General features: G+C 66.5%; 51 protein-coding genes (2 of these 51 running past the window's edge). 35 read left to right on the forward strand and 16 right to left on the reverse strand.

From position 1 onward, the window contains the following. The 24 genes from CP958_RS24730 to CP958_RS24845 form a co-directional block, all read left to right on the forward strand. Positions 1 to 841 carry the 3' portion of a radical SAM protein gene (locus CP958_RS24730; protein ID WP_096705043.1) on the forward strand. 200 nt of this gene lie to the left of the window's left edge, so 841 of the gene's 1,041 nt are visible here — the last part of the coding sequence; the start codon falls outside the window, past its left edge; it ends in the stop codon at positions 839 to 841. A gap of 29 nt (positions 842 to 870) precedes the next feature. Next, on the forward strand, positions 871 to 3,105 hold the full coding sequence (locus tag CP958_RS24735; RefSeq protein ID WP_096704820.1) for a TonB-dependent receptor: 2,235 nt from the start codon (positions 871 to 873) through the stop codon (positions 3,103 to 3,105). Positions 3,106 to 3,119: 14 nt separating this feature from the next. Beyond that, complete coding sequence (locus CP958_RS24740) at positions 3,120 to 4,196, forward strand: class I SAM-dependent methyltransferase (protein WP_096704821.1); 1,077 nt, start codon at positions 3,120 to 3,122, stop codon at positions 4,194 to 4,196. Continuing rightward, on the forward strand, positions 4,180 to 5,025 hold the full coding sequence (locus tag CP958_RS24745) for a DUF364 domain-containing protein (RefSeq protein WP_197706456.1): 846 nt from the start codon (positions 4,180 to 4,182) through the stop codon (positions 5,023 to 5,025). The genes CP958_RS24740 and CP958_RS24745 overlap by 17 nt, the downstream gene beginning before the upstream one ends. An 11-nt stretch (positions 5,026 to 5,036) precedes the next feature. Beyond that, positions 5,037 to 5,816, forward strand: coding sequence for an energy transducer TonB (locus CP958_RS24750; protein WP_096704823.1), 780 nt, complete (start codon positions 5,037 to 5,039; stop codon positions 5,814 to 5,816). A 194-nt stretch (positions 5,817 to 6,010) separates the two neighbouring features. Continuing rightward, positions 6,011 to 8,149 carry a methyl-accepting chemotaxis protein gene (locus CP958_RS24755; protein ID WP_096704824.1) on the forward strand — a complete coding sequence of 713 codons (2,139 nt, stop codon included), beginning with the start codon at positions 6,011 to 6,013 and terminating at the stop codon, positions 8,147 to 8,149. Between the two features lie 48 nt (positions 8,150 to 8,197). After that, on the forward strand, positions 8,198 to 9,109 hold the full coding sequence (locus CP958_RS24760; RefSeq protein WP_096704825.1) for a LysR family transcriptional regulator: 912 nt from the start codon (positions 8,198 to 8,200) through the stop codon (positions 9,107 to 9,109). A gap of 476 nt (positions 9,110 to 9,585) precedes the next feature. After that, entirely contained in the window at positions 9,586 to 12,615 is a 3,030-nt protein-coding gene (locus tag CP958_RS24765; RefSeq protein WP_242443135.1) for a molybdopterin-dependent oxidoreductase, read from the forward strand. An 11-nt stretch (positions 12,616 to 12,626) separates the two neighbouring features. Next, entirely contained in the window at positions 12,627 to 13,481 is an 855-nt protein-coding gene (locus tag CP958_RS24770; protein ID WP_096704826.1) for a 4Fe-4S dicluster domain-containing protein, read from the forward strand. Between the two features lie 5 nt (positions 13,482 to 13,486). Further along, on the forward strand, positions 13,487 to 14,410 hold the full coding sequence (locus CP958_RS24775; protein ID WP_096704827.1) for an NAD(P)-dependent oxidoreductase: 924 nt from the start codon (positions 13,487 to 13,489) through the stop codon (positions 14,408 to 14,410). A gap of 109 nt (positions 14,411 to 14,519) precedes the next feature. Continuing rightward, positions 14,520 to 14,861, forward strand: a complete 342-nt coding sequence (locus tag CP958_RS24780) for a cupin domain-containing protein (RefSeq protein WP_170959105.1) — start codon at positions 14,520 to 14,522, stop codon at positions 14,859 to 14,861. A gap of 28 nt (positions 14,862 to 14,889) precedes the next feature. Further along, positions 14,890 to 15,240 carry an AraC family ligand binding domain-containing protein gene (locus CP958_RS24785; protein WP_096704829.1) on the forward strand — a complete coding sequence of 117 codons (351 nt, stop codon included), beginning with the start codon at positions 14,890 to 14,892 and terminating at the stop codon, positions 15,238 to 15,240. Positions 15,241 to 15,311: 71 nt separating this feature from the next. Then, positions 15,312 to 16,172, forward strand: coding sequence for a branched-chain amino acid ABC transporter permease (locus CP958_RS24790; protein ID WP_096704830.1), 861 nt, complete (start codon positions 15,312 to 15,314; stop codon positions 16,170 to 16,172). Between the two features lie 9 nt (positions 16,173 to 16,181). Next, positions 16,182 to 17,183: a branched-chain amino acid ABC transporter permease gene (locus CP958_RS24795; protein ID WP_096704831.1), complete on the forward strand. Its 1,002-nt coding sequence runs from the start codon at positions 16,182 to 16,184 to the stop codon at positions 17,181 to 17,183. Beyond that, positions 17,180 to 17,947 carry an ABC transporter ATP-binding protein gene (locus CP958_RS24800; RefSeq protein WP_096704832.1) on the forward strand — a complete coding sequence of 256 codons (768 nt, stop codon included), beginning with the start codon at positions 17,180 to 17,182 and terminating at the stop codon, positions 17,945 to 17,947. The genes CP958_RS24795 and CP958_RS24800 overlap by 4 nt, the downstream gene beginning before the upstream one ends. Next, positions 17,934 to 18,647, forward strand: a complete 714-nt coding sequence (locus tag CP958_RS24805) for an ABC transporter ATP-binding protein (protein ID WP_096704833.1) — start codon at positions 17,934 to 17,936, stop codon at positions 18,645 to 18,647. Before CP958_RS24800 ends, CP958_RS24805 begins: the two co-directional genes overlap by 14 nt. A gap of 16 nt (positions 18,648 to 18,663) precedes the next feature. Further along, entirely contained in the window at positions 18,664 to 19,467 is an 804-nt protein-coding gene (locus tag CP958_RS24810) for a universal stress protein (RefSeq protein ID WP_096704834.1), read from the forward strand. Between the two features lie 20 nt (positions 19,468 to 19,487). Beyond that, complete coding sequence (locus tag CP958_RS24815; RefSeq protein ID WP_096704835.1) at positions 19,488 to 20,741, forward strand: Xaa-Pro peptidase family protein; 1,254 nt, start codon at positions 19,488 to 19,490, stop codon at positions 20,739 to 20,741. An 11-nt stretch (positions 20,742 to 20,752) separates the two neighbouring features. Continuing rightward, positions 20,753 to 22,210, forward strand: coding sequence for an NADP-dependent succinate-semialdehyde dehydrogenase (gabD, locus tag CP958_RS24820; RefSeq protein WP_096704836.1), 1,458 nt, complete (start codon positions 20,753 to 20,755; stop codon positions 22,208 to 22,210). Between the two features lie 4 nt (positions 22,211 to 22,214). Next, positions 22,215 to 23,186: a GTP-binding protein gene (locus tag CP958_RS24825; RefSeq protein WP_096704837.1), complete on the forward strand. Its 972-nt coding sequence runs from the start codon at positions 22,215 to 22,217 to the stop codon at positions 23,184 to 23,186. A 21-nt stretch (positions 23,187 to 23,207) separates the two neighbouring features. Further along, the gene (locus CP958_RS24830) at positions 23,208 to 25,391 is read left to right on the forward strand and encodes an alpha-ketoacid dehydrogenase subunit alpha/beta (RefSeq protein ID WP_096704838.1); all 2,184 of its coding nucleotides are present in this window, start codon (positions 23,208 to 23,210) and stop codon (positions 25,389 to 25,391) included. Beyond that, positions 25,392 to 25,928: a VOC family protein gene (locus tag CP958_RS24835; protein ID WP_096704839.1), complete on the forward strand. Its 537-nt coding sequence runs from the start codon at positions 25,392 to 25,394 to the stop codon at positions 25,926 to 25,928. Positions 25,929 to 25,937: 9 nt separating this feature from the next. Continuing rightward, on the forward strand, positions 25,938 to 27,194 hold the full coding sequence (locus CP958_RS24840; RefSeq protein WP_096704840.1) for a pyruvate dehydrogenase complex dihydrolipoamide acetyltransferase: 1,257 nt from the start codon (positions 25,938 to 25,940) through the stop codon (positions 27,192 to 27,194). A 13-nt stretch (positions 27,195 to 27,207) separates the two neighbouring features. Beyond that, a complete protein-coding gene (locus CP958_RS24845) occupies positions 27,208 to 27,762 on the forward strand; it encodes a nitroreductase family protein (RefSeq protein ID WP_096702055.1) in 555 nt (184 codons plus the stop codon). Positions 27,763 to 27,885: 123 nt separating this feature from the next. On the opposite strand, the gene CP958_RS24850 is transcribed toward CP958_RS24845, so the two are convergent. Further along, positions 27,886 to 28,299: a thioesterase family protein gene (locus tag CP958_RS24850; RefSeq protein ID WP_096702054.1), complete on the reverse strand. Its 414-nt coding sequence runs from the start codon at positions 28,297 to 28,299 to the stop codon at positions 27,886 to 27,888. 24 nt (positions 28,300 to 28,323) lie between these two features. Next, positions 28,324 to 28,497: a hypothetical protein gene (locus CP958_RS26585; protein WP_170958945.1), complete on the reverse strand. Its 174-nt coding sequence runs from the start codon at positions 28,495 to 28,497 to the stop codon at positions 28,324 to 28,326. Positions 28,498 to 28,923: 426 nt separating this feature from the next. Between CP958_RS26585 and CP958_RS24855 the strand changes: the two genes are divergently transcribed. The 10 genes from CP958_RS24855 to meaB all read left to right on the forward strand — a co-directional run bounded on the left by CP958_RS24855 (position 28,924) and on the right by meaB (position 41,629). Then, complete coding sequence (locus CP958_RS24855) at positions 28,924 to 31,065, forward strand: molybdopterin-dependent oxidoreductase (RefSeq protein ID WP_096704841.1); 2,142 nt, start codon at positions 28,924 to 28,926, stop codon at positions 31,063 to 31,065. Between the two features lie 24 nt (positions 31,066 to 31,089). Beyond that, positions 31,090 to 32,310: an ABC transporter substrate-binding protein gene (locus CP958_RS24860; protein WP_242442850.1), complete on the forward strand. Its 1,221-nt coding sequence runs from the start codon at positions 31,090 to 31,092 to the stop codon at positions 32,308 to 32,310. Between the two features lie 76 nt (positions 32,311 to 32,386). Next, positions 32,387 to 33,613, forward strand: a complete 1,227-nt coding sequence (locus tag CP958_RS24865; RefSeq protein WP_096702052.1) for an MFS transporter — start codon at positions 32,387 to 32,389, stop codon at positions 33,611 to 33,613. Positions 33,614 to 33,906: 293 nt separating this feature from the next. After that, complete coding sequence (locus CP958_RS24870) at positions 33,907 to 34,989, forward strand: CaiB/BaiF CoA-transferase family protein (protein ID WP_197706457.1); 1,083 nt, start codon at positions 33,907 to 33,909, stop codon at positions 34,987 to 34,989. Positions 34,990 to 35,066: 77 nt separating this feature from the next. After that, positions 35,067 to 35,687 (forward strand): TetR/AcrR family transcriptional regulator, encoded by a 621-nt coding sequence (locus CP958_RS24875; RefSeq protein WP_096704842.1) that lies wholly within the window; start codon positions 35,067 to 35,069, stop codon positions 35,685 to 35,687. A gap of 207 nt (positions 35,688 to 35,894) precedes the next feature. Continuing rightward, positions 35,895 to 37,127: an AMP-binding protein gene (locus CP958_RS24880; RefSeq protein ID WP_197706458.1), complete on the forward strand. Its 1,233-nt coding sequence runs from the start codon at positions 35,895 to 35,897 to the stop codon at positions 37,125 to 37,127. Between the two features lie 59 nt (positions 37,128 to 37,186). Further along, complete coding sequence (locus CP958_RS24885) at positions 37,187 to 38,308, forward strand: ABC transporter substrate-binding protein (RefSeq protein ID WP_242443136.1); 1,122 nt, start codon at positions 37,187 to 37,189, stop codon at positions 38,306 to 38,308. A gap of 287 nt (positions 38,309 to 38,595) precedes the next feature. Continuing rightward, positions 38,596 to 40,215 carry a methylmalonyl-CoA mutase family protein gene (locus tag CP958_RS24890; protein ID WP_096704845.1) on the forward strand — a complete coding sequence of 540 codons (1,620 nt, stop codon included), beginning with the start codon at positions 38,596 to 38,598 and terminating at the stop codon, positions 40,213 to 40,215. 12 nt (positions 40,216 to 40,227) lie between these two features. Beyond that, positions 40,228 to 40,644 carry a cobalamin-dependent protein gene (locus tag CP958_RS24895; protein ID WP_197706460.1) on the forward strand — a complete coding sequence of 139 codons (417 nt, stop codon included), beginning with the start codon at positions 40,228 to 40,230 and terminating at the stop codon, positions 40,642 to 40,644. 19 nt (positions 40,645 to 40,663) lie between these two features. Next, a complete protein-coding gene (gene meaB, locus CP958_RS24900) occupies positions 40,664 to 41,629 on the forward strand; it encodes a methylmalonyl Co-A mutase-associated GTPase MeaB (RefSeq protein ID WP_096704846.1) in 966 nt (321 codons plus the stop codon). A 4-nt stretch (positions 41,630 to 41,633) separates the two neighbouring features. On the opposite strand, the gene CP958_RS24905 is transcribed toward meaB, so the two are convergent. After that, positions 41,634 to 42,482: a helix-turn-helix transcriptional regulator gene (locus tag CP958_RS24905; RefSeq protein WP_170959106.1), complete on the reverse strand. Its 849-nt coding sequence runs from the start codon at positions 42,480 to 42,482 to the stop codon at positions 41,634 to 41,636. Between the two features lie 199 nt (positions 42,483 to 42,681). Here CP958_RS24905 and CP958_RS24910 point away from each other — a divergent pair, with 199 nt between their 5' ends. Then, entirely contained in the window at positions 42,682 to 43,320 is a 639-nt protein-coding gene (locus CP958_RS24910) for a TetR/AcrR family transcriptional regulator (protein WP_170959107.1), read from the forward strand. Between the two features lie 81 nt (positions 43,321 to 43,401). Here the strand turns inward: CP958_RS24910 and CP958_RS24915 are convergent, their stop codons facing one another. The 13 genes from CP958_RS24915 to acnA all read right to left on the reverse strand — a co-directional run. After that, positions 43,402 to 44,550 (reverse strand): ABC transporter substrate-binding protein, encoded by a 1,149-nt coding sequence (locus CP958_RS24915; RefSeq protein ID WP_197706461.1) that lies wholly within the window; start codon positions 44,548 to 44,550, stop codon positions 43,402 to 43,404. Positions 44,551 to 44,580: 30 nt separating this feature from the next. Continuing rightward, entirely contained in the window at positions 44,581 to 45,900 is a 1,320-nt protein-coding gene (locus tag CP958_RS24920) for a phenylacetate--CoA ligase (RefSeq protein ID WP_096705047.1), read from the reverse strand. A 59-nt stretch (positions 45,901 to 45,959) separates the two neighbouring features. Then, the gene (padI, locus tag CP958_RS24925; protein ID WP_096704850.1) at positions 45,960 to 47,276 is read right to left on the reverse strand and encodes an NADH-dependent phenylglyoxylate dehydrogenase subunit beta; all 1,317 of its coding nucleotides are present in this window, start codon (positions 47,274 to 47,276) and stop codon (positions 45,960 to 45,962) included. A 2-nt stretch (positions 47,277 to 47,278) separates the two neighbouring features. Next, complete coding sequence (gene padH, locus CP958_RS24930; protein WP_096704851.1) at positions 47,279 to 48,532, reverse strand: NADH-dependent phenylglyoxylate dehydrogenase subunit epsilon; 1,254 nt, start codon at positions 48,530 to 48,532, stop codon at positions 47,279 to 47,281. Beyond that, positions 48,525 to 49,745, reverse strand: a complete 1,221-nt coding sequence (gene padG / locus CP958_RS24935) for an NADH-dependent phenylglyoxylate dehydrogenase subunit alpha (RefSeq protein ID WP_096704852.1) — start codon at positions 49,743 to 49,745, stop codon at positions 48,525 to 48,527. Before padG ends, padH begins: the two co-directional genes overlap by 8 nt. Next, a complete protein-coding gene (locus CP958_RS24940; RefSeq protein WP_242443137.1) occupies positions 49,745 to 50,023 on the reverse strand; it encodes a 4Fe-4S binding protein in 279 nt (92 codons plus the stop codon). The genes padG and CP958_RS24940 overlap by 1 nt, the downstream gene beginning before the upstream one ends. After that, positions 50,010 to 50,591, reverse strand: coding sequence for an NADH-dependent phenylglyoxylate dehydrogenase subunit gamma (padE, locus tag CP958_RS24945; protein WP_096704854.1), 582 nt, complete (start codon positions 50,589 to 50,591; stop codon positions 50,010 to 50,012). Before padE ends, CP958_RS24940 begins: the two co-directional genes overlap by 14 nt. Before the next feature lie 97 nt (positions 50,592 to 50,688). After that, positions 50,689 to 51,522 (reverse strand): dimethyl sulfoxide reductase anchor subunit, encoded by an 834-nt coding sequence (locus CP958_RS24950; RefSeq protein WP_096704855.1) that lies wholly within the window; start codon positions 51,520 to 51,522, stop codon positions 50,689 to 50,691. Further along, a complete protein-coding gene (locus CP958_RS24955) occupies positions 51,519 to 52,169 on the reverse strand; it encodes a 4Fe-4S dicluster domain-containing protein (RefSeq protein WP_096704856.1) in 651 nt (216 codons plus the stop codon). Before CP958_RS24955 ends, CP958_RS24950 begins: the two co-directional genes overlap by 4 nt. Continuing rightward, the gene (fdhD, locus tag CP958_RS24960) at positions 52,166 to 53,026 is read right to left on the reverse strand and encodes a formate dehydrogenase accessory sulfurtransferase FdhD (protein ID WP_096704857.1); all 861 of its coding nucleotides are present in this window, start codon (positions 53,024 to 53,026) and stop codon (positions 52,166 to 52,168) included. Before fdhD ends, CP958_RS24955 begins: the two co-directional genes overlap by 4 nt. Next, the gene (locus CP958_RS24965; protein ID WP_096704858.1) at positions 53,023 to 55,773 is read right to left on the reverse strand and encodes a molybdopterin-dependent oxidoreductase; all 2,751 of its coding nucleotides are present in this window, start codon (positions 55,771 to 55,773) and stop codon (positions 53,023 to 53,025) included. The genes fdhD and CP958_RS24965 overlap by 4 nt, the downstream gene beginning before the upstream one ends. 130 nt (positions 55,774 to 55,903) lie before the next feature. After that, positions 55,904 to 56,308, reverse strand: coding sequence for a LysR family transcriptional regulator (locus CP958_RS24970; RefSeq protein WP_096705048.1), 405 nt, complete (start codon positions 56,306 to 56,308; stop codon positions 55,904 to 55,906). A gap of 82 nt (positions 56,309 to 56,390) precedes the next feature. Then, positions 56,391 to 57,671, reverse strand: the 3' portion of a protein-coding gene (gene acnA / locus CP958_RS24975) for an aconitate hydratase AcnA (RefSeq protein WP_096704859.1). It continues 1,431 nt past the right edge of the window; the window shows 1,281 of its 2,712 coding nt (coding positions 1,432-2,712); its start codon lies beyond the right edge, outside the window; the stop codon is at positions 56,391 to 56,393.

Here is a 57,671-nt window from a genome sequence, read left to right on the forward strand (position 1 = left end):
ACCGCGGTGCACCTACTGCACCTTCTTCACCGTCAAGTCGTTCCCCATGGAGGAACTGGTGGCCTCGGTGAAGGCGGTGGAGGCGATGGGCATCCGCCATCTTCATCTGTCGGGCGGCAGCTGCCTCGGCGGCTACGACAACGAGATGGCCGAGATGATCAACGCCATCCGCGACGCCTCGGACATGAACGTCGAGGTCAACCTCGGCCCGTCCTTCAGCCGCCAGGGCGTCCAGCGCTTCAAGCAGATGGGGGTGCGCAGCGTCACCAGCTCCCTGGAAGTGTTCAATCCCGAGGTCTTCGCCCGGGTGAAGCCCGGTGACAGCCTGGAGGCCAGGAAGCGCCTGATCGAGGTCTGTCAGGACGAGGGCATGTCGGTGCGCAGCATGATCCTGGTGGGCCTGGGCGAGAGCGAGGCCGACCGTATCGATCACCTGTACTGGCTGAAGCAGTTTCCGCGCCTGCGCCATCTGCGCTTCTCGCGCTTCATGCCCTATCCCGGCACCGAGGCGGTGGGGCAGCCCCGCTGCTCGCCGTGGGAGGTGTCCCGTCTGGTGGCGGTGGCCCGGCTGCTGATGCCGTCGGTGGACCTGGGGCTGGCCGCCGGCAACAGCCACGAGGACATCCCGCTGTGGTACGCGGCCGGCGGCGGCAACCAGTTGCTGGGCGCCTCCATCTCGCTGCGCCAGGGCAAGACCAAGGCCAAGCCCCCGGCGGGCGAGGACGTGGTGCCGGTAACCGAACGCATCGAACTGGTCAGCCGCATGGGGCTGATCCGCCAGTTCGTCCAGGGGTTGGGCCGTGACATCGGCTCCGAGTTGCCGCCGGACGACTGGCATTGACAAAAAAGCTGATCGAGAGGGGAACTGTGATGAAGACGTCGGTATTTGCCTTGAGCCTGCTGGGCGGTGTGTCCGTCGCCGCCATAGCCGTCGCCCAGGAAGCCCACCAGCTTGACCCGGTCAGCGTGTCGGGGAGCGAGGTCGGGGGGGCCCTGGTGGTTTCCGACCCGCAGCCGACGCCCAAGAGCAGCGTCACCAAGGCGGGTATCGATCTGCTGGGCGGACCGGCCCAGACCAGCATTTACAAGCCGTTCGACCTGATGCCGTCGGTGATGGCCGAAAGTCCCGACCCCTTCGGCCTCAGCCCGACCCGCAACATCAACATCCGCGGCAAGAGCAATTTCCACCTCAGTTCCAACGTGGAAGGGCTGCCGCTTACCGGCATCGTCGGCGGCGCCGACCTGTTCGATCTGGAAAACGTCGAGCAGATGGACATCTATCGCGGCGGCGCGCCGGCGGGTCAGACGCTGGGCATTTCCAACGCCGGCGGCGGTATCGACCAGCGGCTGCTGCGCGCCCAGGACAAGTTCGGCGTCCAGGCCAAGCAGGCCTACGGTTCGTATGATTTCCGCAAGTCCTTCGCCCGTCTGGATACCGGCGCGCTGCCCGAGACCGATACGCGGGCCTTCATTTCGTTCTCCAGCACGGCCAACGACAAGTGGAAGGGCTCGGGCGACCAGGACCGCATCAACACCATGCTGGGGGTCAGCCAGGAGTTGGGCGAGCGGGTCAAGGTCGATCTGGCGGCGGTCTACAACAAATATTCCGCCAATACCTACCGCTCGCTGAGCTACGCCCAGACCAAGAACCTGAAGGGCAATTACCGCTACGACTACAACACCACCCTGACCGGCACCAACGCCACCGACGTCAACTACTTCGACTTCAACCGCTCCCAGTACGAGAACTACGCCACCCTGGCCACCGTCGACGTCACCCTGGCCGCCAACCACCACCTGCTGTTCAAGCCCTATTACTGGAACAGCAACGGCGTTACCTATGGCCAGACCAGCTCTGGCGGCGCCGGGGTGCAGGTTTGGCACCAGCAGAACGACAATCTGGGTGGCGTCTTCGAATACAACGGCAATTTCAGCACCGGCACCCAGTTGTCGGTGGGCCATTGGGTGCAGCAGATGGCCGCGCCGCCGCCGCCCACCGATCAGAAGAAGTATACCGTCACCGCCAATGGCGGCCTCAATTTCGCCAACTGGATGACCCTGGCCAAGATCGATCCGTTCATCGTCAACAGCCCCTATGTCCAGGCCACCCAGGCCATCGGCAAGACCACGATCAGCGGCGGCCTGCGCTACATGATCCTGGGGGCGCCCAGCATGCAGTACTACAACACCGCCGGGCTTCCCAACGTCTCCTACGACCAGATCTGGGGCTACAATCCCACCCCCTATGCCGACGCGGCGGTGAGGGCCAAGGATTACGCCGAACTGCTGCCCAATATCGGCCTCCGCCACGAGATTTCGCCGGAATGGAGCGCCAGCGCCTCCTACGCGCGGAAGTTCGGCCGTCCCGACTGGGGACCGCAGGCGAGCAACTACATCAACAACCGCGTCGCCTTCCAGGCCAAGGGTGTCAGCCTGCAGACCCTGGTGGACAAGGTGAAGCCCGAACTGTCCGACGCCTTCGACGTCAGCGCGCGCTACAGCGCCGGCGGCCTGACCGTGGTGCCCACCCTGTTCTTCGCCAAGAACCAGAACCGACAGGTCAAGGTGGTGGATCCCGCCATCTCCAACCTGTCCTACTACCAGGGCAACGCCGAGACCACCCAGTACGGTGCCGAGCTCGAGGTGTCCTACGAGGTCAGCAACACCCTGACGGTGTTCGCCTCGGCTACCCAGGCGTCCGAGACCTATGATGCCGATACCCCGACTCTTTCCGGCGGCGCCATCGCCGGCACCAAGGGCCGTCAGGTTCCCAACGCGCCGCAGACCATGGTCAAGGGCGGGCTGACCTACCGCTGGGCCGACCTGTCGGTCTCGCCGGTGGTCCGCTATATCGGCGACCGCTTCGGCGATTCCTCCGCTCTCGAGCGGGCCAAGGGCTACACCGTCGCCGACTTCTTCGCCGGCTACGACCTGGGCAAGGAGGTGGGGCTCAGCAGCCTCAGCGCCGGGCTGAGTGTCCTCAACGTTCTCAACCGCCGCTATGTGGCCGAGGTGGCGCCCAACGACACCGATCTCAGCAGCGGCGCCAGCTATTACGTCGGCGCGCCGCGCACCATCGTCGGCACCGTATCCGTGAAGTTCTGAGCAGGGAGGAGAGCATGACCAGCATGTTCGGGCGATTGGCCGATCTGACGCCGCCCAGGGGGATCGACGCCGTCAACGCCGTCACCGACGGGTACAAAGCCTATCAGGCCCTGTGCACCGCCATCGACGTCGGCCTTTTTCCCTGGCTGGCGGCCAAAGGTCCCTCCGACCGCAAGACCATCCTGGCGGCGCTGGGCATGAAGGGCATGTACATGAGTTCATTCCTGCAGACGCTGGTGGACGCCCGGCTGCTGGACCTGAACGGTGACCGCTACGCCCTCACCCAGGCGGCGCGGGATTGCCTGTTGCCCGGCGACCGCTGGTATCAGGGCGATACCGTGGTCGCCCTGAAGGGGGCCTACTCGCCGTGGGGCGATCTGACCGCCCTGCTGTGCGAGGAGCCGCCCGCCCCGGACCAGCCCGGCGCCGTCCGGGTGCAGCGCCTTCGGGCCGAGCAACTGCTGCGCGGCGAGGTGCAGGCCGTGGCCCGCACCCTGCTGGGCTATGTCGATGCCCAGACCGCCGACAGCCTGCTGGACCTGGGCGGCAATTCCGGGATGTTCGCCATAGCGCTCTGCCAGTTGAACCGTGATCTGTCGGCCACGGTGCTGGCCGGGCCGGGCGAGCTGGAACTGGCCCGCTCCCTGGTGGCCGAGCACGGCATGGAGGCGAGAATCGCCGTTCTGCCCGGCCATCCGCTGGAAAGCGATTTGGGGCTGGGCCACGACATCGTATTGGCCGCCCACGCCCTCTACGGCGTGCGGCAACAGGTGGCCGACGTATTCCGCCGTGCCGCCCTGGCGCTACGGCCCGGCGGTCTTCTGGTCTCGTGCCACTGGTTCTGCCGCGAGGGCTGCGAGCCGTCGTCGTCGGGCCTGCGCGACATGGACAAGTGCGTGACGGCGGGCGGGCATCCCCTCTGTCATGTGGAGCGGTTCGGCGGACTGATGCTCGAGGCGGGATTCGACGGGCTGACCCAACTGGATTTCCAGGGGCCGTACGGTCTGGGCAAGCTGCACATCGGGACCCTCTTGGGCGCGGCGCCCGGCGAGAAAGCCGGCGGGACGGCTGGCCGTGGCTGTGGCTGCTGATTTCGAGCCCGGCGCCATCCTGCGCGATACCGCCGGGGAAATCCGGCGGGTGCTGGGCGGGGATTGCGGTGGGCTGGTGGTGGAACAGGCCGTCCTCGGCCTGTTCTTCACCGGAGTGATGCTGTCCAACGGGCGGGGCGGCATCTGCGCCACCCCCATCAAATCCATCCCCGAGGCGGTATGCTGCCCCAGCTCGATTCAGGCCATGCCCATGCCGGGAAAGCTGCGCGGGCGGCCGGTGGCGGCCTTCCTGGACGATCTCGGCCCGGCCAATTCCCTGCGCCGGGCACTGTCCATCGCCGTGCTGTCGGCCCTGTCGGCGACGGTGATGGACGGCGGCGGCGGCGTGGTCGAGACGGTGCGCGGCGTGGACGGCCTGGATGAAGCCAGGATCGCCAAGGGCGACAACGTGGTGCTGGTCGGTGCCCTGGGACCGATGATCAAGGCTTTGAAGGCGCGCGGCGGGCCGTTCCGCATCCTGGAAAAGGACCCGGCGACGCTTCGGCCCGACGAGATGGCCTTCTACGCCCCGGCCGAGGACGCTCCCATCGAGGTGCCCCGGGCCGACGTGCTGGTCACCACCGGAACGACGCTGATCAACGATACGCTGGAGGGGCTGCTGGCCCTGGTCCGTCCCGGCGCCGAGGTGGTGGTGGTCGGCCCCACCGCCAGCCTGCTGCCCGAGGCGTTCTTCCTCCGGGGCGTGCGGGTGCTGGGCGGGGTGCGGGTGACCGACCCGAAGCGCCTGCTTCACATGCTGGCCGAGGGGGGCTCCGGCTATCACATTTTTGGCCGCGCCGCCGAGCGGGTCGTCATGAACAGCCACTAGGAGTCGCGGCCATGCTGGCGCCGGACACCTTTTCCATGGTCCTGGCCGGCTGGTGCCGGGATGACGAGCCTGGACCTCCGGGGCGGGCGGGGCGGACTTCCGTCGCCTGGACCTTGCCGGTATCGGTGGCGCTGCATGCCGGCATCCTGCTCGCCCTGGTCTGGACGGCCGATCACCTCCAGTCGCCGCCGCCGCCGCCCAAGCCGCTGCCGGTGGAGATCATTACCTTGGCCCCGCCCAGGCCCGAACCCAAGGTTTCGCCGCCGGCCGAGGCGGTCAAGGACCCCGGACCCCCGCCGCCCCAGCCGGCGCCGCAGGCGAGGCCGGTTCCGTCGCCCCGGCCGTCTCCGGCGCGCCATATGCCGGAGGCCCGGCCCGTGGCCGCTTCCGCCGTGTCTTCCCCGCTCGCCGCGCCGGTCGAAGTTGGAGCGTCGGCCGCCGAGGCATCGGTTCCTTCCACCCGCCCGGTCTCCACTCCGCCCGCCACCGCCTCGGCCGACGAGGTGGGGCTCTATCTCGCCGAGGTGCGGCGCAAGCTTCAGGCCCATCTGGATTATCCCTTCGCCGCCCGACGCATGAAACTGGGGGGCATCGTCCATATCCGGCTGCGCGTGGCGACCGATGGAGTGGTGGAGGAGCGTTCCATGACGGTGACCGCCAGCAGCGGCGCCGAAATCCTCGACGAAGCGGGCCTTGCCACCATCCGCCGGGCCTCGCCCTTTCCGCCGCCTCCCGGCGGCCGTGCCCTGGTCATCAACGTGCCGGTGGTCTTCGAATTGCGGCGGGGCTAGGCGGCCCAGGGCCGAATTGCCGGATGTTCGAAGTTAGCGATCAATATCGCAGCAAATGATAACAATTGCTCCGAGCAGATTCGCTATCCTGCCCCGGAATCCGCCCCGTCCCGTCTCTCGGGCGGGCAGGCGGAACACCCGGCGCCGAGGCCGTAGAGCCTGTCAATGAATGGCGCGGGACGGGAGGAAGCAACATGCGGATCGTTCGGAAACTGCCGCTGGTCATCGTATCCCTGACCCTGGTGTCGATCATGGCTACGGCCCTGGCCGGCATCTCCAAGTCCACGGCCCAGCTCGTCCAGGCGTCGGAGGACAAGATGGCCGGTCTGGTCGAGGCCCGGCGGGCGAGAATCGTCACCTTCCTGGAGACGCTGGCCCAGGATTCCGAAATCCTGGCCGGCAACGTCACGACCGTGGAGGCCCTGCGGGAGTTCGCTTCGGCCGTCCAGGAAATGGGCGTGAAGATACCCGACCCGGCGGCCTATCTGCGCAAGACCTACATGGACGATAACCCCAATCCGCCGAAGGAGCGCTGGAAGCTGAGCGGCTTCATGGACAGTTCCGACTGGGGCGGTGTCCACGCCACCTTCCATCCCACATTCACCAAGCTGGTGGAAAAGCGCGGTCTGGACGACATCATCCTGATCAACTCCACCGGTCGGGTCGTCTATACCGTCATGAAGAACGGCAACCTGATGGAGGACCTGCGGGCCGAGGCCAACCGCTCCACCCCCCAGGGCCGGCTGTTCGACAAGGTCTACAAGAATCCCCATGGTCAACGCGTCCTGTTCAGCGACCTGTTCGCTGATCCCGGCGGCTTGGGGGGCGTGGCCTGGATGGCCTCTCCGGTCTTCGGAACGGGGGAGGAGTTCCTCGGCGTGATCGCCCTGCAGGTTCCCTTGGACCTGATCAACGGCATTGTCAACGATCCGACCGCGCTGGGCGAGACCGGCGAGGCCTTCCTGGTGGGCGGCGACAACCTGCGCCGCAGCGATTCCCGCTTCACCGGGCGGGGAACCGCCCTGAAGGATCGGGTGGACAATTCCGCCATCCGCGACGGCCTGGCCGGCAGGTCCGGACAGGCCAAGGTGGTCGGGGAGAGCGGCGAGGAGATGCTGGCCACCTATGCTCCCATCGCCTTCGACGATACCAGATGGGCCCTGGTGTTGCAGGCCGAGGTCCGCGAGGTTCTGGCCCCGGTGGCGAAAAGCCGCAATTTCATGGCCGTCATGGGCGGCATCATCCTGGCCATCGCGGGGACCGTCGGATTCCTGGTCGCCTCCACCATCAGCCGCCCCATGGCCGAGATGGCGGCGGCCATGAACCAACTGGCCGCAGGCGATCTGTCGGCGGAGGTCCGCTCGGGGGAGCGGCGCGACGAGATCGGCGAAATCGCCCGCGCCTTCGGGGTCTTCAAGGCCAATGCCGTGGAGATGAGCCGGCTGCGCGCCGAGCAGGAGGAGACCGACCGCAGGCTCCGGGCCGAACGGTCCGCCGCCCTGCTCCAGTTGGCGGAGCGGTTCAGCTCCTCGGTGGCCTCGGTGGTGGACGGGGTGGCGCACGCCGCCGACGACCTCAAGGCCACGGCCAGGGATATGAGTGATCTGGCCCATGATGTCAGTGCCAGGGCGGAGGCGGCCAACGATGCCGCCGGGCACACCACGGTCAGCGTGGGAACGGTGGCGGCGGCCGCCGACGAATTGACCGCGTCGGTGGGCGAGATCAGCCGGCTGGCCGGCCATGCCTCCGAGGTGGCAGGATCGGCGGTGACCGAGGCCGGGCGGGCCAATTCCATGGTCCAGGGACTGGCGGAGGCGGCCAGTCGGATCGGCGAGGTGGTGGGGCTGATCAATTCCATCGCCGGCCAGACCAACCTGCTGGCCTTGAATGCGACCATCGAGGCGGCGCGGGCCGGCGAGGCGGGCAAGGGATTCGCGGTGGTGGCGGGCGAGGTCAAGACCCTGGCCAACCAGACCGCCCAGGCCACCGACGAGATACGCCAGCATATCTCATCCGTTCAGGACGCCACCGGCGGCGCCGTCGCGGCTATCCAGGGCATTTCCGCAATCATCGGGCGCATCAATGAAATCGCCGGGGTGATCGCCGAGGCCGTCGAGGGGCAGGGGGCCGCCACCCTGGAAATCGCCCGCAACATCCAGGACGCCGCCGTCAGCACCCGCGAGGTGTCCGAGAACGTGGCGGGCGTCAGCCGTTCCGCCGTCCACGCGCGGGGCTCGGCGGGAACGGTGCAGGGGGCGGTGGATTCCCTGTCGTCCCAGGGGCGGCAATTGCGAACCTGCGTGTCCGAGTTTCTATCCCTGGTACAGGCATAGTATGCTTGCGGCCTTTGACGGACTTCGCCCCCGGAGTAGAGAGACGAGATGAAACTCAGCCAGTTCCGCTGCTTCATGGCCGTGGCCGAGGCCGGGTCGGTGCGTCAGGCGGCGCGCAATCTGAATCTGTCGCAATCCTCGGTCACCAAGAGCATCCAGCAGTTGGAGGAGTCGCTCAAGGCGGAGCTGTTCCTGCGCGGGTCCCACGGCCTGTCGCCCACCGCCGTGGGCAAGATGCTGATCAACCGCGTCAAGATGATCGATGGCGAATTGCGGCAGATCCGCAATGACGTCGAGACCATTCACGGCGGCTCGTCCGGCGAGATCCGGGTCTGCGCCTCGCCCACCGTTTCCATGGGCCTTCTGCCCCGGGCGGTGGTCAGTTTCCGCAAGAACCGGCCCAATGTCGGCTTTCACATCCAGGAGGGCGTCTATCCCGACTTCCTGCCCGCCGTCAGGATGGGCGAGCTGGATTTCGCCATCGCGCTGGCGCCCGAGACGCCGACCGACGAGGAGTTGCACTGCGAGTTGCTGCTCCAGGATTATCTTACTCCCGCCGTCCGGATCGACCATCCCCTGACGGCCAAGGGCAAGCTGGTCCTCTCCGACCTGCTGGACCTCACCTGGGTGAATTATCGCCGCAGCCGCACCGGACGCGACATCTTCGAACGCAGTTTCCTGGCCAACGGCCTCACTCCGCCCAACACCATCGAATGCACGTCGTTCGCCGCCACCCTGGCCCTGGTGGAGAACAGCGATTACGTGACCCTGGTGCCGACCCAGATTTTCGCCAACCGGCCCCGGCGCATGCCGATCACCCCGCTGTTCATGGGAACCCCCATGCCGCCTTGGGATGTCACGGTGATTTCCCGCCGGCCCCATGAACTGTCGCCGCTGTGCCTGGCCTTCCTCGAGGAATTGCGCCGGACCGCCGACAAGGCCCGCATCAGCGCCAGCTAAAGTTAAGTCGAAGCTCTCCCTCCATTCGTCATGGCCGGGCTTGCCCCGTCCGTCCATGGACCCTCGGGTCAAGCCCACGGCTGTCCGGTTTAAGTTTCCGGATGCCGGGGGATAGGCTGTTTCACCACCAAGCCACCAAGGGCACCAAGAGGGCGGAGCACGCGACAAGGCCGTGTCTGTGTCGTCTTGGCCGGACTTGTTTCGGCCAAAACGAGATAAGGGAAAGTCCTCTCGGTACTCTTGGTGTCCTTGGTGCCCTTGGTGACTTGGTGGTTTATCCGTCTTTTCCGCGCCCCCGCACGGGGGGGAATACGGTCAAACCCAGGGGGAGGGTGTTCGCCAGAACAGATCAATTCATCCTCAATCTGCATCAGATGGAGAACGCCACCTCGATATCATCAAGCCATCCAATGTGAGTGACCTCGGCCGGCGGCTCCTGAGCTGGCGATGTCGAGGCCGGTGGACGGAGAGGTGCGATGAGCTTGGGTGGCATGAAATTCTCGGTGCTGTTGTTCGGTCTGGCGCAGGCGTTGCGTTTTCAGGCTGCCCGTTATCCGGAATTCGCCAAGCGGCTGAAGGAAAAGAATTTTACCGCCCAGATGAAGGTATCCGACAACAGCGCCGGCCGCTGGTTCACCTTCCAAAACGGCAAGGTGCTGTCGGGCAAGGGCATCCACGCCAAGCCCCAGGTTGTCCTGTCCTTCTCCTCGGCCAAGCTGGGCGCCTCGCTGCTGATGCCGCCCATCGACCAACTGGCCCAGATCGAGGCCATCAAGAACTTCCAGATGATGCTGGAGGGGCCGGACGAGCTGACCCTGTGGTTCACCCAGACGCTGATGATCATGCAGCAGCAGGGCCTGGAATTCGGGACGAAGATGCCCGACGGCACCACCCGCTTCGTCTCGCACACCAATGGCGGGCCGATGTTCGTGTTCGTCAAGGGCGGCAAGGTCATCCGTCTCACCCCCATCGAGTTCACCGACGAGGACGCGCCTTCCTGGACCATCAAGGCCAAGGGCAAGACCTTCACTCCGCCGCGCAAGACCACCCTGGCGCCGCACTCCACCTGCCACAAGTCGACGCTGTATTCACCCGATCGCCTGCTCTATCCCATGAAGCGGGTCGATTTCGATCCCAACGGCGAGCGCAATTGCGAGAACCGGGGCATCTCGGGCTACGAGCGCATCAGTTGGGACGAGGCTCTGGACATCGTCGCCTCCGAGATAAAGCGGGTGAAGCGCGAGCACGGCCAGGGCGCCATCATGGGCACCCACGGCTCGCACCATACCTGGGGCAACCTGGGCTACTACATCAGCTCCGCCTTCAAGTTCTTCAACACCATCGGCTACACCAAGGTCGCCCATAACCCCGACAGCTGGGAAGGCTGGTACTGGGGCGCCATGCATCACTTCGGCTACAGCATGCGGCTCGGCCAGACCGAGACCTATAACTGTGTCGAGGACCTGATGCAGGAGGCCGAGATGGTGGTCTTCTGGTCGGCCGACCCCGAGACCACCAGCGGCTCCTACGCCGCCTTCGAGGGGACTTCGCGGCGCCAGTGGCTGAAGGATCTGGGCATCGAGGTGGTCCACATCGATCCCTACTACAACAACACCGCCACCCTGATCGGCGGCAAGTGGCTGGCGCCCAAGCCGGGCACCGATCCGGCCATGGCCTTCGCCATCGCCCATGTCTGGCTGACCGAGGGGCTCTACGACAAGAAATTCGTCACCGAGCGCACCGTCGGCTTCGACAAGTGGGCCGATTATATCCTGGGCAAGGAAGACGGTACGCCCAAGAGCCCGGAATGGCAGGAGGCCGAGACCGGTATCTCGGCCCGCGAGGTCCGCGCCCTGGCGCGCCAGTGGGGCAAGAAGAAGACCTATCTGGGGGCCGGCGGCTGGGGCAACGGCCATGGCGGCGCCTGCCGCTCGGCCACCGGCATCCAGTGGGCCCGGACGCTCGCCTGCCTGATGGGCATGCAGGGCATGGGGCGGCCGGGCGTCAATTACGGCCACATGCAGTGGGGCACCCCCATCGACATCCGCTTCTTCTTCCCCGGCTATGCCGACGGCGGCCTGTCGGGCGACCTGGAGGCCACCGGCCTGGCCATCAGCCTGTACCAGCGCATGCCGCAACTGCCCACCTACAACACCGCCACCCAGAAGGTGCCGCGGCTGCAGATTCCGGAAGCCATCCTGGAAGGCAAGGCCGAGGGCTATCCCTGGGACGGCAAGACCCTGGAAGGCCAGTTCCGCAAGTTCACCTACCCGGCGGTCGGCCACTCGCCGGTCAAGATGATGTACAAGATCGGTGGCGCCTCGCTCGGCACCATGAACGACAGCAACCGCTACGTTAAGGCGTACCGCACCGACAAGCTGGAATTCGTGGTCAACCAGTCCATCTGGTTCGAGGGCGAGGCCAAGTTCGCCGACATCATCCTGCCCGCCTGCACCCAGTTCGAACGCTGGGACATCAGTGAGTTCGGCGGCACCGGCGGTTACGCCCTGCACGGCCAGACCCAGATGAACCACCGGGTCATCCTGTTGCAGCACAAGTGCATCGAGCCCCTGGGCGAGTCCAAGTCCGACTTCCAGATCTTCCTCGACCTCTCGACCCGTCTCGGCCTGTCCGCCTACTTCTCCGAGGGCCAGACCGAGCTGGACTGGGTCAAGCGCATGTTCGACTCGTCCGACCTGCCCAAGCACATCACCTGGAAGCAGTTCCTGAAGCGCGGCTATTTCGTGGTGCCGGCGCTCGACGAGAAGCACCGCGACCCGGTGGCGCTGCGCTGGTTCTACGAGGGCCGCAAGAAGGACGTGCCCGAGCCGCATCCCTTGCCCGCCGATTACAGTCAGGAATTCCTGAACGGCCTGCAGACCCAGAGCGGCAAGTTCGAGTTCGAGTGCAACAGTCTGAAGCGCTTCGACGCCAACGATCCCGAACGGCCGCCGGTGGTCAAGTATCTGCGGTCGTGGGAAGGCCCAGGCACCGAGCTTTACGAGCATTTTCCGCTCCAGCTCATCTCGCCCCATTCGCGCTTCAGCTATCACACCATGAGCGACGGCAAGCAGAGCGCGATCAACGACATCAAGGAACACCGCGTCCTGATCGACGGCTACTATTACTGGGTCCTGCGCATCAACGAGGCCGACGCCAAGGCGCGCGGCATCAAGCACCACGACCTGATCAAGGTGTTCAACGACCGTGGCGCCGTCCTGTGCGCCGCCCACGTCACCAACCGCCTGCCCCAAGGCGCCGTGCACGCCTACGAATCCTCGGCGGTCTACGACCCCATCGGCGAGCCCGGTTATTCCGTCGATCGCGGCGGCTGCATCAACCAGCTCACCCCCAAACGCTCCATCGCCAAGAAGGTGACCGGCACCGCCGCCAATTCCTGCCTGGTGCAGGTGGCGCTGTGGGACGGCAAGGCCGAGTTGACCAGCACCGCCGCCAAGGCCGAGGCGGCACCCAAGGCCGCTCCCGTTCTGGTCCCGGCGCAGTAGGAGGCACCGCCATGAAGAAGTGGAACCTGATCATCGACGTCGCCAAGTGCTTCAACTGCAACAACTGCGCCTTGGCCGTTCACGACGAATACTATGACAACGAGTTTCCCGGAATATCCGCGTCCATGCCGCGCCTGGGCCATCGCTGGATCGATCTGATCCAGCGCGAACGCGGCGTCTATCCCCTGATCGACGTGGTCACCCTGCCGGTGACCTGCAATCACTGCGACGACGCTCCCTGCCTCAAGGCGGCGCGCAACGGCGCCGTCGAGAAGCGCCCCGATGGCATCGTGGTCATCGTGCCGGAAAAGGCCAAGGGCCAGCGCCAGATCGTCGAGTCATGCCCGTACGGCGCCGTGTGGTGGAACGAGGAGAAGCAACTGCCACAGGCCTGGCCTTTCGACGCCCATTTGCTCGATACCGGCTGGACCAAGGTCCGCGCCTCGCAATCATGTCCCACCGAGGCGATCCGCACCGTCAAGGTGGACGATGCCGAGATGCGCCGCCTTGTCGCCGAGGAGGGGCTTGAGGTGCTGCAGCCCGAGGCCGGGACCAAGCCCAGGGTCTACTACAAGAACCTCGCCCGTTACACCAAGGCCCTGGTCGGCGGCTCGGTGGCGGCCCCCATCGCCGGAATCGAGGAATGCATCGCCGGTGCCGCCGTGGCCCTGGTGCGCGACGGCCGCAAGGTGGCCGAGACGGTGACCGACACCTTCGGCGACTTCCGTTTCGACGGGCTGGACGAGGGCAGCGGCGCCTATCGCCTGGAAATCCGCAAGCCGGGCTTTGCCCCCGGCACCCTGGACATCACCCTGGGGCAGTCGGCCTATCTCGGCGTCATCACCCTCGCCTCGGCGGCGGCGTAAGCGCCATGACCCCTGACCTCACCATCGGGTGGATCGGCGCCGGACGGATGGGCTCGGCCATGGCCGCCAGGCTGCTGGCGGCGGGCCTCGACGTCGCCGTCTACAACCGGACGCGTGCCAAGGCCGAACCCCTGGCCGCTCTCGGCGCCCGTCTGGCGGAAACGCCGTCCGATCTGGCCGACCGGGATATCGTCTTCACCAACCTGTCCAGTTCCGATGTCTTCGTCGACATGGTGTGCGGCCCCAACGGCCTGCTGTCGCGCAAGAGCAAGGCGCCGCGCCTGCTGGTGGATTTCTCCACCATTTCCACCGAGGCCTCGGCAACGGTGCGGGCGGCGCTGGCCCAACGCGGCACCGCCATGCTGGACGCGCCGGTCAGCGGCAACGCCAAGGTGGTGGAGGCCGGCAAGCTTTCCATCGTGGCGTCGGGACCCGCCGAGGCCTTCGAGATGGCACGCCCCTATCTCCACCTGATGGCCAAGGCGGCCACCTATGTGGGCGAGGGCGAGGCGGCCCGCATCGTCAAGATCTGCCACAACGTCTTCCTGGGCGTGGTGGCGCAGTCCCTGGCCGAAGTGACCATCCTGGCGGAGAAGGGGGGCGTGTCCCGCCACGCCTTCCTCGACTTCATCAACAACAGCGTGATGGGGTCGATGTTCACCCGCTACAAGGCGCCGGCCTACGTCAATCTCGACTTCAAGCCGACCTTTACGCCGGTGCTGCTGCGCAAGGACCTCGACCTGGGCCTGGCCGCCGGCCGCGCCATGGAGGTTCCCCTGCCGCTGGCCGCCCAGGTCCGCGAAATCCTGCAATCCATGATCGGCCAGGGTTACCGCGACTGCGACTTCGCCGCCCTGCTGGAGGTTGAGGCCAAGGCTGCCGGCCTGCGCCTCGAGCCCGAGAACGTCGACGTCGATCCCGGCATCTGATTCCAGAATAACCGAATATCCAGTGGAGGATTGAATGGCGTATATTTTTCAAGAAGATGAACTTCCGAAGCTTGTCTCGGTCGTTCCCGGGCGCGAGCGCGTGTTCTTCGTGAACAAGGAGCTCGCCGATGTCGATGATCTCCTGTGCGGGATCATGCGTTACAAGCACGGCGCCGCCTCGCCCTATCACTTCCATGAGAATTGCGAGCACTTCTACTTCATCATGACCGGTCATGGCGAAGTGGAGACCCCCGAGGGCGTCACCCCGGTCGGGCCGGGGACCATGGTCTTCATCCCCGCCGAGGAAAAGCATCGCCTGCGGGCCTCGAAGGACGCGCTGTTCTATTTCGAGTTCCAGGCTCCCAACCGCTTCAAGACCACCATTCTGGACGGAACCGAGGACGACCTGCGCTGGGAGCGCGTGGACGGACGGGTCTGGGTCCAGAGCTGAACCAATCGGGCAAGGGAGCACGCAAGCAATGACCACGACTTTCATCGAAACCAACACCATCGCCCCCGTCACCCTGAACGACGGCCAGGGGCGCTATGCCGAGATCCTCAATGACGCCCTGTGCGGCGCCAAGAGCGTGGTGGGCAGCCTGCGCTGGCTGGACGCCGGCCAGAGCCTCGCCGCCCGGTCGGACGCCACCACCCACCAGGTCGTCTACCTGATGGAAGGCCAGGGTGTGATCAGCCTGGATGGCAAGGATTACGAGGTCGGCACCGGTGCCGGCATCTATCTCGGTCCTTCCGAGGCCGCCAGCATCAGCCAGAAGGGAGGCTCTCCCCTGAAGCTCTTCCATCTGGTGGTTCCGTCGCCGGCGAGCTGACCCAAGGACACCCGGTGCCGGTCGGGAGGCCGGCACCGGGTGAAAATCAAAAGAACGAATGGGGGGAGACCATGACGGCGGTTGTCACGGTGCTGTTCTTCGGGGTGGCCTACGGGATGATTCTCTATCTCATCTCGGTGGGCCTGTCGGTCACCATGGGATTGATGGGGTTCGTCAATCTCGCGCACGGCGTCTTCGCCATGCTGGGCGGCTATGCCGCCGTGACCTTGATGAACCAAACGGGCATGTCGCTGTTCGCGGCGCTTCCCCTGGCCTGTCTGGCGGTCACCGTCATCGGTTTCGGCCTGGAGCGCACCCTGTATTCCCGTCTCTACGGGCGGTCGGAGCTGGATCAGGTCCTGTTTTCCATGGGGCTGATCCTGATTTCCATGGCCCTGGTCCGGCTGGTGTGGGGGCCGCAGGCCCAACCCGTCCAGTTGCCCGACTACCTGAAGGGCCAGTCGGTGATCGGCGGCATCGAACTGCCCACCTACCGCTTCGTGCTGGTGGCCTTCGGAGCCGCGGTGATCGTCGCCCTGTGGGTGGTCTTCGAGCGGACCCTGTTCGGGGCGCGCATCAGGGCGGCGGTGGACAACCGGGCCATGGCCCAGGCCATCGGCATCGACACCAGCCGGCTGTTCGCCGTCACCTTCGGCCTGGGCACCGGTCTGGCCGCCCTGGGCGGCGCGTTGGGCGCCGACGTGCTGGCCATCGCCCCCAACTACCCGCTCCACTACATCGTCTACTTCATGGTGGTGGTGGCGGTGGGGGGGCTGGGCAGCGTTCGCGGCCCCTTCATCGCCGCGCTGTCCATCGGACTGGCCGACACCGCCTGCAAGTACCTGCTTCCCGAAATGGGCTCCGTCTTCATCTTCGCCTTCGTCTTCGCCCTGTTGCTGTGGCGGCCGAACGGCATCACCGGCAAGCGCTGAGGAGGCATCATGTCCGACCGATCGAATGCCGCCGTTCTCCTCTGGCCCCAGACGGGTGCCTCGGGGATGAGGCGAGCCCTGTCGCTGCTGCCGTGGGTGGCCGCCTCGGCGATCCCGACCCTGGTCCCCGGCTATACGCCCCTGGCCAGTCAGATGGTGGTGATGATCCTGTTCGCCCTGTCGCTGGACCTGCTGGTCGGCTTTACCGGGATCGTCACCCTGGGCCATGCCGCCCTGTTCGGCACCGGCGCCTATACCGCCGGCATCCTGGCGCTGCGGCTGACCAACGATCCCCTGATCACCGCCCTGTGCGGCATGGCGGCGGCGGCCCTGGTCGGGCTGGTGACCGGAAGCTGCATGCTGCGCACCAAGGGGCTGGCCTTCCTGGTGCTGTCCCTGGCGGCGGCCTTCATGCTGCACGAACTGGCCAACATGGCGAGCTCGGTGACCGGCGGCGACGACGGCCTGCAGGGCGTGAGCTTCTCGCCCCTGCTCGGCGTGTTCGAGTTCGATTTCAGGGGGCACACGGCGTTCTATTACAGTCTGGCCTGCCTGTTCGCCGCCTTTCTGCTGGTGCGCCGGGTGGTCAATTCCCCCTTCGGCTGGTCGCTGCGCGGCATCCGCGAGAATGACGGCCGCATGCGGGCCGTCGGCTGCCCCATCTATGCCCGCCGTCTGGCCGCCTATGTGATGTCCTCGGCCCTGGCCGGGCTGGCCGGAGCGTTGCAGGCGCAGACCACCCAGTTCGTGGCGCTCAATTCCCTCAGCCTGGAGCTGTCCGGCGACGTGCTGATCATGCTGATCCTGGGCGGTTCGGGGCGGCTGTACGGCGCCTTCGTGGGCGTGCCGCTGTTCATGTTCGCCCAGGACCTGCTGGCCAAGGAAGACCCGGCCAACTGGTATCTGGGCCAGGGACTGATCCTGATGGTGATGACCCTGTTCGTGCCGGGCGGCGTGCTGGGCCTGGCCGAGCGCATCCGGCGCAATCTGGGACGGGGAGGCCGGCGATGAGCGGTTTGGCGCCTATTCTCGAGACGCGGAAGCTCACCCGCTTCTTCGGCTCGGTGCGGGTGACGGGCGACGTGGATTTCGCCCTCCATCCCGGCGAGCGCCGGGCGGTGATCGGCCCCAACGGGGCGGGCAAGACCACCTTCGTCAACCTACTGAGCGGCCGGCTGGCGCCCAGTTCGGGCCAAGTCCTGCTGGGCGGCGAGACCGTCACCGCCCTGGGCGAGGCCCAGCGGATCAAGCGGGGCATGGGGCGGACCTTCCAGATCACCTCGCTGTTTCCCAACCTGTCGGTGCGCAAGAACGTCTTTCTGGCGGTGGCCGAGCACGAGGGTGTCGCCTGGAGCCTGCTGCGGTCGGCGGCGTCCCACCGCGGCCAGTTCGAACGGGTGGACGAACTGGTGGAGCGGGTCGGTCTGGCCGACGTCGCCGAGGTCAAGGCCCAGGACCTGCCCTATGGGCGCCAAAGGCTGCTGGAGATCGCCGTGGCCCTGGCGCTGCGCCCCAAGGTGCTGCTGCTGGACGAGCCGGCGGCCGGCATTCCCACTTCGGAAAGCCACATCATCCTGACCATCCTCGACTCGCTGCCCAAGGACATCGCGGTGCTGCTGATCGACCACGACATGGATCTGGTCTTCCGCTTCGCCCACCGCATCACCGTCCTGGTCCAGGGCTCGATCATGGTCGAGGGCACGCCGGCCGAGATCGCCGCCGATGAACGAGTCCGCAAGATCTATCTGGGGGAGGGCGACCATGCTGCGGCTTGAGGGCGTGACGGCCGGCTACGGCCATACGGTCATTCTGGAAGGCATCGACCTCAGCCTGGCCCCCGGCGGCCTGCTGGCGGTGCTGGGGCGCAACGGCGTCGGCAAATCCACCCTGATGAAGACCATCGTCGGCCAGACCCGGCTGCGCCAGGGGGAAATCCGCTTCGGATCGGACACCATCTCCGGCCATTCCTCCTACCGGCGGTCGCGCATGGGGATCGGCTACGTCCCCCAGACCCGCGACATCTTCCCGTCGCTGACCGTGGAGGAGAACCTGCTGATCGCCGCCCGTCCGGGGAAATGGACGCTGGAGCGGGTGTTCGACCTGTTCCCCAATCTGGCGGCACGCCGCGGCAACAAGGGCACCGAGATTTCCGGCGGCGAGCAGCAGATGCTGGCCATCGGCCGCGCCCTGATGGGCAATCCCTCCCTGCTGCTGCTGGACGAGCCCATGGAAGGGCTGGCGCCGGTGATCGTCGAGCAACTGCTCGAGGCCTTCCATGCCCTGCGGCAGGACGGCGATCTGGCCCTGATCCTAGTGGAGCAATACGTCAACCTCGCCCTGAACTTTTCCCCCACCACCATCGTTCTCGATCGCGGCCGGGTGGTGTTCAGCGGCGAATCCGAGCGGCTGCGCACCGATCAAACCCTGATGACCGATCTGATCGGTGCCGGCGGCCAGTCCAAGGCCAGGCATTAGGCGAGGGGCAACCAGCATGTGGGACATCATCGTTCACGTGGACGAGCCGGGCCCGAGCGAGGCAAGGCTCGCCGTCGCCGGCACCATCGCCGGGCATTTCGATGCGCGGCTGACGGCCCTGTTCGCCAGGAGCAGCATCAATTACTTCGACGTCACCGCCTGCTTTCCCGGCGATTACGTGCTGTCGTCGTCCAACGACGCGCGTGCCCTGTTCGAGCGAAAATACGGTGATCACGGCCGCTGGATGGAACTTCTGCACGGCGAGCCGAACTTCCTGCTGCAGGAAATCGCCTTCTGCGCCCGCTATTCCAACCTGATCGTCCTGGGGCAGCCGGGCGAAGGCCTGCACATGCCCGACACCCTGGTGGAAAGGGTCATCCTGCATTCGGGGACGCCGGTGATGGTGGTTCCCAGCCATGGCCGCTTCGAGAGCGTCGGCGAGCACATCATCGTCGGCTGGAACGCGTCCCGCGAATGCGCCCGTGCCGTCCATGACGCCCTTCCCCTGCTGCGCCGGGCCGCCTCGGTCACCCTGGCGGTGATGAATTCCGCCATCCGCCCCGACGGCCGCCGGTCGTCGGACGACCTGCCGGCGGTGGGCGTCCTCGACCACTTGGCCGCCAACGGCGTGGAGGCGCGCCTCGAGCATCTGCGCGGCGAAGAGGTGGGGGTGATGGACCTGCTGCTGTCGCGGGCCGCCGATATCGGCGCCGATCTTCTGGTCATGGGGGCCAGCACCCATGGCCCCTTCTCATCCTTCGGCCCGGGGTTCCGTCATGTGCTGGGGCACATGACGCTGCCCGTGCTGTTTTCCCACTAACCGGCCCTGGAGGCTTCCTCATGAAATACAACAGACCGCATGCCACCGCGTCCTGGGGGACGATGGCCAAGGATTGGGAAAAGGGCGTCGACTATCCGCGCCTGATCTCGGACCGCTTCGACCGGGCCCAGGCGGCGGTCAAGGCCGCCGGCCTGGGGGCCGTGCTGTGCTTCAACGTCGACAACGTCCGCTACATCACCGGCACCCATATCGGCGAATGGGTCAGGGACAAGTTCGACCGCTATGCGCTGTGCCCCGCCGAAGGCCCCGCCTATCTGTGGGACCCGGCGCCGCCGGCCAAGCGCATCAGCTCGCCCTGGATCGCCGACCGGGTGGCAGCCCCCATCAGCAACATGCAGGGGGCATTGCCGCCCAAGGTGGGCGCCCAAGGTGATTTCGCCAAGCAGATCAAGGCGATGATGGCCCATTACGGCATCGCGGGTAAGCCGCTGGGCATCGACCTGTTGGAACTGCCCATGCTGCGCGCCCTGGAGGCCGAGGGCATCGAGGTGGTGGACGGCCAGCAGGCCATGCTGGACGCCCGCGAGATCAAGACCCCCGACGAGATCGAACTGCTGAAGGTCGCCGCCGGCATGGTGGACGCCACCTATTACGACATCTGCAAGGCCATCCGTCCCGGTGTGCGCGAGAACGAACTGGTGGCCATCGCCAACGACCGGCTCTACCGCCTGGGCTCCGAGCGGGTGGAGTGCATCAACTCGGTGGCGGGACCGCGCGGCACGCCGCATTCCCACACCTTCTCGGACCGCATCATCCAGCCGGGCGACATGGTCTATCTGGATATCATGCATTCCTTCAACGGCTATCGGACCTGTTACTACCGCACCTTCGTCTGCGGCGAGCCCAACCAGCATCAGGTCGAGGCCTACGAGACCGCCTCCAAGTGGATCAGCGCCTCCATCGACGCCATCCGTCCCGGCGCCACGGTGGAGGAGGTGGCCTCGGTGTGGCCGGCCGCCGAGGAATTCGGCTACCGCAACGAGGAGGAGGCCTTCCTGCTGCAATACGGCCACGGCATCGGCCTCAGCCTGTGGGAGCGCCCCATCATCAGCCGCCGCTTCAAGGGCCAGAACACCGTGCTGAAGGAAGGCATGGTGTTCGCGGTGGAGACCTGGAAGGGCGCCGCCGACGGTTCCGGCGCGGCGCGCATCGAGGAAGAGGTGGTGGTGACCAAGACCGGCTGCGAGGTCATCACCAACTTTCCGTCGCACCGCCTGATCTCCTGCGGCCTGCCCGGCTGCGACGTGTTCTGAGGGGGCATGAGATGAAACTCGGGGATAGCAGCCTTTTCCGCGGCCAATGCCACGTAGGCGGCCATTGGTGCGACGCCGACGGCGGCGAGGTCATCGAGGTCCGCAACCCGTCCACCGGCGAGCGCCTCGGCTCGGTCCCCAAGATGGGGGCGGCCGAGACCCACCGGGCGATCCAGGCGGCCAATGCCGCCTGGCCGGCCTGGCGGGCGCTGACCGCCAAGGAGCGGGCCCGCCTCCTCAGACGCTGGTACGATCTGATGGTGGAGAACCAGGAGGACCTGGCCGTCATTCTGACCTCGGAACAGGGCAAGCCCCTGGCCGAGGCCAAAGGGGAGATCCTTTACGGCGCCTCCTTCGTCGAATGGTTCGCCGAGGAGGCCAAGCGGGTCTATGGCGAGACCATTCCCGCCCACGCCGCCGACAAGCGCATCGTGGTGGTCAAGGAGCCTATCGGCGTGGTGGCGGCCATCACGCCCTGGAACTTCCCCAACGCCATGATCACCCGCAAGGCCGGCGCCGCCCTGGCGGCCGGTTGCCCGGTGGTGCTCAAACCCGCCAGCCAGACCCCGTATTCCGCCCTGGCCCTGGCCGTCCTGGCCGAGCGGGCGGGGATTCCCAAGGGTATCTTCAGCGTGGTGACCGGTTCGGCGTCCGCCATCGGCGGCGAGATGACCGCCAATCCGGTGGTGCGCAAGCTGACCTTCACCGGCTCCACCGAGATCGGTAAGCTGCTGATGGCCCAGTGTGCCGCGACGGTCAAGAAGACCTCCATGGAACTGGGCGGCAACGCGCCGTTCATCGTCTTCGACGACGCCGACCTGGATGCGGCGGTGAAGGGCGTCATGGCATCCAAGTACCGCAATACCGGCCAGACTTGCGTCTGCGTCAACCGCATCCTGGTGCAGGACCGCGTCTATGACGATTTCGCCTTCCGCCTCAAGAACGCGGTGGCCGCCCTCAAGGTGGCCGACGGTTTCGCCGATGGGGCCGAGCAGGGGCCGCTGATCGACGAGGCGGCGGTCGCCAAGGTGGAGGCTCATATCGAGGATGCGCTCTCCAAGGGTGCCCGTCTGGTGGCCGGCGGCAAGCGGCACGTGCGCGGCGGCACCTTCTTCGAGCCGACCATCCTGGCCGACGTCACCCCCGCCATGGCCGTAGCGCGCGAGGAAACCTTCGGCCCCGTGGCGCCGCTGTTCCGCTTCAAGACTGAGGCCGAGGCCATCCGCATGGCCAACGACACCGAGTTCGGGCTGGCCTCTTACTTCTACACCCGCGATATCGGCCGGGTGTGGCGGGTGGCCGAGGCGCTGGAATACGGCATGGTCGGCATCAACGAGGGGCTGATCTCCACCGAGGTGGCCCCCTTCGGCGGCGTCAAGGAATCCGGCCTGGGCCGCGAGGGCTCCAGGCACGGCATCGAGGACTATCTGGAGATCAAGTATCTCTGCATGGGCGGAATCGGAGGCTAAAGCCATGGACCGGCGCATCCCCGTCACCGTTCTGACCGGCTATCTCGGCAGTGGCAAGACCACCTTGCTCAACCGCCTGCTCAAGGGGCCGGCGGGGGCCGGCACCGCGGTCATCGTCAACGAGTTCGGCGATATCGGCCTGGACCATGACCTGATCGTCCACTCGGACGATGCCGTGGTGCTGCTGGCCAACGGCTGCCTGTGCTGCGCGGTGAAGGGCGATCTGGTCAAGACCCTGCGGGAACTGTGCTTCCGCCCCGGAGCGGGGATCGCCCGCGTCGCCATCGAATGCAGCGGGCTGGCCGATCCCAGTTCGGTGATCCAGGTGATCCTCGCCGATCCGGTGGTATCGGCCCGCTATGTGCTGGGCTCGGTGGTCTGCACCGTCGACGCGGTCAACGGCCCGGCCACCCTGGCGGCCCATCCCGAAAGCGCCCGGCAGGTCTCTCTGGCTGACCGGATCGTGCTGACCAAGCTGGACCTTGCCCCCGACGCGGAGGACGGCCTGCGCCACTGCTTGGCCGACGTCAATCCGGCGGTGGCGGTCATTCTGCCCGACCAGTGCGATCTTTCCGAACTGTCGGTCGAACTGCCGGGGCGGGTGTTCGAGACGGAAAGCGGGGCGCACAGCCACGGCATCCAATCATTCTCCATGGTGCGGGACGAGCCCATGGCGGCGGATACGCTGGACCTGCTGCTGCGGGCCATCCGGGACAACCTCGGCCCCGGTTTGCTGCGGGTGAAGGGGCTGCTCAACATCGAGGGCGAGCCCGAACGGCCGGTGGTTCTCCAGGGAGCCCAGGCCGTCCTGCACGACCTCATCCATTTGGACTCCTGGCCCGGCGAGGACCGCCGCAGCCGCATCGTCTTCATCACCCAAGGGATCGGCCGCCACGTGGTCGACGAGATCGTGACGCTGGTCGAGGGCATGGCCGCCCGCGACCGGCTGCGCAAGGCCGCCCAGGGTCACTGCTAGGGAATAAACGTGATGGCACAGATGATTGATCTTACCCAGAACGCTCCGTGGCGCGAACTGCGCTCCACGCCCGAGGACTGGGCGGCGCTGGGCCGCGAGGAACTGCTCGGCATGCTGGGCCACCTGCATGTGATCCGCGCCTTCGAGGAGACGGTGCTGCAATTGGAGGGAGAAGGGCTGGTCCACGGCCCGGCCCATTCCAGCATCGGCCAGGAAGGCGGCGCGGTGGGCGTCTGCTCCGTGCTGAACGCCTCGGACCTCATCACCGGTTCCCATCGGGGGCATCACCAGTTCCTGGCCAAGGGCCTGCGCTACCTGGAGCGGCCGGGCGCCGACCTGTCCAGTGATCCGCTGTCGGGCGAGGTGATGAACTTCCTGCACCGCTCGCTGGCCGAGATCATGGGGCTCGCCATCGGCTTCTGCAAAGGGCGCGGCGGCTCCATGCACCTGCGCTGGGCCGAGGCCGGGGCGCAGGGCACCAACGCCATCGTCGGCGGCGGCGTGCCGCTGGCCGCCGGTCTGGCCTGGGCCAAGCGGCGCCAGGGCAGGGGCGACGTGGTGTTCAGCTTCTTCGGCGACGGCGCCGCCAATATCGGCGCGGTGCCGGAAGCCATGAACCTGGCCGCCCTGTGGCGGCTGCCCATCTGCTTCTTCATCGAGAACAACGCCTATGCCGTCTCCACCACCTTGGAGGAAGCGACGCGCGAGCCGCGCCTGTCGTCGCGCGGTCCGGCCGTCGGCATCCCGTCGTTCCGGGTGGACGGCATGGACCCGGTGGCGGTGCGCCTCGCCACCGAGGCGGCGCTCAAGATCATGCGGAGCGGCGAGGGGCCGACGGTGATCGAGGCCGACGTCTACCGCTACTTCCACCACAGCGGCGGCCTGCCGGGCAGCGCCTTCGGCTATCGCCCCAAGGACGAGGAGGCGGCGTGGCGCCGGCGCGATCCCCTGGCCCACGTGGCGGCGGGGATGATCGAACGCAAGTGGTTGACCGAGGACGAGGATCAGGCCATCCGCGCCAATGCCCAGACGGCCATGAGCCATGCGGCGTCGCGCCTGACCGAGCCGGACGGCAACAAGCGCCGCATCGTCCCGGCGCTGTGGCCCAAGCCGGAATTCCGCGACCACGGGCTGCGCGGCGACCTGTCCGAATTCGCCGGAGCGCGCTTCGAGGAACTGGAAACCGCCAGCGGGCCGGTGGGCGAGGTCAAGTTCATCGATTCGGTTGCCGCCGTCATGACCCGGCGCATGGAGACCGACGAGCGCATCGTCATCCTGGGCGAGGACATCCACCGTCTGAAGGGCGGCACCAACGGTGCCACCAAGGGCATGTTCGACCGCTTTCCCGGCCGCATCGTTCCCACCCCCATCTCCGAACAGGGCTTCGTCGGCGTGGGCGGCGGCATCGCCATGGATGGAACCTACCGGCCGGTGGTCGAGCTGATGTACGCCGATTTCGCCCTGGTGGCCGCCGACCAGTTGTTCAACCAGATCGCCAAGGCGCGGCATATGTTCGGCGGCGACGCCCCCATGCCGCTGGTGCTGCGCAGCAAGTGCGCCATCGGCACCGGCTACGGCTCGCAGCATTCCATGGACCCCGCCGGGCTTTATGCCGCCTGGCCGGGCTGGCGCATCGTGGCGCCGTCGACGCCCTTCGACTATGTGGGCCTGATGAACAGCGCGCTGCGCTGCGACGACCCGGTGCTGGTGATCGAGCATGTGGGGCTCTACAACTCCAGTGGCCCGGGGCCGTCGGAGGATTTCGACTACTGCATCCCGCTCGGCAAGGCCAAGGTGGTGCGCCCCGGCTCGCGGCTCACCGTGCTCACCTATCTGGCCATGACGCCGCTGGCGGTGAAGGTGGCCGACGAGGCGGGGCTGGATATCGAGGTGATCGACCTGCGTTCGCTCGACCGCGCCGGTCTGGACTGGGAGACCATCGGCGCCTCCATCCGCAAGACCAACAACGTGGTGGTGCTGGAGCAGGGCGGGCAGACCGTCTCCTACGGTGCCATGCTGACCGACGAGATTCAGCGCCGCTTCTTCGACTGGCTGGACGCCCCGGTCGGCCGCATCCACGGCGGTGAATCGTCGCCCTCGGTGTCCAAGGTGCTGGAGCGGGCCGCCTATGTGGGCGAGGAGGAAATCCGCGAGGGCTTCGCCCGCGCCCTGGCCGAGACCGGCCTCAAGCTGGCGGCGGAATAGATGGGGGGCTCGGGCCTGCCCGGCCTTCGGGGCACCGACCATATGGGCTTCACCGTCCCCGACCTGGACGAGGCGGTGACGTTCTTCGTCGACGTCATCGGCTGCGAGCCGTTCTACGAACTCGGGCCGTTCCAGGCCGAGGACGACTGGATGGCCACCCACCTCGATGTCCATCCCCGGACGGTGATGCGGCGCCTCAAGTTCCTGCGCTGCCGCCATGGCTCCAACTTCGAGCTGTTCGAGTACGAGGCCCCGGACCAGAAGCGGACCCAGCCCCGCAACAGCGACGTGGGCGGCCATCATCTGGCCTTCTACGTGGACGACATGGATCGTGCGGTGGCCTATCTGCGGTCCAAGGGCGTACGCGTCCTGGGCGAGCCGACGGTCAGGACCGGCGGTCCCAATGGCGGCCAGACCTGGGTCTACTTCCTGTCTCCCTGGGGCATGCAGCTTGAACTGGTGAGCTTCCCCGACGGCAAGGGCTATGAGCGCGAGACCAGTGCGCGCCTGTGGCACCCCGCCTTTCCCGCGAATTGAGGAGCCGTCATGTCCGTACCCATCCTGATGCCCGCCCTGTCGCCGACCATGATCGAAGGCACCGTGGCCCGTTGGCTGAAGGCCGAGGGCGATGCCGTCAAATCGGGTGAGGCCATCTGCGAGATCGAGACCGACAAGGCGACCATGGAATTCGAGGCCGTCGACGAAGGCGTGCTGGGGAAAATCCTGGTGGCGGGCGGGACCTCTGGCGTCGCGGTCAACACGCCCATCGCCGTGCTGCTGGAAGAGGGCGAGGACGCTTCGGCCATTTCCGCCGCTCCGGCGCCCACCCCCACCCCGACTCTCCCCCGGCAAAGTCGGGGGAGGGAGAGTCCTCCTCCTCCCCCCGCGCAAGGCGTGGGGGGAGGCCGGGAGGGGGGCAGTACTGCCGGCGACCGCGTCTTCGCCTCGCCGCTGGCCAGGCGCATCGCCAGGGACGGCAAGGTGGACCTTGCTGCGGTCCGGGGCTCCGGTCCCCACGGCCGGATCACCAGGGCCGACGTGGAGGCGGCCATGGCCGCCGTCCCTGCTCCGGTACCGGTGGTTCCCGTGGTTGCTCCGGCCGCCGCCAGCCCGTTCGAGCCGGCCTTCGAAGAGCTTCCCAACTCCACCATGCGCAAGGTCATCGCCCGGCGCCTGACCGAGGCCAAGTCGACCATTCCCCACTTCTACCTGTCCATCGACTGCGAGCTGGACGCCCTGTTGAAGGTGCGGACCGAGCTGAACGGCCGCTCGGACGCCTACAAGCTGTCGGTCAACGACTTCGTGGTGCGCGCCGTGGCGCTGGCCCTGAAGAAGGTGCCGGCCGCCAACGCCTCGTGGGGCGAGGACGCCATCAAGCGCTACACCGATATCGACATCTCGGTGGCGGTGGCGACGCCCAACGGCCTGATCACCCCCATCGTGCATCATGCCGACCGCAAGGGCTTGGCCGACATCTCGGGCGAGATGAAGTCCCTGGCCGCCAAGGCGCGCGACAACAAGCTTAAGCCTGAGGAATTCCAGGGCGGCGGCTTCACCATCTCCAATCTCGGCATGTTCGGGATCAAGGAGTTCGCCGCCATCATCAACCCGCCCCAGGGCTGCATCCTGGCGGTGGGGGCCGGCGAGCAGCGTCCGGTGGTCAAGAACGGTGCGCTGGCCGTGGCCACGGTGATGACCTGTACGCTTTCGGTGGATCACCGGGTGGTCGACGGCGCGGTGGGGGCCGAATTCCTGGCCGCCTTCAAAAAGCTGATCGAAGACCCGCTCGCCATGTTGCTGTGAGGAGGGCCGTGTCATGACGCCCAGTTTCGACCAACTGCTTCTCCAGCGCCGCAGTCTGCGATCGTTCAGTGACCGTCCCATCGAACGCCAGGTCCTCGACCGGATGTTCGAGGCGGCGCGCTGGGCCTCGTCCGCCTACAACGAACAGCCCTGGGGCTATGTGGTGCTGGACGACCCCAGCTCGGAGACCCGGGCCCGCGTGCTCGACAGCATGGAGCCCCACAACCGGGCCTGGGCGGAAAAGGCCCCGGTCATCCTGGCCTCGGTGGCGCAATTGGGATTTCGCGGCCGCGACGGCGTCAACCGCCATGCCCACCACGATGTCGGCCAGGCCAACGCCCATCTGGCGCTCCGGGCGGCCGAACTCGGTCTTACCGTTCACATGATCGGCGGCTTCAACCATCAGGCGGCGGGCGAGGCCCTGGGGCTGGCGGCCGGCTTCGAGGTGGTGGCGCTGATGGCCGTTGCCTATCCCGGCCCGCCCGAGGTGCTGCCCGAACCCCTGCGGATCAAGGAGACGGCGCCGCGTGTCCGTCGCGAGATCGGCGAGTTCGTCCGGTTCGGCTAGAGGTTTAGGCGGACACATCATTTTTGCCGTCATTGCCGGGCTTGACCCGGCAATCCATGGACCCTCGGGTCAAGCCCGAGGGTGACGAGAAATGAAACCGCTTCGGCTAAAACCGGACAAACTCTATCCGGAGAAAGCGGCAATCACCCGAGGCGGGATCGTCGCCGCCCTGATCCGCCCCTGCTCGGCGTCGAAGGCGGTCCATACCCGGGTTTCCGAGCATTCGACGGCAACCACGTCGCCGTTGCGGACGACGTGCTGAAGCTCGAAGGCGCTACGGTGAAGCGCCGTGATGGTGGTCTCGATGACCAGATCGTCGCCCCAGCGACTTGGCGCCTTGAACCGCGCCTTGTTGTCGACCAGGGGGATGCCGTCGATGCCGAATTCCTCGATCAGGGATTTGAGCGACATTCCGGCTCGGGCCAGCAGGGCATGCACCGAGAAGTCGAACCAGATGAAGTAATTGGGGTTGAAGACGATCCCGGACGGATCGCAATGGCCGAATTCCACCTGGACGGATCGGGAGTTGGACAGCATCGGATATCTTCCGCCGGTTAGAGGTTATGGTGCCTGAAATCGTGAGAGGATCAGGCGCATGCTGCAAGCGATCTCTGGGCAAAGCTCGATCAGGCGGCCGGCCAGCTCGCGGGCCTTTCCGGTATTGACGGCGTTTCCCGCCGCTTCCGATTCGAGAATCTCGGCCAGTTCATCGATCTCCTCCCAACTGTGATCCACGGCAATCTCCCTGGACGAAGGTTCGGGAAAAAGGGGCCGGGCGACTGCTCGCCCGGCCAGGAGAGGGTATCGCGGCCCGGTGTCCGGTCAGGAGTGGGGAGAACACTATCCAGACATACCGGCGCGGTTCAAAGGAACCATGACAAGGATAACCGCAGGTGACGGCGGCCACGGTTGCCAATTGATATTTTTGCGTTTGGATTTTCAGAACGTCGCGCGCGGATATTTTGTAATATCTCTATTGTATGTGGCGCTTGCGCCTCCGCAATATCGTGGGATTTTGCCGTTCGATTTCTGCGAACGCTCTCCGACGATATTCAATCAAAGACCGAAACGCCCCCGGCATACAGTGATGTGATCATCGCTGTCGTGCCGTACGGCCACGGCACATTGCCTTTGCGGTTCTTGATTTGAGGAGGAAGCGTGATGACGCCAGCCGAAGTGTCCGTTGAAGCGACCGATGGCGAGACGACCGTCCTGAAGAGCGTCTGCCGGTCCTGTCACGGTGGCTGCGGCACCCTGCTTCACGTCCGGGGCGGAGAGCTGATCAAGGTGGAGGGCGACCCGGATTCCCCCCTCAATCGCGGCCGCCTCTGCCCCATCGGCACCGTGACCCGTGATCTGGTCTACCATCCCGACCGGCTGAAGTATCCCATGCGCCGGGTGGGCAAGCGCGGCTCGGGTCAGTGGGACCGCATCACCTGGGACGAGGCGCTGGACGAGATCGCTGCCCGGCTGGGCGACATCAAGGCCAAGTATGGCGCCGAATCCATCGCGCTCGGCACCGGTACCGGGCGTCACCACATCCGCTGGGTTTCCCGCTTCGGCCATGCGCTGGGCACGCCCAACTGGGCCGAGCCGGGCTTCGCCCAGTGCTTTCATCCCCGGGTCAACACCTGCATCCTGACCATGGGCGACTACCCGGTCTGCGACTTCACCGGCGACGTCGCGGCCGAGACCGTCATGTACTGGGGGCACAACCCGGTGAATTCCGGGCCGGATGGCGAGACCCGCTTCAACGCCCGCGATTCGGCGGCCGCCGCCAAGCACATCATCGTCGTCGACCCGCGCGAGACCGAACTGGCCAAGCGGGCGGAGATCTGGCTGCAGGTGCGGCCCGGCGCCGACGATGCGCTGGGGCTGGCCATGCTCAACGTCATCATCGGCGAAAAGCTCTATGATGAGGTGTTCGTCAGCCGCTGGACCCACGGCTTTGCCGAACTGGCCGCCCATGTGCGGCAGTACACGCCGGAATGGGCCGAGCCCATCACCTGGGTTTCGGCCGAAAAGATCCGGGCGGCGGCCCGGCTGTTCGCCCAGGCCAAGCCGGCCCTGCTGGAATGGGGCTGCGCCATCGAGCACACGCCCAAATGCATCCAGACCATCCGGGCGCTGTCGATGCTTCCGGTGCTGACCGGCAATATCGAGATTCCCGGCGGCTGGGTGTTCGGCATGAAGGGCATCGGCCGTTTCCCCAGCCTGATCGAACTGCTGAGCCCGGAGGCCAACGCCAAGCGCCTGGGCGGGCAGCAGTTCAAGCTGCTGGGCGGCGAGGGCGCCGATCTGCCGGCCGCCCACATCCCGACCCTGCTTCAGGCCATGCGGGAGGGCAAGCCCTATCCGGTCAAGGCCTTCCTGGTGTTCGGCAACAACACGCTCACCACCTACGCCAACAGTTCGCTGGTCTACGAATCGCTGATGAAGCTGGACTTCATGGTCAATGCCGACCTGTTCATGACGCCCACCGCCGAGCTGGCCGATATCGTCCTGCCCGCCGCGTCGTGGCCGGAACTGGACCAGATCGCCGGCCTGCCGACCATCGCCGCCAACGTGGTGCTGGGCCAGCAGAAGGCGGTCCGGGTGCACGAGTGCAAGGCCGACGAGGAGATCTTCACCGAACTGGCGCGGCGCATGAACCTGCCCGGCTGCACCGAGCCGGTGCGCGACGTGCTGAACTCCCAGTTGAAGGGACTGGGGATCACCTTCGAGGAACTGACCCAGAAGGGCTTCGTCAAGGTGCCGTTCAAGTACGGCAAGCACGAGGAGAAGGGCTTCAAGACGCCGACCGGCAAGATCGAGCTCTATTCCACCCGGCTGGAGGACATGGGCTACGCCCCGCTGCCCTATTACGAGGAGCCGCCGGAAAGCCCGATCGCCTCGCCCGAAATCGCCAAGGACTTCCCCCTGGTGCTGACCACCGGCGGGCGCATTCCCTTCTACTTCAACTCGGAACATCGCCAGTTGCCCAAGCTGCGCAAGGCGCGGCGCGATCCGCAGGCGGAAATCCACCCCGAGACCGCAGCCCGCTTCGGCATCAATAACGGTGACTGGATGTGGATCGAGACCAGGCGCGGCCGCATGAAGCAGAAGGCCAAGGTCACCACCGGCATCGATGCGCGCGTGATCAACGCCGAGCACGCCTGGTGGTTCCCCGACGAGGAGGGGCCGGAATACGGAGTCTGGAAGTCCAATGTCAATCTGTTGACCAACAATGAACCGCCCTACGACCCGGCCATGGGAACCTATCAGCTCCGTGCACTGCTGTGCCGGATCGGCAAGGCGGAATAATCACCAAAACGGGAGGTTAGAGGCATGCATCGAACATTCTGGAAGGCGGCGCGGGCCGCAATGGTCGGGCTGGCGGCGCAAGCCGCCGTGGTCGGAGTAGCGGCGCTGGCGGCGTTTCCCGCCGGTGCGGAAACGGTCAAGGTCGGAGTGATTCTGACCTATTCGGGGCGCGATGCGGCGCTGGGCGAGCAGATCGACCGCGCCATCAATCTCTACATCAAGCTGCATGGCGCCGAACTGCCGGCCGGACTCAATGTGGAACTGGTCCGGCGCGACGATACCGGTCCCAACCCGGATGTGGCCAAGCGTCTGGCCCAGGAACTGATCCTGCGCGAGAAGGTTCAGATGCTGACCGGCGGCCAATGGACGCCCAACGCCACGGCGGTGGCGGCGCTGTCCAAGGAAGCCAAGGTCCCCTTCGTGGTGATGACGGCGGGCGGTTCGGCGGTGACCGAACAATCGCCTTACGTCATCCGCACCGGCTGGACCCTGTGGCAGACCAGCTATCCCCTGGGGCAATGGGCGGCCAAGCAGGGGCTGAAGAAGGCCTATACCGTGGTCAGCGACTTCGCTCCCGGCCATGACGGCGAGACCGCCTTCATCAAGGGCTTCACCGAGAATGGCGGCGACATCGTCGGATCGGTCCGCATCCCGCTCAAGACCAGTGATTACCTGCCCTATCTGCAAAAGGTCAAGGAAGCCAATCCCGAGACCATCTACCTGTTCAATCCGGGCGGTCCCCAGGCCACCGCCTTCATGAAGGCCTTCGACGACATCGGACTGACCCGGTCCAAGGTGAGGATTCTCGGCCCCGGCGATATCACCAGCGACGACGAACTGCCCAACATGGGCAAGGCGGCGCTGGGCGTCACCACCTTGCTGCAGTATTCGCCGTCGGCCGACCGGCCCGAGAACAAGGAATTCGTGGCGGCCTGGAAGAAGGAATACGGCGAGGCGTCGGTTCCCACCTTCTTCGCCGTGGCCGGCTGGGACGGCATGAAGGCCGTCTTCGACGCCATCATCGCCCAGAAGGGCAAGATCGAGGCGGACAAGACCATCGCCTTCCTGGCCAACTGGTCCAACCCCAAGAGTCCGCGCGGCCCCATCAAGATCGATCCGGCCACCCGCGACATCGTCCAGAACCAGTATATCCGCCGGGTCGAGGAGGTGGGCGGCAAGCTGGCCAATGTCGAGGTCGAGACCATTCCCCAGGTCGCCGATCCGTGGAAGGCCATGAAGAAGTAGGCCATCGGCCGGGGCCGGCTTCGACGCGCCGGCCCCGCCTTACCCAACCTGCCCGCAGCGGATTCCGTCGGAGATCATGGACATGGGGATACAGGCAACGACACGGTGGTCCGTGGTCGGCGTATCGATCCTGGCCGGCGTGGTGGCCGCGGCTCATATCGGCAAGGTTCCGACGGTGATTCCGGCCTTGCGCGGCGAACTCGGCCTGGGGCTGGTCGCCGCCGGCTGGGTGGTCTCCATGTTCAATACCCTGGGCTCGGCCTGCGGCATCGTCCAGGGCATGATCGGAGACACGCTCGGCCATCGCCGGTCCGCCCTTGTCGGTCTTCTCCTGCTGGCGATCGGCGGAGGGGTGGGGGCCCTGTCCTCCGATGAGGTGCTGCTGCTGATCGGACGCTGTATCGAAGGCGTCGGGTTCATCTCGGTGGTGGTGTCCTGTCCGGGCCTGATCCTGGCCGCGACGGCGCCCCGCGACCGGCGGCTGACATTCGGGCTTCTTGGGGTCTACATGCCGACCGGCGTGGCGATCGCCCTGGCCACGGCGCCCTTCATCGAAGCCGCCTTGGGGTGGCGGGGGCTCTGGATGGTGCTGGCCGGGGTTTCCCTCGGCATGGCCGCCCTCCTGGCCTGGATCACGCGGGAATTGCCCGGGAACGATGCCGTCCCCGGCGCCGGTACCGTCCGGGGCGTCGCCGACGACTTGCTGATGACGCTCCGGCAGCCGGGGCTGTGGTGGCTGGCCGCCGCCTTCACCGCCTATACCGTGCAGTGGTCGTCCCTGCTCGTATGGCTGCCCAGTGTGCTCATGGAGACCCGGCGGACCGATGCGGTCGGCGCCGCCGGGCTGACCGCCCTGATCGCCGCCGCCAATGCCCCCGGCGGCGTTCTCGGCGCATGGCTGCTGCATTGCCGTATCCCTCGCGGCCAACTGGTCGTCGGTGCCAATGCGGCCATGGGATTGTGCTGCATCGGGATTTTCTCTCCCACGCTCAGCGACCAGACCCGCTTTGCCCTGTGCCTGCTCTTTTCCGGTCTGGGTGGAATTTTGCCGTCCGCCGTGCTTGGCGGCACGGCCGTGCATGCCTCCGGGCCGCGCCAGATCGGGGCGGCCAACGGAATGGTCATACAAGGCTCCAATCTCGGCCAGCTGATCGGCCCGCTGACGGCGGCAGGCCTGGTCAGCCTGTTCGGCAATTGGGACAGCGTCCGCAGCTTCCTGGTCGGAGCCGCCATGCTTGGAGTGATCGCCGGGCTTCTGGTCGAGCAAAGCGAACGGAGGTTGTCTTATTCAGAGGCCGACTGATCCGCAGGGACCCCGTTCCGACCTTGCCGCCCAATGGAAAAAGCCGGGGGTGCTAGAATTCTGGCACCCCCTTTTAGTTTTCGGGGGAGGGACGTCTGGCTTTTCGACTCCCCCGACGGGAATAGCCGCCGCCAAGGCGGTGGGCCGCTCACCACCACAGTGATAAATAAAGCCGACTGAACGGTCAATTAATTATTTTATTATCGGTGATATGGCTGATCAATACTGGGTATGTGGGGCTTGACAAAGACCGAACGGACGGACTAATAATCGGAAATGGCTTGTGCGAGGGGATGATGCAGCCGCTAACGGGTCTTAAGGTGGTGGATTTCAGCACTTTGCTGCCTGGCCCGCTGGCATCCCTGATGCTGGCGGAGGCGGGGGCGGAGGTTGTCAAGGTCGAGCGCCCCGGCTTCGGGGACGAAAGCCGCCTCATGTCCTCCGCTGTTTTCGCCATGCTGAACCGGGGCAAACGCAGCCTTTGCATCGATCTGAAGGACGAGCGGCGGCGGGCGGAACTGCTCGACGTCATTGCCCGCGCCGATATTCTTATCGAACAGTTCCGCCCCGGAGTGATGGCCCGTTCCGGCCTGGGGTGGGATGCCGTCCGCGAGATCAATCCGCGACTGATCTATTGCTCCATTACCGGATATGGTCAGTCCGGTCCCAAGGCCGCGCGGGCCGGGCACGACCTGAATTATCTGGCCGAGGCGGGCGTGTTGTCGCAGTCCCGGTCCATGCCGCCGGTCCTGATCGCCGATATCGTCGGCGGGGCTTACCCGGCGGTGATCAATATCCTCCTGGCCCTGGCGGCGCGCGACCGCGACGGAGAAGGCCGCCACATCGACGTGGCCATGACGGACAACCTGTACCCGCTCATGTTCTGGGACCTGGCCCAGGGGCTGGTGGCGGGGAGTTGGCCGTCGGCCGGGCAGGGATTCTTTACCGGCGGCTTGCCGCGCTACCGCCTGTACGAAACCGCCGACAACCGGATGCTGGCGGTCGGCGCCGTGGAAGACCGGTTTTGGGCGGAATTCTGCGCCGTCATCGATCTGCCTCCTTCCTTGCGCGATGACCGGCGTGATCCCGCCGCCACTGCCGAAGGGGTGGCGAAGCTGGTCAGGCGGCACCCGTCCGACCACTGGCGGGCGATCTTCGCCGACAAGGATGCGTGTTGCAGCGTGGTCGAGGACCTGGAGGCCGCGCTGAACGCCCCCCATGCCCAAAGCCGCGACCTGTTCGGGTATCAGGTCCAACTGGAGGGTGGGGAGGTGATCCCCGCCCTGCCCGTGGCGGTGGCGCCGGCCTTCCGGTCGGAACGGCGCGTCGCGGCGGCTCCGCGTCTTGGGGAGGCCAACGGGTATGGAAATGTTTGACCGTCCGGGCGGTGTTATGCACCCTGGGCGAAAGGCCATGCGGCGGTGCGTGGCGCGGCGAAGCAAGGGGTTGATTGATGGCGAGGACCCGGTCCCAGGATTATGACGCGATCAAGGTCGCCATTCTTGATAAGGCGGCCGATCTGTTCGCGAAGCAGGGCTTTGCCAATACGTCGATTACCGAGATATCGGAAGTAAGCGGTCTTTCAAAATCGGGCATATACCATTACTTCAAATCAAAGCATGAGGTTCTTGACACCATAATTTCAGAGCATGTCGAGACGGTGTTCGATGTTGTCGGCTCGGCCATGCAGGCGTCGCCGGAGCCGGTCAAGCAGTTCGAGACTCTTACGCTGTTGCTGATGAAGACCTATAGCCGCTCAAAGAGCCGGCATACGGTTCTGATGAACGAACTGGGATGCCTGCACGAACGCGAGCGAGAGAGAATCGTGGCGTTGGAACGTCGTGTCGTAAGGTTTACGGAAAGCATAATCGAGAAGATCAACCCGAACTTGATGAAGAGTGTGGGCGTCAGTCGCCCCGTCATTATGCTTTTCTTTGGAATGATCAACTGGACTTATACGTGGTACGACGCCGGTCTGAGTGTCAGTCCCGAGAGGCTTGCCAGAATGGCTTCCAGTATCTTCATGAACGGCCTTCAGGCCACCGATTTTACCGACAACGGCAAGCCCCTGTAGTCTTGCCGCCCCATCGAAGGTGTTGAGGGGATTTTCCTGATCTAAAAAAAGACCGAACGGTCGGATATATAATAAAGCCAACGTGCTTTTGGGCAATGGGAGGTTTCAATGTCTAAGACTGCGTATCAGCATCCGGAGGTGGAGTGTCTCGATAGAGACGCGATTCTAGCCATCCAGAAAAGGAAGCTGGCCGTCCTGGGAGGGCGTTTGGCGAAGTCGCCCGACTGGGTCGCCCATTTCCGATCGGCGGGCATGTCTCCGACCGATCTGGCAAGCCACGACGCGCTCGCGGCGGCCCCGACCCTTGAGAAGACCAATCTTCGCGATCTCTACCCCTTTCCCATGCTGACCAACGACATGTCGACGGTCCGCCGCTTCATCGCGACGTCGGGCACCACCGGATTGCCCGTCATGTTCGGCATGACCGACCGCGACCTGGATCATCTGCTGGCCTATCAGATGTGCCGTATCCTGCGGACGGCCGGGGTCGAGCCGAGCGACCGGTTCTACCAGGGCTATGGCTACGGCCTTTGGGTCGGGGGGCTGGCGCTGGACGTGGGGCTGAAGGCCTACGGCGCCACCAATTTCCCGTTGGGGCCGGGGCGGGCCGAACTGGCCCTGGCTTATTTGCGCGACCATGGCTACACCGCCTGCTCCATGTCGCCGCTCTGGCTGATGACCCTGGTGACCGCCGCGCATGAAATGGGGATGGACCCCAAACGGGACTGGAAGCTTCGCGTCGGCCTGTTCGGCGGACAATCCGTTTCGGCGGCGTTCCGCGACCAGTTGGAGGCCGCCCTGCCGCCCGGCTTCATCGCCCACAATATTTACGGAACCACCGAGGCGGGCGGGCCAGTGCTCGGTATTTCCTGCCCGTATTCCCATGATCGGGACGAGATGCACCTGATCAACGAGGACACCATCATCACCGAGATTCTCGACCCGGCGACCATGTCGCCGGTCGGGCCGGGCGAGGTCGGCGAACTGGTGATCACCACCCTGGACCGCGATGCCAGTCCGGTGGTTCGCTGGCGGACCCGCGATCTCGTCCGATTGTCCGATCACCCATACGACTGCCCCTGCGGCCGCAAGGGCATGCCGCTGGTCGGCCGGATCATCGGTCGCAGCGACGACATGCTCAAGGTCCGCGGCGTCATCGTGTTTCCCACCCAGATCGAAGACATCATCGCCAATACGGAAGGAGCGGTGAAAGAGGCGTGGCATATCGTCATCGACCGCGAGGACAAGGTCCTCGAGGAAATCAATATCGAGATCGAAAAGACCAAGGGTTCCAACGTCCCCCGCGAGGACGTGGCCTACAGGGTCCAGCATGCCGTCCATTCCCGAATCGGCATCAGGGCCAATGTCATTTGCCACGATGAAGGCACGCTTCCTCGATACGAGGCCAAAGCCGTGCGTGTCCATGTGAGGAAAAACTGACGGAGGAGGCGAGAATGTTCAAGAACGGAGCACGAGCCATAGGAATGCTTTTGGGCGTCATGGCATCTTGGGTCGCGGCTGTTTCCGGTCCCGCCACCGCCGCCGAGCCGATCCGGATCGGGGCGGTTCTGGGGGTGACCGGGGCGGTGTCGTATATCGGCGACCCCGAGCTCAAGACGCTGGAAATGCTGGTCGACCAGATCAACGCCAAGGGCGGCCTGCTGGGGCGGCCGGTCAAGCTGATCGTCTACGATGACGGCGGCGATGCCGCCGCCGCCCGCACCTATACCAACCGGTTGATCGAGGGCGACAAGGTGGACGCCATCATCGGAAGCAGCACCAGCGGAGCCAGCCTGGCGATTTTGCCCCTCGCCGAAAGGGGCGAGATGCCCATGATCTCCCTGGCCGGGGCGGAGCCCATCGTGGTTCCCGCCAGGAAATGGGTGTTCAAGACTCCTCAAACCGACCGGATGGCGGTGGTCCGGACCTTCGACGACATGAAGGCCCGGGGAATCACCAGGATCGCGCTGCTGACCGGGGCGGACGGGTTCGGCAAGTCCGGACACGACATCGCGGTCGACATCGCGGCGGCGAACGGCATGACCATTCTGCTGGACGAGGTGTTCTTCCCCAAGGACGTCGACATGGGGGCACAGCTCGCCAAGGTCCGGACCGCCGCCGACGTCCAGGGAGTCCTGGTCATCGGAGCCGGTGTCGCACCGGCGATCCTGACCAAGAATTACCGCCAGCTTGGCATGACCTACCCGCTGTATCACTCCCACGGAGTGGCGTCCCAGTCCTTCATCGACATGGCGGGAGAGGCGGCGGAAGGGGTGCGTCTGCCTGCTCCGGCCCTGCTGGTGGCCGGCGATCTGTCGTCCTCCGATCCCCAGCGGGAGGTGGCGCTCGGCTACATCCGTTCCTACCAGGAGCGCTACGGCAAACCGCCGTCGCCGTTCGGTGGCTATGCCTTCGATGCCTTCAACATGCTGGTCGAGGCCATCAAGCGGGCCAATTCGGTCGATCGTGGAAAGGTTCGTGACGCCATCGAGGCGACCAGGAGCTTCGCCGGCACCGGGGGCGTGTTCACCATGAGCGCCCAAGACCACATGGGGTTGGACGCATCGGCCTTCCGCATCGCCGAGGTTCGGGGCGGCGTCTGGCGTCTGGCCACTCCGTAGGGATGGCCGGGCGCCGGGGCGGTATCCGCCATCTGGAAAGGGGGCGGATGCCGCCGCGCTGCGGGTGGAGATTAAAGACCGTACGGGTGGTCTATATATTCCGCCCTTCCGGTCGACGATGAACTCGGCATAAATCCGATAATCCTGGAGTGTTGACGTGGAATGTCGTGTCTCATATAGTCATTTAACAGACCGATCGGTCGGTCTTTTAAATATGGGTGGAGCCGATGGTGTGGGGTCTCTGAACGTCCCTGTGCCGTGTTCGCTGTGAAGTCGGAGATGGACCGATGAAAAGAGAAACCGATTACGGCTATGCGCTGAAGTCTGTGTATGGTCCCGAGGATGTTGCCGGGTTTGACTATTCCAGGGATCTCAACGATCCGGGGGGGTACCCCTATACCCGGGGCTATTATCCCGAGGGCTATCGCAGCCGGATGTGGACCCAGCGGATGACGGCCGGGCTCGGCACGTCGGTCGATGCCAACAAGGTCCTGAAAAAATATCGCGACATGGGTCAGGTCGGCGGAATCTGCGTCATCAGCGACCGCGTTTTCTCAGACTGTATCGACCCGGATCATCCGCTCGGCCGCCGGGAGGCCGGCGTGCTGGGCTGGCCGGGCTGCTCCCTCCTCGAATTCGAGGAGATGATGGAGGATATTCCCCTTACTGGTCAGTCGATCACCCTGCTGGGCTCCAGCGCCCCCAGCACGCTGAGGCTGGCCTATGTGGTGGCGCTTGCCCAAAAGCGCGGGATCGATCCCAGCAAGATCCATGGCAGCGTCATGGAATCGCCGTTCGAGAACTATTTCGGCCAGACCGACGTCAGTCCGTTCGATCTGAATCTGAAGCTGTTTCTCGATGCGTCGGAATACGTGCTGCGCAACAAGATTCGCATGCGGGCCAGCATTATCTCCCAGCATTTCCAGGAATCCGGGGGCAACAGCGCCCAGGCGCTGGCCGTCAACCTGTCCATGGTCAAGGAGATCTGCGGGCGCCTGATCAACGAGCGTGGCCTCGACTTCGATACCACTTCTCTGTTGCCCTACGAACTGGTCAGCGTCGGCACGCGGTTCTTCGAGGAAATCGCCAAGATGCGGGCCCTGCGGCGCATGTACGCCAGAATGGCGAAGGAGGAGTTCGGCGCGAAAACCGAAAAGGCCTGCCAGTTGCTGATGGCGGTCCATACCTCGGGCCGGACCATGACCTATCAGCAGCCTTTGAACAATATCGCCCGGTGCGCCATCCAGACGTTGGCCGGCGTCATCGGCGGCTGTTCCGCCCTGGACAACGCCACCTTGGACAACGCCCATTCCGAGCCGTCGGCCCTGGCGGCGCGGATGTCGCTGAATACCCAGCACATCGTCGCCTACGAATCCGGGGCCGCCGACGTGGTGGACCCCCTGGCGGGCTCCTACTTCGTCGAGGCCCTGACCAACAAGGTCGAGGAAGAGGGCTACAAGATCTACAACGAAATCCAGGCCATGGGCGGGATGGTTGCCGCGCTTAAAAAGGGCTTCATCCAGGAAATGCTCTCCGCCGAGGCGGCCAAGAAATTCCGCGAGATCGACGGCAAGGAGCGTCTGGTGGTCGGCGTCAATCACCTGGTGATCCCGCCGGAAGATGACTTCGAGATCCCCATCCAGGAAGTCCACTCCCAGGATTCGGAGACGATCGCCAACCGCATGGCCGAATGGAAGCCGACGCGCGATCAGGCGCTTCTGAACGCCACCATCGGCCAGTTGTATGCGGACGCGCGAAAGGATGACCGCTTCAACCTGATGCCGTCGATCATCGAGGCGGTGAAGGCCTACGCGACGGTGGGCGAGGTCATGGGGGTCATTCGCAAGGGGCGCGGTCTCAGCTATGACCCGTTCGAGATGATCGAATGCCCTTTCACGTTTGAGTAGGAGGATTTGATCATGCTGAAAGGAAAGGGAATCAAGGCCATCGTGTCGATGATCGGCCTGGATGGGCATACCACCGGCGGCGAAATCGTCGCCCGGGTTTTGCGGGATGCCGGTTTCGAGGTGATCTATCTCGGCGCCACCCAGACACCGGAAATGATTCTGCAGGCGGCCATTCAGGAAGACGTCGACGTCATCGGCATCAGTTCGCACGCCTCCAACTACATCCAGATCGAATATCTGGTGGAACTGCTGCGCAAGAACGAGATGTCCGACGTTCCGGTGATCTGCGGCGGCAACATCCCCAAGCACGTCGCCAAGCAACTGAAGGGCCGGGGAGTGGCCGAGGTGTTTCCGCCCGGAAGCTCCAGCGCCGACATCATCGGCTACATCGTCGCCAACGCGAGGGGAGCTCAGCGGCGCTCGGCTTGAGGCGCTCCGGGAGGTTGTCATGAAAATCAACGGCGAGGACAAGGGACTGATCGACGCCCTGGGTTCCGGCGATATCAGGACCTGCGCCCGGATCATCAGCCGGATCGAGCGTGGCGACACCGAGGTCGTCTCGCTGCTGCAGGCCCTTTATCGGGCGGGGGGGCGCAGCCGGGTGGTCGGTGTCACCGGACCGCCCGGGGCGGGCAAAAGCTCGCTGGTGAGCCAGTTGGTCAAGGTCTGGCGGAAGCGGGGGCTGAAGGTGGCGATCCTGGCCGTCGACCCCTCCAGCCCGTTTTCCGGCGGAGCCGTGCTCGGCGACCGCCTGAGGATGGCCGAGCACAGTTGTGATGACCAAGTGTTCATCCGCAGCATGGCGTCACGCGGCCAGCTCGGCGGCCTGACCAAGGCGGTTGGCGACGCTCTTACCGTTCTCGACGCCATGCCCTGGGATATCGTCGTGGTCGAGACGGTGGGAGTCGGTCAGAACGAAACCGACATCATCCGTCATGCCGACGTCGTCGCCCTGGTGCAGACCCCCATGGGAGGGGACGATATCCAGGCGGCGAAGGCCGGGATCAACGAAATCGGCGATATCTACGTGGTGAACAAGGGTGACCATCCCGACGCCAACCGGACCTGTCGCCAGCTTCGCGACATGATCTCTCTCGGCCAGCATCTGAATCCCGGCGACTGCTCCTGGGTTCCGCCGGTGATCAAGACACAGTCGCTGCTTGGACAGGGGGCGGATGAACTGGCGGACCAGATCGAAAACCGCTTCCGGAACCTGCGGGAAAATCCGGAAATGGCTCGCCGTCGCGCCCGAGAGCGGATACGTCACCGCACTGCGGAAATCGTTCGCGACATGCTTGACCGGCGGCTCCACTCCGAGGACGGCCAAGCGGTCGAGGCCATGATCGATTCTGTGCTGGTCCGGGAGCGGGACCCCTATGCCCTTGCCGCCGGGCTCATCGCCGCCATGACCTGAGGTTTTAGGTATCGAGGCAGAGCAGGAACAGCTGGTGCTGGCTGCAAATTCCCAGCTTGGCGTAGGCGCGCTTGCGATAGGTGGCCACCGAGTTCGCGGTGATCCCCAAATCCAGCGCGATGGCTTCGGTGGTGTAGCCGGTGACGATGCGACTGCACACCTCGCGCTCGCGCACCGCCAGCGATGGCGCCCGGCGGTTGAGGATGCGCGATACCGTGGCCGGGTCCGGCCGGGATGGTTCGGCCGGGGTCGCGCGCAGCTCCAGGTGGCGGAGGATGCATTGCGACGCGGTCTCGGCCAGCCGGGCCAGATTCTCCACCTCCCGCAGCGAGAACGCCTCGGTACCGGTGGCGAAATAGTAGTTCTGGTAGATGGCGTGGGTCTGGCTCTGGTCGAGGATGGAGAGCTTGCCCTCCAACTGGGCGTCGTCGAAGAAGTGGCGCCGGTACCAGTCGTCCTCGATCTGCCCGCGCCGCATCAGGCCCAGGCATAGCCCCTGGCGCTTGGAGCGCGTCAGGCGGTCCAGGGTGGGGTCGCGCTGGAAGAACCGTTCCGAGACGTATTGGCCGACCAGATCCGAGGCCATTTCCGGACAGGCCCGGTGCCAGGAGAACAGCGGGCGGGTCCGCTCGCCCTCCAGCGAAACCACGTTGATCTGGTCCAGATTGGCGGCGGCGGCCAGCAGATCGGCCAGCCGCGCCTCGAACCGCTCCTGGCCGATGGCGGCGATCACCGCCGCCAGCCGCCGGCCAAGGTCGCCGTCGCCCGTCCGGGCGGCGATCTCGCTGTAATCCTGCCAATCGGCCGACGACGACCGGCCCCCCGGGCCTTTCAAGCCGATGGGTGCTTCCATTGCGCGATCCTCCCTCCGAGCGGGCCTTGTTTCGCCCTCTTCAGGCAAAGACCCTAACATGCCCAAGGTGATGCGGCCAACGCTGAAGTTACTGTATGGTAACTATGTTACTTGGTGGTAACTAAGCCCTTGCCATCGGTATGGGGGGAGGCTAGCCTTCGCCATGATTTCAGCCCGAGGCGGAAGGCGCGTGACGCGAATGGCAATTCCCAGGCAGGGCAGCCCGGCCTTTCCCAACCGCGCCGCCCAGCGGGAACTGAAGCTCGAGGCCCTGTATGAATGTGCCGCCGGCGCCTTCACCGAAAAGGGCTTTCACGGCACGTCGCTGGACGACATCGCCACCGCCCTGGGGATTTCCAAGCCGGCGCTCTACCGTTATGTCCCTAATAAGCAGGCTCTCTTGTACCGGCTGCACTGCCTGTCCCTGGACGCGGCCGAGGCGGCGGTGACCGAGGGCGAGGCCAGTCCGGCCGATGGCGTCGAGCGGCTGCGCATCGCGCTCTATCTCTACATCCGCTCGCTGACCGCCTCGTCCAGCGCCTGTCTGGTGCTGATGGAGGAGGGCACCATGACCGGCGCCGAGAACGAGGCCATCCTGGCCCGGCGCCGCGCCTTCGAGGGCCGCTTCCGCGCTCTGGTCGCCGACGGCATCGCCGATGGCTCCATCGTGCCGTGTGATCCCAAGCTGGCGGTGTTCAGCGTCCTGGGAGCGGGCAATTGGGTGTCGCGCTGGTTCAGGGCGGGCGGAGCGCGCTCGGGCGACGACATCGCCCGTGCCATGAGCCGGCAACTGGCCCGTGGCCTGGCCTCCGACCCGTCCCGCTATCTCCTGGAATAACAAGGGCCGCGCCACCCGTGGGATGGCGCGGCCAGTTGGCCGGTGGAAGGTACCCGCTGAAGACCGGCCTGGAAGATGGTTTCAGTCCACCAGGGACCAGGACCCACCTTTCACCTCGACGACATGGAAGGCCCGAAGCGACAGGCCCAGATGATCGGCGGCGGTCATGGATACGATGCCGCCGGTACCCACGTAACCCGACGTCTTCTCGATCTCGTCCCTGACCTTGGCCTTGTCGGTGGAGCCGGCCCGGTTGATGGCGGCCATGACGATCTGCAGCGCGTCGTAGGCGTGGCCGGCGAAGGTGGACGGATCGGTGGCGGCCTTGGCCTGATAGGTCTTGGCGAACAGGGTGACCACCGGCTTTTGCGGGTCGGCGGCGGGCAACTGGTCGGCCACCACCAGTCCGCTGGCCGGCAGCCTGACCCCTTCGGCGGCATCGCCGGCCAGACGGATGAACTCCTTGGAGGCGACGCCGTGGGACTGGTAGAGCGGCAGGGTGATGCCCAACTGGCGGTAGTTCTTGGTGACGATGGCCGGACCCTGGCCCAGACCGAAATTGAACACCGCCTGAACGCCGGGAGTATTCTTGATCTTGGTAAGCTGGGCGGTGACGTCGGGGTCCTTGGACGAATAGATCTCGTCGGCGACGATCTCGACGCCGCTGTCCTTGGCCACCTTCAGGGTCTCGTCATGGCCCGATTTGCCGAAGCCGGCATCCTCGGAAATGATCGCCGCCTTGGTGATGCCGCGCTTCTTCATGTCGGCCAGCACCCGTTCGGCGGCCATGCGGTCGTTGTGTGAGACCTTGAACACCCACTTCTTGACCGGTTCGACCACCACCACGGCGCCGGCCAGGGAGATGAAGGGGGTTTCGCCCCGCTCGATCAGCGGCACCATGGCCATGGTGGTGGCGGTGGTGGTGCCGCCGATCAATACGTCCACATTGTCGTTCTGGATCAGGCGCTTGACGTTGCCGACCGCCTTTTCCGCCTGACCGCCGTCGTCATAAGTGATCAGCTCGAGCTTGCGGCCCAGGACGCCGCCTTCCTTGTTGATCTGCTCGATATACATCTCGAGGACCTTCTTCTCGGGTTCGCCGAGAAACGAGGCCGGGCCGGTGAAGGACAGCGGCGCGCCGATTCTGATGGTTTCGGCGCCCCGGGCCGCCTGGGCCGACAGGGCGAGGCCCAGGCCAAGCGCGGCCGTGAGCATTTGCCTTCTGGACATGAACATGACGTTTTCCTCCCCACTCCTGTTTCACGCTTTTCTGAGGTCCTTGACGCGGACCGCCTTGCCGAGCGAGCGCGGAAGCTCGCCCGGATTCCTCAGAACGACGTCGCAGGTGACGCCGATCAGACTTTTGACGTGATGGCGGATGTCGGCCCCGACACGGGAATAGTCGCCGTCGGCCAGCAGCGGGTCGGCCTCGACCTCCACGGTCAGGTGGTCCATGGCGCCCTCGCGGCGCACCACCAACTGGTAATGGGGAGCAATGCCGTCACGGCCCAGCAACACGGATTCCACCTGGGACGGATAGACGTTGACGCCCCGGATGATCAGCATGTCGTCGGAGCGGCCGGTGATCCGTTCCAGCCGGACATGGGTGCGGCCGCAGCCGCAGGGCGCGGTCATCAGGCGGGTGATGTCGCGGGTGCGGTAGCGCACCATGGGCAGTGCCTGCTTGGTCAGCGTGGTGATGACCAGTTCCCCCACCTCGCCGGGCGGCAGCGGTTCCAGCGTTTCGGGGTCGATGACCTCGAACAGGAAATGGTCTTCCCAGCCGTGCAGGCCGTTGCGCTCGGGGCATTCGGCGCCGACCCCCGGCCCCATGATCTCGGACAGGCCATAGGTGTCCTGGGCGTGCACGCCCAGACGGCGGTCGATATCGGCCCGGATGCCCTCGCTCCAGGGCTCGGCTCCGAACACCGCCAGACGGAGCGGGCCGCCGGCCAGGTCGATGCCGTCCTTTTCGGCCTGCTCGGCGATGTTGAGCGCGTAGGAGGGCGTACAGGCCAGAACGGTGGCGCCAAGATCGGCGATCATGGCGATCTGCTTCTCGGTATTGCCGCCCGACATGGGGGTGACGGTGCAGCCCAGACGCTCGGCCCCGTAGTGAAAGCCCAGGCCGCCGGTGAACAGGCCGTAGCCATAGGCATTGTGGACCAGATCGCCCGGCCGCGCGCCGCAGGCCGCCAGGGTCCGGGCTCCCAGGTTGGCCCAGGTCTCCAGATCGGCCCTGGTATAGCCGACCACCGTGGGCTTGCCGGTGGTGCCCGAACTGGCGTGCAGGCGGCTCAGCCCCTCGCGCGGGACGGCCAGCAGGCCGTAGGGGTAGTTGTCGCGCAGGTCGAGCTTGGTGGTGAAGGGGACGTGGCGCAGGTCGTCCAGGCTGCCCACGTCGGCCGGCCTGATCCCCTTGGCGGCGAAGGCCCGGCGATGATGGGCCACATTGTCGCAGGCGTGGCCCAGGGTCCAGCACAGACGGCGCAGTTGCAAATTCTGGAGTTCGTCGCGCGACATGGTCTCGTGCACGGGGTCGAACATGGCAGCCGACGCTGCCCGCGTGATGACGGACATTGATTCCTCCGAAGCCGTTCCCTCGTTCCCCGCGCGGTCTTGGGCCGCGTCGGGGGTGATCACTCGGCGGCGGATCGCCGCTGAAAGCCCTGCAGCGTCTCGACCCGCCGGTCGACCGAGGCCTGGATGCGCTCCAGGTCGGCGGGGGCCAGATGCTTGTACTTGCCGATCATCCGCACGTAATCGGCCACCGGCCGGGGGCGCTCGACCCCGCGGGTGAAGCGCAGGCCGTCCGCCGGGGTGAAGTCCCACAGGGTGACGAAGTTGCTTTCCACCTGGCGGCGGCAGACTTCCGTGGTCATGGCCGCCGGAAAGCGCCAGCCGGTGGGGCAGGGGGCGTGGACGTGAAGATAGGCGAAGCCGGCGCGGCTGGCGGCCAGGGCACGTTCCAGCTTGGCGTGGTAGTCGTCGAGAAAGGCGGTCGACGCGGTGGCCACATAGGCGCAGCCGTGGCCCGTCATCAGTTGCGGCAGGTACTTGCCGTCGGTGGACTTGCCCCGTCCGACCTCGCCCACCGGGGTGGTCGAGGTCCACGACCCGAAGGTGGTGGAGCCCGAGGCCTGCATGCCGGTATTCATGTAGCCTTCGTTGTCGACGCAGATGAACAGGACGTGCTCGCCCCGCTCGGCGGCGCCCGACAGCGACTGGAAGCCCACGTCCACCGCGCCGCCGTCGCCGGCCAGGGCCACCACCGTGACGTCCTTGCCCTTGCGCTCGTACTGGCGCTTGATGCCGCCCAGCATGGCCGCCGTGTTGGTCAGCAGCGGGTGGAAGATGGGGACCTTGGAGCCGGTCTGGCCGTTATAGCCCACCGTGCCCATGCCGGGGATGCAGCCGGGCGGCGCCGCCACGATGGACTCGCGGCCGACGCGGCGCATGGTGTGGCGGATCAGCAGTTCGGAATTGCAGCCCTGGCAGGCTGACAGGCCGGGGACGAACATATCCTCCCGCTCGGCGTGGACCGCATGCAGGCGGGCGGCGGCCGACAGGTGCTCCAGCGCGCCCTTGGAGCAGGCGGGAACGCAGGCCGGGGCGCCGTCGCACATGTCGCATTTGCCCACATGCCCGGCGGCCGGATCGAAGGCGATGCCGCCATAGGCGCAGCCCAGGGTGCACAGATGGCAGTCGACGCACAGTTCGGCCGACCAGCCGACGACACCCGTGCGGCCATGCTTGTCCAGGGCACCGGCCGGGCAGTTGGCGACGCATTTGGGATCGCCGCACTGGCGGCACAGCGCCATCTCCCAGCCTTGGTCCACGCCCGCCACCACCGAGATGCGGCTGGCGCCTCCCTTGGCGTCGGAGCAGGCTTTCATGCAATCGCCGCAGCCGTCGCAGCGTTCGGGGATGAAGCGGATGGTGTCTTGCGCGGCCAAGTCTACCTCCAGCCCTGCGACATCAGGGCGCGGGCGGTTTCCAGGGGATGGGAGAGAAAGCGGTCCCGCACCGGGGCAAGGTCGGTGCGGCGCTGGATCAGCCGCCACAAGATGCCGGCATCCACCACCCGGTCGATGGCGGCCAGTCCGATCAACCGGTTGTCACGCAGCACCACGCGGCAATAGCCATCTGACCGGTCGGTGTGGACTTCGGCACCTTCGCCTTCCGGGGTGGCGGCCGCTCCGACCGCCACGGCGTGACGGCCGAAGAAGCCGTAGGTGTTGAGGGGAATGCCGCCGCCATAGGGAACGAGGTCGGCGTCGCCGGCCATGTCCATTCCGGCGATGCGGCCCTGCTCGACGGCCTCGGGCAGGGTGCCATTGATGATAGACCGACCGGTCAGAAATCCCTTGGCCTGGGCCACGTCGCCCGCCGCCCAGATGCCGTCCACGTTGGTGCGCATGCGCTCGTCCACCAGGATGCCCCTGTCGGTGGCGACCGGGCCGCCGGCCAGCAGATCCGTGGCCGGGCGCACTCCCGCCGCCACCAGCAGCAGATCGGCCTCCAGCTCGGTTCCGTCGTCGAGGCCCAGGCGGCACGGCTCCGACCCCGCCGCCCGCTCCAGGCGGCGGCCCATCAGCATGCGGACGCCGTGGCGTTCGAAGGTCGCGCCGATCAGGGCGGCGGCCTTGGCGTCGAAATATTCGGCCAGGACGTGGGGGCGCATCTCGACCACGGTGACGTCGAGGCCTGCCTCGGCCAGGGTCTCGGCGGCGTGCAGGCCCACCAGACCGGCGCCCAGCACCACGGCGCGGCGGGCACTTGCCGCGTGCACACGGATGGCCAGGGCATCGTCCAGGGTGCGCAGGACATGGTAGGCACCGGGTTTCAGTCCCTCGACCCTCGGGATCGCCGGCTCGGCTCCGGTGGCCAGCAGCAGTCGGTCATAGGTCCAGCGCCCGCCATCGGCCAGCCGCACGGCGCGGGCGGCGGGATCGACCGCCACCACCCGGGCGTCCTGGACCAGTTCCGCCCGGTTCCCGGCGAACCACTCCGCCTTGGCCAGGGCGACCCGATCGGGCGAGGAGCGTCCCGACACCACATAGGGCAGGATGGTCGGCGAGTAGGGCAGGTGTTTTTCCCCGCTCAGCATCACCAGGCGTCCATCGGGGTCGCTCATGCGGATGGCGGCCAGGGCTTCGCGGCCGGCATGGCTGGCGCCGACGATCAGGTATTTGGCGTGGGCGTCAGTCATGCTCGTTCAACCAGATGGGGGAGGCGGGACTCTCGCCGGCCGCCGCCTGGGCGGTGGCGGCGATGACGCGGGCGAAGTGCTCGGCGGTGATGTCGGCGCCGGCCAGACCGCCGATGCAGCCCACCAGGGGAATGCGCACCGGCGAGGCGAACAGGGCGGTCATCACGTCCTGGTGCAGCGGCCCGCAATTCCAGGCGAACGACACCGAACGGTCGACGATGCCGGCTGCCCTGACCTTGGAGAGGGCGGCGATGACCGCCTCGCACGGGAAGGGACGGTAGGTCTTCACCTTGATCAGGCCGACCTTCTCGCCCCGTTCGCGCGCCGCGTCGACGGCGTCCTTGCCCGCCCCGGTCATGGAGCCGATGGTAACGATGGCGATGTCGGCGTCGTCCAGGCGGTATTCCTCGACCAGGGGCGCCCAATGGCGGCCGAAGCGCTCGGCCCATTCGGCATGGATATCCGAGAGCACCCGCAGGGACTGGGCCATGGCCCCCACCTGGCTCTTGCGGTAGCCGACGAAGGACGCCGCTCCGCCGGGACCGGTGCCGCCGGTCAGGGGGTCCACCGCCATGGGCCGCGCCGGGTCCAGCGCGATGTGCCAGTTGACCGCCGCCTCGCCCAGGAACTCGTCCACCAGCCCGGCGGCGGGCATCTCCACCCGCGACACGCCGTAGGACAGGTAATTGCCGTCGTGGCAGACATTGACCGGCAGCAGCACGTCCTTGTGCTCGGCCAGCTTGAAGGCCATGACCACGGTGTCGAGAACCTCCTGCACGTCCTCGCAATAGACCTGAATCCAGCCGCATTCGCGCACGCTCATGGCATCCTGCTGGCCGCCCCACACGCATTGCGGCGACAGCATGTCGCGGGTGACCAGCGACACCACCATGGGCAGGCGCAGGCCCGGCGTCCTGACATAGGGCTCGAACATGAAGGCCAGCCCCGGCCCCGAGGTGGCGGTATAGGTCCGGGCTCCGGCCAGACAGGCGCCCTGCAGCGCCGACAGCACCGAATGCTCGCCCTCGGCGTTGATCAGTTCGGCGCCCAGCACCCCGTCGGCGACGAATTGCGACAGGCTTTCCACCAGCGAGGATTGGGGCGTGATGGGGAAGACCGAAACCACGTCGGGGCGGGCCAGCACCACCGCGCGGGCGGCGGCCTCGTTGCCGTCGCAGACGATCATTTGTGACGAGTTTGGCATCTGGTTCATCAGGCCGCGTCCTCCTCGACCATGGCGATGGCGTTCTGCGGGCATTCCTGGGCGCAGACGCCGCAGCCCTTGCAGACGCTCATGTCGGCGGTGAACCAGCGGGGCTTCTCGGCGATGCACTGCACCGGACAGAACAGCCAGCACACCGCGCACTTGACGCATTTGGCGCGGTCGACCACCGGCCGCAGCGCCCGCCAGTCGCCCGGCAGCATGGCGCTCAGCCGCGTGGCGATGGGCGCCAGATCCTTGGGCAGGTTGGAGGGGTCAGGCATAGGCATGGCAGGATTCCTTGAGGTCGAGCACTTCGGTCGCGTCGTAGCCGCGCCGGATGGCTTCGAGATTCTGGGCCAGCCCGGCGTCGCGGAAGTGCGAGCCCTCCATGGCGCGGGCCAGGCCGTCCAGCGAGACCATGCCGGTGGTCCGCGCCAGGGCGCCCAGCATCACCGAGTTGGTGATGGGCCGCTTGAACAGATCCATGGCGATGGAGACCGCATCCACCAGCCCCAGGCGGCGGGCCGATGGCGGCAGGTCCAGCTCGGCCGGGCGCTTGCGGCTGGCCAGCACCAGGGTGGCGCCTGGGGCCATGCCGGCGAAGATGTTGACGGCACGCCCCAGGGTCTGGTCGATGCAGACGATGACGTCGGGGTGGTAGATGTTGGTCAGGCTGCGGATGGGCTTGTCGTCGACCCGGAGAAAGGCCGAAACCGGGGCGCCGCGCCGCTCGAAGCCGAAGGTCGGGATGGCGATGGCCCATTTGCCTTCCTCGGCCAGGGCCTGGGCCAGGATGCCCGCCGCCATGACCGTTCCCTGGCCGCCGCGCCCGTGCAGTCGAATCTCGTTGGTCATTGCTTGTCCCTCAGGCGCCGGGCGGGTGCTCCCGCACCCTTGGCTCCTCCGCTACGCTCCGGGGCGCTCAATGCGCCCGCGCTCGGCTTTGCCTCGCTCATGACGCCGCCCCCCAACCGGGCTTCACGCCGGTGCCCGTGGTGCCGCGCCCCCGTGCCGGAGTGACCGGCAGGGCGAATCCCTGGGTCATGGCCATGCGGGTGATCAGCACGTATTTGAGGAACCAGCCCGCGACCACGGCCAGCAGGCCCGCTGCTAGCGACAGCCCGAACACCGCCAGCAGGGCCGGCAGCAGGTGCCCGGCCAGGACCAGCGGCATGTCCAGGCGGCGGGCGGCCGCCATGGCTTGGGCGGGGGCCTTCAGCCGGGCCAGATAGGCACGCCAGACCACATAGCGCAGCGCCAGCAGCAGCGCCAATCCCCGGCCCAGCCAGGGCACGTCCGCTCCGGTCACACCGGCCAGCAACACGGCCGCCCCCGCCCCTTCGGCGGCGGCGGTGGCAAGGATCAGCGGCAGGGTCAGTCCGGCCCGCCAGGCCGGGATACCCTTGGCGCTGGTGAGAATGCGGCCCTGGCACCAGACGAAGCCCATGGCCACCAGCGCCATCAGTCCCAGTAGGCCGGGGGAACTGAGCAGCGCCGCGCCGCTGCCCACCGCATAGAGCGCCATGGCGACGATGCCTTCGCGGGTCATCCACGAGGTCTGGGGGTGGAAGAACACGTTGAGCGCCCGCCAGGGCCTGCCGATCTCCAGCCAGACGCAGGCCAGCCCCAGGCCGATCAGGGTGCCGCCGACCACGGCGGTCAGGCTTGGGGGCAGGCCGGCGGCGAAGCCCAGGGCCAGCAGGCCGGAACCGGTGCCGCCGCCGATGAAATTGCCGGCCGCCCGCCAGTCCCAACTGGTTTGCCGGTGAGGGGAGTGCATGCTCATTGACCCTTGTCCCACAGGTAATAAAAGCCCGGTCCGGTTCCCTGATCCTCGTGCATGCGGAACCACTGGTTGTCCGCGATCAGCCGGGATACCGCGCTGTCCGGGTCGTCCATGTCGCCAAAGCGCAGCGCCCCGGAAATGCAGGAATTGACGCAGGCCGGCGTGGCTTCGGGGTCGACGCCGGGCACCTTGCCGGCCTTGATCCCGGCATCGATGCGGTCGACGCAGAAGGTGCATTTGGTGGCGACGCCGATCTTCTCCTCGGCCAGACGCGCCCGCTCGTTGTCCATGGGCTGGGCGCCATAGGCGTATTCGGTCCTGTCCACCTTGAAGCGGGCCTCGTAGGGACAGGCCACGGCGCAGTAGGCGCAGCCGATGCACAGGTCGTAGTCGATGGTGACGATACCGTCGGCCCGCTTGGCGGTGGCGGTCGAGGGGCAGACCTCCAGGCAGGGCGGTTCGTCGCAATGCTGGCAGCCGGTGGGCAGGAAGATGCGCCGCACGTCCGGGTAGTCGCCGGCTTCCATGTCCAGCACCCGGCGCCACTGCACGCCGGGCGGCGTGGCGTTGGTTTCCTTGCAGGCCGCCGTGCAGGTCTGGCAGCCGACGCAGCGCCGAAGGTCGGCGACCATGATGTAACGGGTCATGAGGCGTCTTCCGTGAGCCGCCAGCCATGGGCGTAGACCACCGAGCGGTCCTGACGGGCGAAGCCCGCCAGGGTGACGCCCAGGCGCGCGGCGGTGTGGACGGCCAGCAGGGTGGGAGCCGAGACCGCGATCAGCATGCCGATCCCGGCGGCGGCGGCCTTTTGCACCATCTCGAAGCTGGCCCGGCTGGTGACCAGGGCCGCCCCGGCGGCGGCATCGGTGCCCTGGCGGGCCAGGGCACCGATCAGCTTGTCGAGCGCGTTGTGGCGGCCCACGTCTTCGCGGACCAGGGCGACGTTGCCGCCGGCATCCATCCAGCCGGCGGCGTGGGTGGCGCCGGTCTTGCCCAGCAGGTGCTGCCCGGCCCGCAAGCGGGCCAGCGCCTCGGCCAAGGTCGACGGGCGGAAGGTGGTCGTCGCCGCCACGACGGGCAGATCGCGCATCACCTGATCCAGGCTTTCCGCTCCGCACAATCCGCAGCCGGTCCGCCCGGCCAGGGCGCGGCGGCGGCGCTTCAAGAGGTCGAACCGCCGTCCCGCCAGTTCGATCCGAAGGGCGATGCCCTGGGGCAGAATGTCCACCTCGACCCCCCGGATATCGGCGGCGGTGGCGGCGATACCCTCGGTCAGGCTGAAGCCCAGGGCGAAATCCTCGAGATCGGCGGGGGTGGCCAGCATCACCGCATGGGCGATGCCGTTGTATTCCAGGCTGACCGGAACCTCCTCGGCCACCCAGTCGAGATCGGCATCGACGCCGGCCAGGCTGCGCCGCTCTACCGCCACCACGCCGGTTCCGGCGCAGCCGGGGTCGCCCAGGGCCGGGTCGGGGACGGGCGGGTGAATGGGAGCGGCGGTCATGGCGCGCCTCCTTCGAGCTTGTGGATGGCGACGCGGACGATGTCGGCCCCCGAGCCGGTGGCGTCGGTCAGCGCCAGGGTGGTTTCGGACAGCGGCGTCAGGGCGTTCAGCGAGGGATAGCCCAGGTCCTTGGCATAGGGCGTCTTCCAGTGCTGGAACTGTCCCGGAATGACGATGGTGTCGGGGCGGCAGCCCTGGACCAGCTCCACCTGTCCCCGGGTGAAGCCGGTGGTGGAGCGGACCTCTACCCGTTCGCCCTGGGCGATGCCCATTTTCCCGGCGGTGCCGGCGTTCATGATGATGCGGCCGTGGCCGCGCATGTTGACCGCCACCTCGTTCATCAGCGGAATGCCGGAATTGGCGCCGGTGGAGTACTGCATGCTCTTGGTGGTGATGCCCCACAGCGGGTAGTCGTCGGGATTGCCGCCCGAGGCGATCACCGCCTCGGTCCAGCGGTCGGGCACGTGGTGCCATTGGGGCAGGGCCTGGTATTCGCCCAGTTGCTCGTCCCACCAGGTGATGCCCTGGCCGTGCAGGCGCCGCCCCAGTTCCTCGCCGATGCGCAGCAGGCGCTCCTGGTAGGGCAGTTCGAAGCGCAAATTCTGCTCGACCATGCTGGGATAGAGGTACCAGTCGGTGCGCTTGAACGGCTTCACGAAGAACCCGTTCTCCTTCATCCACTCCAGGTCCTTGACCTCGGCGCCACCGGTCATCTCGGCGCTGGCCGCCTTGCATACCGCATCCCAGATGGCTTCCGGCCCGTTGACCCGGTCGGTGGGCAGCGAGAAGTCGTAGCCCTCGCCCTTGAGCGGCACCAGGGCGAGACCGCGGTTCAGGCGCTCGTTGTATTCCTTCAAAAGGCCGGTGCGCCGGGCCAGCTCGGTGGAAATCCAGGTGAAGTCGCGGGCCTCGCCCTGGGGCTCGACCACCTTCTGGCGCAGCACGTAGCCCTGGTGCGCCCAGTGCTGCTCGACGAACTTGGTGCCGCCCGCCCGGATCAACTGGGTGCTTTCCAGGTCGGTGGCCTCGGGCAGCAGGATGTCGGCCATGTGGTTGGTCTCGTCCATGGTATAGGCGAAGGCCACGATGAACGGCATGTGGGCGATGGTGTCGGCCAGACGCTCGATCTCCCAGAACGAGATGGCCGGGTTGGTGCGGTAGGCGAACCAGATTTCCGGCCAGGACGGCTTGGGCCAGTTCTCCGGCGCTTCCCGCATGAACATCCAGGCCAGATGGGTCGGCCCCAGGGCCTGACTCCACGGCCCGTTGCCCACATGGGGAACCAGGGTGCGGTGGGCGTTGCGCCCGGTGGGCTTGGCGGCCCATTTGTCGGGGCTGGTGGCGTTGAACGAACAGGCCATGAAGCCGTCCTCGCCCGGCTTGACGGTGGCGAGGCGGTTCTCGTGCGGGCGGTTGATGCGCACCGTGGTGCCCAGCGTGCCGCCCGGCACCTCCAGCGCGCCGACCACGGTGGCCAGCACGGTGCGCGCCCAGCAGCATTCGAAGGCGCCCCAGCCGTTGTTGACCGTCTTGCCCAGCGCCACCGCCACCGGCCGGTAGGGCAGGGTGCGGCCGTCCACCTCGATGGTCTGGCCGATGCAGGCATTGTCCAGGTATTCCAGCGCCACCCGGCGGATGGTGTCGGCCGGCACGTCACACAGCTTGGCCGCCCAGTCCGGGCTGTAGGGGCGCATGGCCTCGACGGTCAGGGCGAGCGACGGGCGGCCGGTGATGGCCTCGTGACGGACCACCTCGCCGTCGGCCTTGTGGGCCAGGGCGGCGGCGATGGGGTACTCGCCGGCCAGGGCGGGAACGGCGCCGGGATGGTCGAAGGGCACCGGAGCGTTGCTCCGGGTGTCCCACATCAGGGGCTTGGCGGTCTGGGGATCGCGCAGGTAATAGCCGTCCGGTCCCACCAGATAGGGCGAGTTGCTGCGGTCACGCAGGAAGTCCACGTCCAGGCGCTCCGGCGGCACCTCGCACAGCAGGACGTGCAGCATGGCGAACATGAAGGCGGGGTCGGTCTTGGGCTTGATCGGCACCCATTCCGCCGAGCAGCCGGCGGTGACCGACAGGTGCGGTTCGACCTGCACCCGCTTGATGCCCCGGATGCGGGCGTCGGCGTGGCGACGCACGGCGCAGACGCCGCCGGTCACCTCCACATTGGCGCCGAACGAGACGATGTAGCGGGTGTGCACGGTGTCGGAGCAGACGGTGAAGGCGCGGTGCCAGAACTCGCCGTAAAGATGCTCGGAGTGGGTGCACTTGACCCCCTGGCCCGAACCCAGGCTGTAGTCGATGGCGCCCCAGGCGGCCAGGAAGGCGGGCAGGGTGCCCATGTAGCTGGCCGGCGTGCCGCCATGGCCGAAGGTGGCGGCGACGCGGGGCAGCCCCGCGTCGTCCAGCAATCCCCGGGCGCGGATATCGTTGAGCCTGGCGGCGATGGTCTCCAACGCCTCGTCCCACGAGATGGGCACGAAGCCGGGGTCCTGGTCCTTGCCCTTCAGCGGATTGGTCCGCTTCATGGGGGTGAGCACGCGGTGGGGATTGTAGGTCTTCTGCACCAGCCCATAGGCCTTGACGCAGGGGCGCCCGTCGGCCGGATGGATGCCGGTGCCGGCGTGGTTGGGTTCCACCGCCAGGGCGACGCCGTCCTCGACCACCACATTCATCAGGTCGGGGCCGGCGACGCAATTGTAGCAATAGGTCGGAACCCGCCGCGTTTGCGTCCTTGCCTGATCGTTCATCTCCACGCTTCCTCCCGCGCCGGCCTTGGCATCGGAAATCAGTGTGGGGGAAGGGCGGTTTGGGTGTCTGTCCCCCTGCAAAGGGACAAGGGGCGTCCGGGCGGCGGAGCGGCCGCCCGGCTCCGATGGTCTAAAGGCCGGCTTTGCGCGCCTTGGCCATCAGGCGCTCCCTGGTCTTCTCCACTTCCACGACGAAGCGGGAATGGCTGCCGCTGGCCACCCGGTCCAGGGCGTCGGCGGCGGTGAAGGCCAGGGTGACGCCCCGACCATCAAGCTTGGCGACGGTGACGGTGATGTCCACCCACATACCGAGCGGAGTGGGCGCGGCGTGGTCCATCTCCACCCTGGTTCCCACCGTGTCCTCGCCGGGATCAAGGTGGTCCAGCAGGAATTCCCGGCAGGTGGTTTCCAGGTCGTAGACCAGATAAGGCGTGGCGTAGACCCGGCTTTCCGGTCCCAGGATGCCGATGGTGCGTCCCTCGTCGACGGTCCATCGGCGCGTCGCGGACAGGCCGGCGACCAAACTTCCCTTCATGGCGGCGTTCTCCACAGTTGATCCCCTGCTGTGACAGACGCGGACGAGGCTGTCTGTCACCCTGTGAAGGGACAGCGCGGCCCTACCGTTCCGCCGCCAGCAATTCGCGCAGGACATAGGGCAGGATGCCGCCGTGGCCGAGGTAATCCAGTTCGATGGCGGTATCGACGCGCAATTCCAAGGTGACCTTGCGGCTGCGGCCCCGGCGGTCGATTACTTCCAGGACCACCTCCTGCCTGGGCTGCAGCGCTCCGGTCAGGCCGTGGATATGGAATTCCTCGTCCCCGGAAATTCCCAGCGAGGCCGGGCTGTCGCCCTGTAGGAACTGCAGCGGCAGCACCCCCATGCCGACCAGATTGGAGCGGTGGATGCGCTCGAAGCTCTGCGCCACCACGGCCCGCACTCCCAGCAGCTTCGGCCCCTTGGCCGCCCAGTCGCGGCTGGAGCCGGTGCCGTATTCGGTGCCGGCGAAGACGATGGTGGGAATGCCGGCCTCCTGATAGCGCATTGCCGCGTCATGGATGGGCATCACCGTGTCGTCGGGCTGATGGCGGGTCAGGCCGCCTTCGACGCGCGACCCGTCGGGGTTGGCCGGCAGCATCAGGTTGCGGATGCGCACGTTGGCGAAGGTTCCCCGCACCATCACCTCGTGGTTTCCCCGCCGGGCGCCATAGCTGTTGAAGTCGGCGGCGGCCACGCCATGGGCCAGCAGGTATTGGCCGGCGGGTGAGGCGGCGGCGATGGAGCCGGCCGGGCTGATATGGTCGGTGGTGACCGAATCGCCGAAGATGGCCAGGGCGCGGGCGCCGACGATGTCGCTGACGCCGCCGGGGGTCGGGCTGAAGCGGTCGAAGAACGGCGGCTCGGCGATATAGGTGGAGGGCGCCCAGGCATAGACTTGGCCGCTGTCGGTGGGGATGTCGTTCCACAGCGGATTGCCGTGGACGAAGTCGCTGTAAAGCCGGCGATACAGGCCGGGATCGGTGGCGCCGAGCAGGGCCTCGGCCACCTCCCGGCTGCTCGGCCAGATATCCGCGAGCATCACCGGCTTGCCGTCCTTGCCGATTCCCAGCGGTTCGCTCGTCATGTCGATGGTGATACGGCCGGCCAGGGCGAAGGCCACCACCAGCGGCGGACTCATCAGGAAATTGGCCTTGAGCGCCGGATGGATGCGGGCCTCGAAATTGCGGTTGCCCGACAGCACGGCGGCGCAGACCAGATCGTCGGCGGCGATGGCCCGTTCCAATTCCGGCATCAGCGGTCCGGAATTGCCGATGCAGGTGGTGCAGCCATAGGCGACGACGCGGAAGCCCAGGGCTTCCAGATCGCCCAGCAGCCCGGCCCTGGCGAGGTATTCGGTGAC

Origin of the sequence: Magnetospirillum sp. 15-1, assembly GCF_900184795.1 — a bacterium.
In the GTDB taxonomy this organism is placed as follows: domain Bacteria; phylum Pseudomonadota; class Alphaproteobacteria; order Rhodospirillales; family Magnetospirillaceae; genus Phaeospirillum.

Coding starts and splice junctions, on each gene's coding strand:
- CP958_RS24870 (WP_197706457.1), top strand. CDS start 33,907: ATGATGCAGCCGCTAACGGGTCTTAAGGTGGTGGATTTCAGCACTTTG.
- CP958_RS24750 (WP_096704823.1), top strand. CDS start 5,037: ATGCTGGCGCCGGACACCTTTTCCATGGTCCTGGCCGGCTGGTGCCGG.
- CP958_RS24815 (WP_096704835.1), top strand. CDS start 19,488: ATGAAATACAACAGACCGCATGCCACCGCGTCCTGGGGGACGATGGCC.
- gabD (WP_096704836.1), top strand. CDS start 20,753: ATGAAACTCGGGGATAGCAGCCTTTTCCGCGGCCAATGCCACGTAGGC.
- CP958_RS24840 (WP_096704840.1), top strand. CDS start 25,938: ATGTCCGTACCCATCCTGATGCCCGCCCTGTCGCCGACCATGATCGAA.
- CP958_RS24915 (WP_197706461.1), bottom strand. CDS start 44,550: ATGTCCAGAAGGCAAATGCTCACGGCCGCGCTTGGCCTGGGCCTCGCC.
- padG (WP_096704852.1), bottom strand. CDS start 49,745: ATGAACCAGATGCCAAACTCGTCACAAATGATCGTCTGCGACGGCAAC.
- CP958_RS24850 (WP_096702054.1), bottom strand. CDS start 28,299: ATGCTGTCCAACTCCCGATCCGTCCAGGTGGAATTCGGCCATTGCGAT.
- CP958_RS24790 (WP_096704830.1), top strand. CDS start 15,312: ATGACGGCGGTTGTCACGGTGCTGTTCTTCGGGGTGGCCTACGGGATG.
- fdhD (WP_096704857.1), bottom strand. CDS start 53,026: ATGACCGCCGCTCCCATTCACCCGCCCGTCCCCGACCCGGCCCTGGGC.
- CP958_RS24875 (WP_096704842.1), top strand. CDS start 35,067: ATGGCGAGGACCCGGTCCCAGGATTATGACGCGATCAAGGTCGCCATT.
- CP958_RS24905 (WP_170959106.1), bottom strand. CDS start 42,482: ATGGAAGCACCCATCGGCTTGAAAGGCCCGGGGGGCCGGTCGTCGTCG.
- CP958_RS24865 (WP_096702052.1), top strand. CDS start 32,387: ATGGACATGGGGATACAGGCAACGACACGGTGGTCCGTGGTCGGCGTA.
- CP958_RS24770 (WP_096704826.1), top strand. CDS start 12,627: ATGAAGAAGTGGAACCTGATCATCGACGTCGCCAAGTGCTTCAACTGC.
- CP958_RS24765 (WP_242443135.1), top strand. CDS start 9,586: ATGAGCTTGGGTGGCATGAAATTCTCGGTGCTGTTGTTCGGTCTGGCG.
- CP958_RS24885 (WP_242443136.1), top strand. CDS start 37,187: ATGGCATCTTGGGTCGCGGCTGTTTCCGGTCCCGCCACCGCCGCCGAG.
- CP958_RS24795 (WP_096704831.1), top strand. CDS start 16,182: ATGTCCGACCGATCGAATGCCGCCGTTCTCCTCTGGCCCCAGACGGGT.
- CP958_RS24860 (WP_242442850.1), top strand. CDS start 31,090: ATGCATCGAACATTCTGGAAGGCGGCGCGGGCCGCAATGGTCGGGCTG.
- CP958_RS24910 (WP_170959107.1), top strand. CDS start 42,682: ATGGCAATTCCCAGGCAGGGCAGCCCGGCCTTTCCCAACCGCGCCGCC.
- CP958_RS24950 (WP_096704855.1), bottom strand. CDS start 51,522: ATGAGCATGCACTCCCCTCACCGGCAAACCAGTTGGGACTGGCGGGCG.
- CP958_RS24895 (WP_197706460.1), top strand. CDS start 40,228: ATGCTGAAAGGAAAGGGAATCAAGGCCATCGTGTCGATGATCGGCCTG.
- CP958_RS24805 (WP_096704833.1), top strand. CDS start 17,934: ATGCTGCGGCTTGAGGGCGTGACGGCCGGCTACGGCCATACGGTCATT.
- padH (WP_096704851.1), bottom strand. CDS start 48,532: ATGACTGACGCCCACGCCAAATACCTGATCGTCGGCGCCAGCCATGCC.
- CP958_RS24825 (WP_096704837.1), top strand. CDS start 22,215: ATGGACCGGCGCATCCCCGTCACCGTTCTGACCGGCTATCTCGGCAGT.
- CP958_RS24740 (WP_096704821.1), top strand. CDS start 3,120: ATGACCAGCATGTTCGGGCGATTGGCCGATCTGACGCCGCCCAGGGGG.
- CP958_RS24965 (WP_096704858.1), bottom strand. CDS start 55,773: ATGAACGATCAGGCAAGGACGCAAACGCGGCGGGTTCCGACCTATTGC.
- CP958_RS24970 (WP_096705048.1), bottom strand. CDS start 56,308: ATGAAGGGAAGTTTGGTCGCCGGCCTGTCCGCGACGCGCCGATGGACC.
- CP958_RS24775 (WP_096704827.1), top strand. CDS start 13,487: ATGACCCCTGACCTCACCATCGGGTGGATCGGCGCCGGACGGATGGGC.
- meaB (WP_096704846.1), top strand. CDS start 40,664: ATGAAAATCAACGGCGAGGACAAGGGACTGATCGACGCCCTGGGTTCC.
- CP958_RS24855 (WP_096704841.1), top strand. CDS start 28,924: ATGACGCCAGCCGAAGTGTCCGTTGAAGCGACCGATGGCGAGACGACC.
- CP958_RS24920 (WP_096705047.1), bottom strand. CDS start 45,900: ATGTCCGTCATCACGCGGGCAGCGTCGGCTGCCATGTTCGACCCCGTG.
- CP958_RS24940 (WP_242443137.1), bottom strand. CDS start 50,023: ATGCCTATGCCTGACCCCTCCAACCTGCCCAAGGATCTGGCGCCCATC.
- CP958_RS24890 (WP_096704845.1), top strand. CDS start 38,596: ATGAAAAGAGAAACCGATTACGGCTATGCGCTGAAGTCTGTGTATGGT.
- CP958_RS24755 (WP_096704824.1), top strand. CDS start 6,011: ATGCGGATCGTTCGGAAACTGCCGCTGGTCATCGTATCCCTGACCCTG.
- CP958_RS24760 (WP_096704825.1), top strand. CDS start 8,198: ATGAAACTCAGCCAGTTCCGCTGCTTCATGGCCGTGGCCGAGGCCGGG.
- CP958_RS24830 (WP_096704838.1), top strand. CDS start 23,208: ATGATTGATCTTACCCAGAACGCTCCGTGGCGCGAACTGCGCTCCACG.
- padE (WP_096704854.1), bottom strand. CDS start 50,591: ATGACCAACGAGATTCGACTGCACGGGCGCGGCGGCCAGGGAACGGTC.
- CP958_RS24800 (WP_096704832.1), top strand. CDS start 17,180: ATGAGCGGTTTGGCGCCTATTCTCGAGACGCGGAAGCTCACCCGCTTC.
- CP958_RS24955 (WP_096704856.1), bottom strand. CDS start 52,169: ATGACCCGTTACATCATGGTCGCCGACCTTCGGCGCTGCGTCGGCTGC.
- CP958_RS24735 (WP_096704820.1), top strand. CDS start 871: ATGAAGACGTCGGTATTTGCCTTGAGCCTGCTGGGCGGTGTGTCCGTC.
- CP958_RS24835 (WP_096704839.1), top strand. CDS start 25,392: ATGGGGGGCTCGGGCCTGCCCGGCCTTCGGGGCACCGACCATATGGGC.
- CP958_RS24845 (WP_096702055.1), top strand. CDS start 27,208: ATGACGCCCAGTTTCGACCAACTGCTTCTCCAGCGCCGCAGTCTGCGA.
- CP958_RS24785 (WP_096704829.1), top strand. CDS start 14,890: ATGACCACGACTTTCATCGAAACCAACACCATCGCCCCCGTCACCCTG.
- CP958_RS24810 (WP_096704834.1), top strand. CDS start 18,664: ATGTGGGACATCATCGTTCACGTGGACGAGCCGGGCCCGAGCGAGGCA.